This window comes from Streptomyces sp. NPDC044704 (genome assembly GCF_056433525.1).
The window spans coordinates 475,033-531,733 of sequence record NZ_JBWKGY010000005.1 but is presented as its reverse complement, the minus strand read 5'-3'; the positions used below and the strand labels follow the sequence as shown (position 1 = coordinate 531,733).

Here is a 56,701-nt window from a genome sequence, read left to right as displayed (position 1 = left end):
AGTGGTAGCTGCCGTCGTTCACCAACTCCACCAACTGCTCGCGCAGCTTGGGCGCGGTATACACATCAATCTCGCCACCGACCTCTACGACCGTGCGGTCGCCGACAGTGCGAGTCGACAGGGACAGGTCCACGGATCCTCCAGCACCTTGCTATCGAGCGGCGCCCCCCAGGGGCCTCCCCACCCGAAGGTAGGGGAGGGATCGGCTGCCGCGATGGCATTCAATCACTTACCGGCAGGCGCGCACGACGCCTTGGGACCATTGTCCCGCACGCCAGTGACACACTCGGTTCCAATGGCCAACACTCACCGCCCCGGGCGGCCCACGGCGCCCGCGGACGCACGACCCACCCCCGGCACGGTCCTGGACCGGCTGTCAGGGGGGCCTTCCCGGGCTGCGCGCATCACCCATACGGAGCACTTGCCCCCTCGGGCGGGTCGTCATGCGGTCTGGCCCGATCGCATCCGAACGGATGTCGTGGCGGCGATTTCGGCCGCCGGCATCGAACATCCGTGGGAACACCAGGCGACGGTCGCCGAGCACGCCCTGGACGGCCGGTCCGTCGTCGTCGCGACCGGCACCGCCTCGGGCAAGTCCCTGGCCTACCTCGCGCCCGTGCTCTCCGCCCTGGCGGACGGCGCCGGGGCGCCGAACGGGCGGGGTGCGACCGCCCTCTACCTCGCCCCGACCAAGGCTCTGGCCGCCGACCAGCGGCGCGCCGTGCGGGAACTGGCCGCGCCGCTCGGAAACGCCGTCCGGCCGGCCGTGTACGACGGCGACACGCCCTTCGAGGAGCGGGAGTGGGTGCGCCAGTACGCGAACTACGTGCTGACCAACCCCGACATGCTGCACCGGGGGATCCTGCCCGCCCACCCCCGCTGGTCTTCCTTCCTGAAGGCGCTGCGCTACGTCGTCATCGACGAGTGCCACACCTACCGCGGCGTCTTCGGCTCCCACGTCGCCCAGGTCCTGCGGCGGCTGCGGCGCCTGTGCGCCCGCTACGGCTCCGAGCCCGTCTTCCTCCTGGCGTCCGCCACCGCGAGCGATCCGGCGGAGGCCGCCTCCCGGCTGACCGGCCTGCCCGTCATCGAGGTCTCCGACGACGCCTCACCGCGCGGGGAGCTGGTCTTCGCCCTGTGGGAGCCGCCGCTGACCGACCTCAAGGGCGAGAAGGGCGCGCCGGTGCGCCGCACCGCCACCGCCGAGACCGCCGACCTGCTGACCGACCTGGTCGTGCAGGGGGTCCGCACGGTGGCCTTCGTCCGCTCCCGGCGCGGGGCCGAGCTGATCTCCGTGATCGCCCAGGAACGGCTCGCGGCGGTGGACCGGTCCCTGCCCCGGCGGGTCGCCGCCTACCGGGGCGGCTACCTGCCCGAGGAGCGCCGGGCCCTGGAGCGGGCCCTGCACTCCGGAGAGCTGCTGGGCCTGGCCGCGACCACCGCCCTGGAGCTGGGCGTGGACGTCTCCGGCCTGGACGCCGTACTGATCACCGGCTACCCCGGCACCCGGGCCTCCCTGTGGCAGCAGGCGGGCCGGGCCGGACGGTCCGGTCAGGGCGCCCTGGCCGTCCTCGTCGCCCGGGACGACCCGCTGGACACCTACCTGGTCCACCACCCCGAGGCGCTGTTCCGCCGGCCCGTGGAAGCCACGGTCCTGGACCCCGACAACCCGTACGTCCTCGCCCCGCACCTGTGCGCGGCGGCCGCGGAGCTGCCGCTGACCGAAGCGGACCTGGACCTCTTCGGCCCGGCGGCGAGCGGCCTCCTGCCCCAGCTGGAGGCGGCGAAGCTGCTGCGGCGCCGGGCAACGGCCTGGCACTGGACCCGCCGCGAGCGGGCCTCGGACCTGACCGACATCCGGGGCGGCGGGGGCCGCCCGGTGCAGATCGTCGAAGCCGCCACGGGGCGGCTGCTGGGCACGGTCGACGAGTCCGCCTCCCACACCGCCGTCCACGACGGGGCCGTCCACCTCCATCAGGGCCGCACCTACCTGGTCAAACACCTGGACCTGGAGGATTCGGTGGCCCTCGTCGAGGAGGCGAATCCGCCGTTCTCCACCACGGCCCGGGACACCACCTCCATCTCGATCCTGGAGACCGAGACCGAGATCCCGTGGGGCGCCGCCCGGCTCTGCTACGGCTCCGTGGAGGTCACCAACCAGGTCGTCTCCTACCTGCGCCGCAAGCTGATCACCGGCGAGGTGCTCGGCGAGGCCAAGCTGGACCTGCCGCCGCGCACCCTGCGCACGCGGGCCGTGTGGTGGACGGTCACCGAGGACCAGCTCGACGAGGCCCGGATCAACCCGGAGATCCTCGGCGGAGCCCTGCACGCCGCCGAGCACGCCTCCATCGGCCTGCTCCCGCTGTTCGCCACCTGCGACCGCTGGGACATCGGCGGCGTCTCCGTGCCGCTGCATCCCGACACGCTGCTGCCCACGGTGTTCGTCTACGACGGCCACCCCGGCGGCGCCGGATTCGCCGAGCGGGCCTTCCACACGGCACGGGCCTGGCTCACGGCCACCCGGGACGCCATCGCCGCCTGCGAGTGCGACGCGGGCTGCCCCTCCTGCATCCAGTCCCCCAAGTGCGGCAACGGCAACGACCCCCTGCACAAACGCGGCGCCGTCCGCCTGCTCACCCGCCTCCTCGCCACCCCGCCCGGTGCCGGGCCGGAGCCCGCACCCCCGCCCGCCGCAGCTGCACCCCCAGGGCCCGACCCGGCCGGCCCACCCACTCCCTGACACGGGTGGTGCGGGCCTCCAGCGCCCTGTCAGCGCCCCCGTGAGCCGCGACGACCCGGATGGACCGGGACAGTCGCCCAAACCCCGCAAATCGCCCCTCAGGACGCCCCTGGGGCCTGGAGGGGAGTCCCGAAGCAAACCGGGGCGAACCGTCCTCAAGTCGCCCGCGAAACGCCCCGACCATCCGCCGGAGACGAATCCGAATCCCCCCTTCCGTTTGGCTGAAAATCGCCTCTTCGACCTCACCGAACAGTTGAAATCAGGCCCCGAAAACCGCCCCGCACCGGTACGCCCGTCCGGGTCCCCTCACCCCGACCGACCCACGAACCCGACGACCAGACGGGTCAGACGGGTGAGACCGGTCGGGCAGGTCGGGCCGGTCGAGCAGGTCAGGCCGGTCAGGCCGGTCAGGCCGGTCAGGCCGGGGTAAGAGGCGGGCCGGCGCGGGAAGCCAGGGCCGGGGCGAAGGGACCCGCGCGGACCCGGGCCGTGATCTCTGCCACTTCCCCCTCGACCCGGCACGCGGTCACCTCCGCGCCCTGGGCCCGGGCGACCCGCGCCGCCGCCGCGCAGGCCGCCCCCGGGCCGTGGAACCAGGTCGCGGCCGCCGCGAGGGCGGCCAGGTCAGCCGACGCACCCGCCCGGTGACGGGCCGCGACCGCCTGTCCGAGGAGCAGCACGCCCCCGAACACGGCCCCCAGAACCGTGCCCACCACCGTCGCCCAGACCGTCGCGGAGCCCCGGTCCCGGCTCACGGCGGCGGCCCCACGCTGTCCTCGGCCAGGGCCACCGCCAGCGCCCCGAGCCGTACCGGCAGCCGGTCAGGCCCCGGCGCGGGGGCCGCGACCCTGACCCGCCAGAGGTCCCCCACCCGCTCCACTTCGACCTCCGCCCCCGGCGGGGCCGCCTCCCGGGCCGCGGCCTCCGCCACCCCCGCCGGCTCCGAGCGGGCCGCCGCCCGGGCCCCCGCCCGGGCGGCGTCCACGCACCGGATCTGGGCGGCCGCCGCCATCAGGGCCCACACGAGCAGGGCCGCGAACAAGACCAGCGCCGGGATCACCATCGCCGCTTCGGCCGTCACATATCCGCGGTCTCCGATTCCCGTCGGTTTTCGCTCAGAACGGCGCATCGAGCGCCTTCCCGATGGTCGACTGAAGTGCCGCCGAGACCACGTCACTCGTCACCACCTTGTACAGAACCGCGGCGAACGCACACGCCGCGATCGTGCCCATGGCGTATTCCGAAGTCGACATTCCCGCGTCGCTTCCGTGTCCGGCCAGCGCCTTACGCAGTCGGAACCAGATGATCCTCATGACAAACCTCCGGTGGGATTACGTTCTTGATGTGATTTCAGCTTGTGATTCCGCTGTTATTTCAGCTCCCGGCCAGCAGCCCCGAGGCCATTCCGATCACCACCGGGGCCACTCCGACCGCGAGGAACGCGGGGAGGAAGCAGAGCCCCACCGGGGCGGTGACGAGTACCGCCGCGCGCTGCGCCCTGGCGCCCGCCTGCCGCATGCGTTCCGCACGGAGGGCGGCGGCGATGCGGGAGACCGGCTCGGCGGCGGGGGCCCCGGTACGCGCGGCCCGCTCCAGGCACTCGGCCAGGCCCCGGGCACCCGGTATGCCCGCCAACCTCCCCCACGCCGACCCCGGTTCGCCGCCCAGGCGCAGCTCCGCCCCGGCCATCGCCAGGCGCTCCCCCACGGGGCCGCCCAGCGACTCGCCCACCACCTCGGCGGCCTCGACCGGCCCGGCCCCCGCCGCCAGACACGCGGCCAGCAGATCGGCGGCGAACGGCAACTGCCGTTCCGCTTCCCGGGGATCGACCCCGGCCTGCTGCCGGCCGGCCCTGAGCAGCAGGCGCCTCGCCCCGAAGGCCGCCGCGCACCCCACCAGGAGCCCTGCCGGGCCACCGATCAGGAGCCAGCCCGCCAGCAGTGCGCCGACCGGCCCGGCCCAGGCCGTAACGGCGGCCCGGCTCCCGGGTTTCCACAGCGAGCGGCGCCGCCCGGGCTCCGCCCGGAACAGGCCCGCGATCCTGCGGCGCGCCGCCCTTCGCCCGAGCCCGGACCAGAGCGCGGAGGCAGCGCACCACACCAGCGCCGCGAGGCAGCACGCCATCCCCAGCCTGTGGACCACCGATCCGCCCATCACCGCTCCCCCGCCCGCACGATCCGCCGGCACCACAGCAGCCCGAGCGCCTCCAGCACCCCGCCCGCCACCAGGCAGCCCCAGCCCATCGGGGAGTGGAGCAGCACGCGCAGGGGATCCGCGCCGAGCCCGGTACCGATCAGCAGTCCCACGAGCGGCAGCAGTGCGAGGACCACCGCCGTCGACCTGGCTCCGGCCAGCTGGGCCCGCAGCGACTCCTCCCGGTCCCGCTCGGCCCTCAACGCCCCTTCCAGCCGGTCCAGTCCGGCCGCGAGCCCCGCGCCGCCGTCCACCGAGACCCGCCAGCAGGCGGCCATGCCGGCCAGCCCTTCCGCACCCGGTTCCCGCGCGGCCTGACGCAGCGCACCGGGTACGTCCCCTCCGAACGCCGCGGCGGCCAGTACGCCCGCCTCCGCGGCACCCGGACCGCCGGGCCCCGCGACCGTGCGGCGCAGCGCCACGGTGAGGGCCTGCCCGGGCTGCGCCCCTGCCCGCAGTTCCCCCACCACGGCCCCGCACAGGGCCGTCACCTCGGCGGACCTGGCCACACGGGCCCGCTCACCTTCCCGGGCCCGGAGCCACCGCCGCAGCAGCGGCACGGACGCCGCCCCCAACAGCAGCGGGATCACCGATCCGCCCCACAGGGCGACCGCCACGGCGGCCGCCGGTCCGGCCCACTCCGGCCACCGCACGGCCCGCACCCGCACCGCGGCCGCCCACCGCAGTACGCGCGGCGGCCCTCCCGGTAAGACCGCTCCGCCTCCGGCGAGTACCAACCGGGCCCGTCGCTGCGCCTGATCGCCCCCGGCCAGTACCCAGGCGGCCGCTCCGGCGCACAGCAGCCCGGCGAACACCGGCACCGAGCCGACCGGCACGCCGCTCATCGGGCACCCCCCAACAGCGGTCCCAGCCGCGCCCAGCCCCGCTCCCGCTGGAAGCCGCGTGGCCCCCAGCGCAGGGCGGGTACGGTCACCACCAGCCCGGCCGGGTCCCGCTCCAGCACGTGGACCTCGGCGACGCGGCGGCGGCCGTTGCGGTCGCGGGCGAGGTGGACCACCAGGGTCAGGGCCGCCGCCAGCTGGCTGTGGAGGGCGGCCCGGTCGAGACCGGCGGCCGTCCCGAGCGCCTCCAGCCTGGCCGGGACGTGCGCGGCGGCATTGGCGTGCACGGTGCCGCAGCCGCCCGGGTGCCTCGCCTAGCACTGCATGGCGTTCGACTCACTAGGACTCGATGTGAGCCAACCCACCTGCGTCATATACGACCGACTGTCCCGCCTCTTCGCTGAGGAAGCACCCGACCACCGCATTGCCGCCTGTAAGGCCTACGCCGAACAGCGCGGGTGGAAGGTCGTACACGTCGCCACCGACACCAACGTCAGCGGCGCAACCCGACTGGAAGACCGCCCCGGTATGCGCGAAGTCCTGACCTGGCTTCCGCGCGCCGACTACGTGTTGGCCTCCAAGCTGGACCGGTATGCGCGAAGTGTTCTGGAGTTTCAGCGACTTCTCCGTGCTGCCGAATCGACCCGCACAACGATCATCACTGCCGATGGCGTGGTGTCGCCGGAAAATGCATCCATCATCATCAACGTTCTTGCCGCATTCGCTGAGTACGAGCGCGACATGATCAAGTCTCGTATCACGGACAGCAAGAAGCACTTCCGCTCTCGGGGTAACCACCTCGGCGGACTGGCCCCCTACGGATACGAAGTAAGCGGACCGATCAACAACAAGCGGTGGTCCATTGACGAATCAGCGGCGGGTATCCTCCGTGACTGCGCCGATAAGCTCATCAATCACGGCGGATCTCTCACGGGCCTTACACGGGACCTAAATGAACGCGGCATCCTGCCTCCAGCGGACCATGCACGACAGCGGGACGGACGAAAGCTGCGTAACCAGCGCTGGCACTCAAGCACATTGCGGGATGTTCTCTACACGCCCGCTATTCGTGGCTGGCTAGTTCAGGCCGTGCCCGGCGAAAAGCGCAGCGCTCTCACAAATCAGCCCGTGCTTGACCCTGAGGGCAAGCCCCTATCTGCGGGGCCGGAAATCCTCAGCGCTGAAACCTGGTCCGCCGTCCGCGCGATCATTGACGGCAAGTCGAAAGGGCGTGGTAGCGAGCGAACCGGTAAGGCGCTACTCCTTCATGTTGCGATCTGCTCAGAGTGCGACGGCCCCATGTACAGGCAACGCCGGGCCGTGAACGGAAAGGACTACAGCACCTATGTATGTCGCAACGGCGTAGGAAGGCGAGGCATCCACAAGCCGAACGTCGTTATTGCCCGGCATCTAGAAGAGCTGGTGACTGCTGACTACCTCAAGCGGTTTGGCAGCTTCGCACTCATGCGCTGGGCTGAACCCGACGGCAGCGCGGTACTGCAACACTCCGAAGTGACCGGCCGAATTGAGCGCCTTGCAGGGAACCTTGGCGAACTGGACCCGAACGGCCCTGGGGCGCGAATAGTAATCACTCAGATTGCCGCACTGGAAAAGCGGCAGATTGAACTAATGGCGGAAGCCGAACACGCCGAAGGTCGCTGGGTAGATGCCGGAGGCACCATTAACGAAGCGTGGAAGTCGCGCGACGAAGAAGGGCGACGGGGACTGCTCAGCGACCTCGGAGCACGGGTAATCATTCGCCCGGCAACTCCCGGAGCACCTAAGCGATTCGACCCCACACGGGTTGCGCCGAACTTTGATGGCCCTGCCTGGTGGCGCGAACTGGACCCGGCATCAGCACATTTGGCCGCCATCGCACTGGAAGAAGAGTTGACCCCCTAGCAGATACGCACTGAGAGCCCCCGCCGGTCAATCACTGGCGGGGGCTTTCTCCTGCCCTGCGCGGCCCTCTGCGCCTTCCCCGTGCTCTCACGCCCCTGGGAGCCGGCGGACCACTCGGGGGCGCTCAGGCGGTCTCGCAGGGCTTCACGTACAGGCTGCTGCCCACTCGGTTGGGGCGGCAATGGGTACGCACGTCCCTGCCGAGCTCTGACACCCGTGGACGAATCAGGGGCGTTCAGGCGAACAGGCGATCGACTCGCTAACTCCCCTATGAAGCCACCTACAGCGAGGAGAGACGCCGTGAGTGCTGACGAAGTTTTCACGCACATAATTTCCTGGGCATCCGAGAATTCGCACCGAGGCCGGCTGGCGCGTGCGTTCAAAACCAACATGGGCAACAGTGCCGAGCTACAGGCGCAGCGAATCGGGCTGCTGTCCATCTACATGATGCGGGAAGCGCAGAACGCGTAAGGGGCTAAAGCCGTCTGGTTTCGCGACCGGACGGCTTTTCCTTACCCTCATTTCGTCTCGTTCCGTCACAAGGTCGGGGACTTTCGTTCCTATTACGTCCCGCCGGATAGCCATTCCGTCCCATTACGCCGCGAGGATCTGCACCATGAATACAGAGCTTCTTGTAGCTCTACGTAACGCCGAGTCGGTTGCATGGGAAGCCCTGCTCAAGCCTTCGATAGACAGCGCAGAGAGGACACACCACACCATTGCGAGCGCCCTTCGAATTGCTGAGGGTCTAGCCACTGGCGCCCGCTGTGAAGCCCCTGGTTGCGCCAGCGCCATTGAGTACAGCGGGGTAGGGCGGCATCGGCGCTTCTGTTCTGACAAGTGCCGCAAGGCCGCTCACCGGGCTACTCGGCAGCGCTGAACAGCGAAGAGGGTTGGGCGAACACCCTTACTCCCTGTTGTTCTGTTTCTTTATTTTCTATCTGTACGTATTCAAACAAAGCTCTATAGAACCCTATGGCTTCTGAGAGACCCGTACACCTACACCAATTGGAGAACATCCCATGCTCATTGGCGACGGGTGGTCCACCTGTGAGCACTGTCAAGGGAAGCTGACCGGCCGACAGCGCAAGTTCTGCTCTGAAGCCTGCCGAGTCGCTGAGTGGCGAGAGAGTAAGCACCCCCGGCAGTACCGAAGCTGCGAGCTGTGCGGGGATCCGTTCCCCGTGCGGTACAGGAACCAAAAGGCCTGCGACTACAACAACCGTGCGTCGGAGGACTGCAAGCACCTACAGGAAGAATTGATGATCGAGTGGGAAGACGCGCAGGACGAACGTAGGGACGCTGTGTGTGAGCGGGAAGGGTGCGAGGTCTCTGTTTACCGGCCAGGCCGTGGCCGTCCTAAGCGCTTCTGTTCCGATCGTTGTAAGACCGCCCACTATCGCGCCGCCAAAAGGGCCTGTGAGCCTGCCTGAGCGCTTCGCGATGATGCCCTGACGCCTCGGGCTCAGGGTGACGCTCTAAGGCGCCTAGAGGGGAACTCAGGGCTTTGGTCACCGGTGCTCAATTGCTGTGCAATGACTCACAGCCGGCCGGGAAAGCCGAAATTTCGACCTGGGAAGGCGATCCACTCACTAGATCCTCTATGAAGGAAGCGAACGGGCATCACCTAGGTTCGCCTCTCATTGCGCGGCTATTCGCGCCTCTACACGACGGCCCTAGGCCCGGTTGATTCTCGCAGCGGTAGTGATGCCCCGCTGTGGCGAGTCCCGGACCTAGGGCCGTTTTTGCGTATCTGAAAGGCCGCCATGCAAACGACAGTGACTGAGTTCCGCCCTGAGGACCTTCCACACATCGCGAATATATGCGCCGCCCTAGATGTCAGCGTTAAGCCAGCCCCCGGAGCTTATGAGCGCATCAGCAACATCTATGCGCTTACCCAGGATTGGCTAGCGGCGAATGACCGGCCGTCCGTTCCGCTCGGAGCATTCACGCGAACTCTTCGCGCGCTGGGCCTCAGGACTGCCAACAAACACGTAGTCGGCATCGCACTGATTTCCCGACTGCACCATTGATCACCTACCAATTCCCGTAGGTGATTCCCTTCTCGACAAGGAAAAGACAAATGCCTGACCAGCCTTGGTACATGAATTCCACCGACACGACGAGCGTGGACAAGGGAAGTCCAGAGCGAAACGAGAAGCACATTCGCTCTATCGCTGAGACTGCCAGCGAGGAGGCTGACGCCGTCTCGGCTCACCTACTCGCCGCTGAGGCAAGGGGAGTTGACCTTAGCCCCACTGACCGAATGTCCATTGGGTACGCCACCAACGCGCGACACGCTGCCAACCAGCTTCGCGCCTGAAAGGGGACTGAACACCCATGACCACCAACGCCCTTGAGAAGGCCCGTGTTGCCGCCGAGAAGGCCGCCCAGGACCTAGCCGCCCTGGAGTCCGCCGAAGCCGAGAAGGCCGCTCAGAAGGCCGCACAGCGCGAAGAGCGTCAGCGAGAAAAGGACGCCGAGTTTCTTGCTAAGTGGGAAGCGCTTGATGCTGAGCTTCTAGCAGTCGGCTCGCAGTCTGCCGCTGATGCTGTGTACGAGGGCACGGACCCTATCGCTGCTCTTGCCGTCTACTGGGTGGCACGTGCTAAGCGCAACACCATTCGGACACATGCCCGGAACGCCTACTACCGGCTGCACGGTGAGCATCCCGCAGGGTCCTTCGCTCTCGAACTCAGTTATCGGGATATGAGGGTTGCTGACCGGATGGAAGAGGCCATCGGCAAGGCTGCCGCTCGTCATGCTGCTGACCTTGCCGATGCTCTGGACAGTGAATGGCTGGTTCCTGATGGCGCATGACGCATTGGACCCGGGGGCGAACGGCGATTACCCATTCTTCCCCCGGCTTCCGGACGGTTCGCCCGCATGGTCTGATCGTTGCCCCGTCGGATATCACGGTTCACGCGTGCCCCGGGGCATTACCACGATCGTTCGGGACCGTCAGCGATTCGTCATTGACCAGACTCCCCACGATGCCGAAGGAAATCCAATCAATCCGCCAGTGCTGACGTGAGGGGCGTAAGCCCTTTCTGTGAGCTGTGCCCCCGGATGCCATACGGCACGGAGACTACAGCCGTCGTGTCTGCCTGGTATCCGCTCGCCCGGGCCGAGTTGATCGCCCGGGGTATCCGTCCGGACTATCCCGGGTACCGGAAGTCCATGTGCCTGGATTGCTACCAGGCGTGGAGTCGCCGTTGATGAGAGGTGCCCTGTGTCCGACACAGGGCACCTAGTCCTTTGTCCCGTCATTGTCCAGTGCCACCCGCGCCCTTTCAGAGAAGTCATCCACCGCTTCCATGAAATTACAAAAGCGCGTAGCTCCATCCCGCCACTGGTCAGACAGACTGGGCATGCTTGGAAGAGTGACAGGCACACGCATTACTGCAAGCACGGCATACACCTCACGAGACCTTTTGTCGACAAGAGCTGCCGCCGCACTCACTTCTTTAGGGCCAGCAAGCTGAACCCGTGTAGATATCTTCTTCACATTCTCGTGGAGACCCTTGGATTCGCGGATTACCGTCACCAAATCCATCCCCGCCGGAAGGATTCGAAGACGATCTAGGTCGCTAAAATCTTCTGGTGTCGGAGCTAGCAGCAGTTTGGTGAGGTCTGAGTGTGCGTGAGCTGCGGTGATGAGCTCTTCGTAGACGGCCTGCCGCGCATCACGTCGCTGCCGAAGATGCTCAGCCCTCGCTACTGTCCTCGTCTGCGCGCGTGCTGACCAGCCGGTAGCCACCGACGCGCCAATGGTCGCCACCGAACCCGCCAACGCCCCGAGCACTGCTGCCAATCCTGCGTCCATGCGAGCAACCTTCTTGGCTCAGAAGACGGGCCGTCAAGGGGGACGCTGCGACAGTGGGCACGGCCCGTTTTCTTGCGCAACCCTGCCCCCCTCGCCGGCATTTGGGCCCCACCCCCACTGACCAGCAGACACGCCCCCATGAGCCCCACCCGACCCCCTTAGCTGCCGCTATGCCCCCAGTCACGGGCGGGCACTCCGACCCTTGCAGAAGCCATGCCACGAAAGCCCAGGAAGCCATGCACTCAGCTCGGTTTCAGCGAACTCACGGATGGTGGTCCGCGCGCTGAACGCAAGAGGCAGAGAGAGCAGCAGCGAGGCTCAGCGGGTAAGCGATGGTATGACGTTGGATGGCGGCCAAAACGAAAGGCTGCCGTGATGTGTGCTGTGCAGTCGACATGCGAATGTCGCGGACCATCGACAGTTGAGCTGCAAGATGTTGCTGGCAAGAGGCGAGGAAATGCCTGATGCGCCACTGCACTTGAGGCCGTTGTGCCCTGTCTGCCAAGACAAGGAAACAGTCAAGCATCAGCCGGGCGGGTGGGCTGCCGCGAAGGCCAAGCCAAAGCCGAATGACGTTCCGCCGTGCTGATGTCCGCTGCCTCTCCTCGCTGCCCCTGGGGGGTGCCCCCCTCCCAGTCCCCTAGTCACTCGGCAGGGAGGCAAAAACCTAGCACCGCAACTCAAGCAATTTGCGCGGAGCGATCGTGTCTGCTGATTCGCCTAAGTCTCTGCGTGCCCCCGATGACCGGCCCCGCTTGGGGTTCGAGCATCGGGGGCCTCTTGCATTTCCGGGTCACCTTCGAAAGAAAGGCGGGTATCTCAGCCAAGGGGCCGACCGCTATTACTCCCGACCAGCGAACCAGCCCGTGAAATATGCAGTCGCCATGTCCAGCGAAGGCATGGGGTACCCGTCACGTCCGCTGCGGTCCGACTGTACGAAGTAATTCTGGGTTTCTCCGTCCCGGATCGGGAACTCGGTGATCCAAAGCCGCTCGGTCCCGATGGTGTTGCCGTCCGGGTCCTCCCGGAAGAACCAGCCGCAAAGCGCCCCGTTGTCTCGCCTTTGCTCAGACCACTCGAAGCGGAAACCCTGCGCGTACTCGATATCGCCCAACTTGCGTGCCATTGTGACTCATCCTCCGTCGTATCAGTTTGTTGACTCCTGGGAACCGCAGGCGTGAACAGGCTGAAACCTGAGCCGGCGAGCGGCGTGTGCCCAGATGCCCCATAGGCTTTGCCCCCCTTCGATTCCTAGGCAGGAATCAAGTTCGAGGGCGTTACCAGCCGCGCGCGTTCGTGCAAGTCCCGCGCTGTCGGGTTCTTCAAGTAGGGGCGGATGCGGCTGTGCATTGCGGTGATGCTGCGGTCGCACTGCCCAGACTGCACGAGTGGGTATATCTCCAGCACGCTCCCCCACGTCTCGCAGGCCGCCTCCAAGTGACCGACTTCTAGTTGCCGTTCGGCCAGCATGGACAGATAGCGAATGCTTGTCCGTCGAAACGTGCTGGGGCGAAGTTGGTTCGATTCCCTGAGTGATTCGATGGAACCATTCAAATCCCCAAGTTGGTACCGCACTTGCCCGACGTGGTACGCCAGCGAGGAAGGGTTGTAAGACCCGAAAGTCTTAGACTGTGACTCAGCCTTCTCCATGGCTGTCTCGGCTTCCCGGATGCGCTGTAGGGCCATGCGCCGGTTTCCCTCTTGCGCGGCGGCGTGCGCCTGCTGTCCGGCAAGGAAAGCGCGCATTCGGGGACCGGCCTGCGGGGAAGCGGCGGCAGCGGCATCAGCGAGGCGCAATGCTTGGGAACCGTGCCCGAGGTCCACGGCCTGAACGCTCATCCCCCGGAGAGTGGTGCAGAACGTGAGGTGATCTTCGGATGCCCCGGCGAGTTCAAGCGCTTTGAGGTAGTAGCGCTGAGCCATTCCGTGTACGCCCTCATCCACGGCCATGTACCCCGTGAGATATGAGAGGTCCGACGCAGCGGCCATCATGGCTTTACGGACATCCTCCGGAGCATCAGCGCGCAGATAGGGGGCCACCGTGTTGACCATGTAGGCGGCAGCCATCGGCCGTGCTGTCCGCCCGCCGAATTGATCGTCAATGTCTGAGAGGCGTTCAGTCATGGCGATGACCGATTGCACGTCGGGCATTCCGATGCGCTGCGCCTCGCCCCGGTGGACTGCTTCCATTCGACCGACCACGTCCGGCCAATTGGGCACGGTGAGGGCGACAGAGAACAGGCCTACTCCGAGCACACTTCGGCGTGATGGGTCCATATCTTGCCTCCCCAGGTCTAGCAGCCGTTCCACGGTACTGGGGAGCGCGCTGGACTCTTCGGGGGGAGGGGGCGGGAATCCCGCTTCGCTGTGCGTGATGGGGCGGCCGAGTTTCCGGGCGAGCGCTTCCAAGATCAGCGGGCGGACGGTCTCTTTCGGCATGTGCCCGTTGAGCCACTGGTGCACTGAGGGTTCACGGTATTTGAGCGGCGTCCCCCGCTCAGTGCCCAGCTTGTTGACCTCTTGGGCGAACTGACGCAGCGTCCAGCCGGTTTCCCGGTGCAGCCGGGCAAGCGTTTCGTTGGGGCTAGCCACCGGTCATCAACTCCCCGCGTCTTCAAGCCGCTTAAAGCTCTTAAGCCCTGGCGCTGTTGCAACGGTACCTCTCCCCTGTGGTCACGCGGTTGCCTTATGTGAGCAGCCGAACGAGCACGAGAGGTGCAGCCATGAGCAGCCCTGAGAGCGCACGTGAGCACCCCCGGGACTGGGAGGCGGGGGAAACGGCGCTGGACGTCTCCACGGGCCGCGTAGGCCGGGTCATGGGCCACGTGGGGCCGCGCTACCAACTCCGCCCGCTGAACGGTGGCCGGGAGTGGGAGGCCGACCCGTCGAGTCTGGAAGCTGCGTACCAGTCGGACGCCCTGAGCGCTGCTGTGGTCACCGCCAACACGAGCCAGCGGATAAGGGAGCGGATGTGAGAGGGCTTCTCAGGTTCACCCCGGAACAGCGCGCGGAGATCGACGCCGGTTTGGTGCGGATCTTCGCTGAACGGGAGGCCCGGGAGTGGGAGGCGGCCATATGGCGGGCGGCTCCCGTCCTCGTTCGAAGTGCTGCGGAACAGCTCATCCACCACAAGGAGGCACAGTCATGACGGCAACCGCGAACGACCTTCGGACCGGCCGCGCGCTGGTCAGCTCGGATCTGTTCGACAGCATCGCCGAGTTCACCGTGACCCACTTCGGGTACGCCCCGACGGAGGCGGAGCAGGCAACGGATCAGGCCCTCGCGTTCCTCGCCACGGTCGGCACGGCCACGGTGAAGATGGTCCCGAGCGACGACGTGGACGGCGCGCTGCACTCGTTCATCCTGCACACCGCCGACTACCGCGAGTTCTGCGAGAAGTACGCGGGTCGGTTCCTGGAGCACAACCCGCGTCCCGGTGGTGGGGGCCGGGCCCTGGCCGAGGTGCAGGCAACGGCGCACGCGATCAAGGCCAACGGGTTCATGGTGATGGACGCGCTGTGGACCGTGAACGGCGAGAACGCAGCGCAGTGCGACTCTGACTGCGGGCGCGACTACCGGGCCGTCTGAACGCCGGCCGAACCAGACAGGTGATGGGTGGGGCCGGTTGCCAACTACGGTAACCGGTCCCGCTGTTGGAAGGTGAAGCATGAATTTCGATGGTCCGTACAGCCCGCCCGATGGTGCGCTGCAACTCCTGAATCCGGGCCCCGCTGAACTGGTCCTCAACCGGCGCGGGTCGTCTGTCTGGAAGGTCAAGACTGAGGCCGGTCCCTACGCGGTGAAAGTCGGCTACCCGAGTCAGACACACGCATGGACCGCGCTCGCCCCTGCTCGTGAGGCTGCCGTTCTGCGACAGCTCACGCATGAGCGGATTTTCAGTGGGGAGTGGGAGCACGGCACGTGGGGCGCTCAACCGTGGCGGCGCGGGGACAGCCTCTACGACCGATGGGCACCCTGTCGGGACGGGGAAGCTGAGCCGAACCTCGGGGAGGCGCTTTCCTGCGCTGTGGCTCTGTCGGGACTGCACGGAATGGGATGGGTGCATGGGGACGTGCAGCCCGCACATTTCCTTCTGGGGGAGTCGGGCGGGGCGTTCCTCATCGACCTGGCGCTGTCCCATGGCGGTCGTGTGCCCCGCGCCTATGACTTCCCGTACCGAGGCTGTCTCGTCCACTACGAAGCGCCGGAAATCTCGGCCAGCGTGTTGGAGTCAGACACGGCTACCCCGACGCAGGAATCCGACGTGTACGCGCTGGGGGCGGCACTGTTCATCAGCGCGACCGGATGGCGGCACGTGGCCTACCCGGACGACGCTCCCCGGGACGTTCAGCGGCAAGCCATCGTGGCAGGCCCTCACCGCCCCGTGGACGTGCCCGGAGTGCTCAGCTCGCTCATCCCCCACATGCTCAGCCGTACGCCCGCTGACCGGCCTACAAGCGCCGAGGTCTGCGAGAGGCTGAGTGCGGCCCTGTAAGGCTGAGCCTGGCCCCGTCTGCGCGCCTCCCCCGTGGCGCACGGGCGGGGTTCCGCCATGTGCGCTGGCCGCCTCTATGTATGGTTCGGGCAGACACCCGCCCTCGTGCCCGGTGTTCAGCGCGGCGAGGAGGTCGGCGACCTCGGCGCCCCGCACCTCGCCGACGACGAGCCGGTCGGGCCGCATCCGCAGCGCCTGCCGGACCAGGTCCGCCAGGGTGACCAGACCCGCCCCTTCCTGGTTCGCGGGACGGGTCTCCAGCCTCACCACGTGGGGATGGTCGGGGCGCAGCTCGGCGGAGTCCTCGGCCAGCACGATCCGCTCGGCGGGTCCGACGAGGCCGAGCAGGGCGCTGAGCAGGGTGGTCTTGCCGGTCCCGGTCCCGCCGGAGACGAGGAAGGAGAGCCGGGCCTCGACCATCGCCCGGAGCAGCCGGTGCCCGCCCGGCGGAAGGGTCCCGGCGGCCACCAGTTCGTCCAGCGTGAAGGCCTTGGGCCGCACCACCCGCAGGGACAGGCACGCCGACCCGACGGCCACCGGGGGAAGTACCGCGTGGAGCCGGGTGCCGTCGGGCAGGCGGGCGTCCACCCAGGGCCGGGCGTCGTCGAGGCGCCGCCCGGCGACGGCGGCCAGCCGCTGGGCCAGCCTGCGTACCGCTTCGGCGTCGGGGAAGGTCACCCCGGTCAGTTCCAGTCCGCCACCGCGGTCCACCCACACCCGGTCCGGGGCCGCGACGAGCACGTCGGTGACCTCCGGGTCGGCGAGCAGCCGCTCCAGCGGCCCGGCGCCGACCAGTTCGGACCGCAACTCAGCTGCCACGCCGAGCACTTCCGCGTCGCCGAGCAGGCGGCCCTGGGCCCGCAGGGCTGCCGCGACCCGGGCCGGAGTCGGCTCTCCGCCGCTCTCGGCGAGGTGCTGGCGCACCGCGTCCAGCAGGACCGCGCTCATGCCGGCACCCCCTGGGCGGAACCGAGCACACGCTGCCAGAAACCGTCGCAGAAGCGGGCCAACGGGCCCCGCGAACCCGGCGGTTCCCCCTCGGAGACCCTCCCCGGGAGGCCCACCTCGACCGGCACCTCCCCGGCCAGGGGAACCCGCAGCAGGCCCGCGACGGCTTCGGCGTCGAGCCCTTCCGGGCAGCGGCCCCGTACGACCACCCGGACGTCCCGGGCCACCATGCGGACCCCGGCTGCCACCCGCCCCGCCGCGGCCACCGACCGCAGTTCTCCGGGCACCACCATGAGCACCAGGTCCAGTTGGGCGAGCACCTCCGCCACGGCCTCGTCCACCCGTCGGGGCAGGTCGACGACCACCACCCCGCCCCTCCGGCGGGCGGCGGCCACGACGGACCGCATCGCGGCGGGCGGCACCACCACCCGGTCTCCGCGGTCCCAGCTCAGTACCCGCAGCGCGTGCAGTTCGGGAAGGGACTCCGCCAGCGCCCCGGCTCCGACGCGGCCGCGCGAGGCGGCGAAGTCGGGCCAGCGCAGCCCTTCGGCACCCTCGCCTCCCAGCAACACGTCCATGCCGCCGCCGAGGGGGTCGCCGTCGATGAGGATGGTGCGCTCACCGGCGCGGGCGGCCCGCAGGGCGAGGGCGCAGGCGAGGGTCGACGCTCCGGCGCCGCCGCTGCCGCCGATCACTCCGACGGTGAGGGCGGGCCGGCCGGCGCCTTCCACCACGTCGGCGATGCGGTCGACGAGGAAGGTCTCGGCGTCGGGCAGCCGCAGCACCTCTTCGGCGCCGATCTCGACGGCCCGCTGCCACACCTCGGGGTCGTCGAGGTCCCGGCCGACGAGGAACACCCCGTCCCTGCGGGGAGCTCCGCGCACCCGGCGGGCGGCATCATCTCCGACGAGTACGAGCGGGGCGCTCTCCCAGCCGGTGTCCCCAGGGCGTCCGGCCGGATCCCGGCCGGCGTCCTCCCCGGCCCCGCCCCCACGGTCACCGCCGGTCCCGAACTGCTCCGGCACCGCGTGGTGCACATGGGGCTCGGCCCCGGCGGCGGCGCACAGCCGCAGCAGGTCGTCGAGCAGCAGGGGATCCTCGGTGATGATCAACGGCCGCCCGCCGCCCGGTGCGGCGCCGGCCACCCGGCCCGGCAGTCCGCCCCCGCGGGCCACCACTGGTTCCGGTGCTTCACACGACTTCGATCCAGCCACGATCTCCGCCCCCTTCTCACAGCAAATCCAGGTGCCGCGGACTTCGCGGCTGGAATCACGGTGCAGGGATCCGGAAATTGAAGTGGATCTTGCATGAAAACTGTGGACAACAAGGCGGCTGTGAATAACTTCGCCACACCATCAGGTGAGTTCCGGAGCGCGGCGGAACAACTACGCAGCGTCACGAGTCTGAGGAGGTGAGGGCCTTCGCCACGGGGGGCCGACCGAAGAGGGAGGACCGAAGAGATGGTCGCTGAAGGCCGTTGGCACGGGACGCGAACCGCGTCCGGACATGCGACGACCCCCGCCGGGGGGGAGAGCGGGGGTCGTCCCCACGGTCCGACTCGGGGGGGGAGGAGCCAGACCGGGTTAGCACGGTCGCGAACGATCCGTGACTTCCATGGTGTACCCGAGAGCCTTCTCAGGCAAACCCACGCGCCACACCTTACGCCGAATGGTGGGCGCATATGCTCGGGTCGTGGAAAATCAGCCCTTGCCGCACTCCTCGCCTCGGACCGCCGCCTTCTTCGACCTGGACAAGACGGTCATTGCGAAGTCCAGCACTCTGACGTTCAGCAAGTCCTTCTACCAGGGCGGCCTGATCAACAGGCGGGCCGTGCTGCGCACCGCCTACACGCAGTTCATCTTCCTGGCCGGCGGCGCCGACCACGATCAGATGGAGCGGATGCGGGAGTACCTGTCCGCCCTCTGCAAGGGGTGGAACGTCCAGCAGGTGCGGGAGATCGTCGCCGAAGCCCTGCACGATCTGATCGACCCGATCATCTACGACGAGGCAGCGTCGCTGATCGAGGCCCACCACACCGCGGGCCGCGACGTGGTGATCGTGTCCACCTCGGGGGCCGAAGTCGTCGAGCCGATCGGCGAGATGCTCGGGGCCGACCGCGTCGTGGCCACCCGGATGGTGGTCGGTGAGGACGGCTGCTTCACCGGGGAGATCGACTACTACGCCTACGGCCCGACGAAGGCGGAGGCCGTGCGCGAGCTCGCCGAGTCCGAGGGGTACGACCTCGCCCGCTGCTACGCGTACAGCGACTCGATCACCGACGTGCCGATGCTGGAGGCGGTCGGACACCCCCACGCGGTGAACCCCGACCGGGCGCTCCGCCGCGAGGCCGTGGCCCGGGAGTGGCCGGTGCTGGTGTTCAACAAGCCGGTCCGGCTGAAGCAGCGGCTGCCCGGACTGTCGATGCCCGCGCGCCCCGCCCTGGTCGCCGCGGCGGCGGTCGGCGCAGCGGCGGCCACCGCCGGGCTCGTCTGGTACGCCAGCCGCCGCCGGGCGGCCACGGGCGCCACGTCGGCCTGACGCCCCGCCCGCCCCCGGCCGCCCACACCCGCCCCCGCCCCGCGCCGCCCGCCAGCCCGCCCGCTCGCCCACGCAGGCTGCGGGCCGGCAGCGGACTGTCCCGATCTGGGGTGATAAAGCATGTCCGGATCACCCCGGATCGTCCGGGAAAGTAAAGAACTCGGGCCAGGGGTTTCGCTCCGCTCGGAAGCGGAGTACAAAGGAGTCACGGCCCGCGAGACCAAAGAACATCCGAGAGGATCATCTTTAAAACGCAGTAAGGCCCACGGACCGAAGCAGGAACGCCGAGCACCCACGCGACGTCGACCCGTCGATTACGGGCCAGCCGCACCAGGTGACGGGCAAAGCTCCCGACCTGATGGGCAATTTTCGAGGACGCTTGGTAACTGGGCGCGAATGCCAGCGGCGACACCAAAGCAAGACGGTGTCGCCGCAACCCATGTCCAGGGCCGGGCCGCGGCGGGCTGACTGATCAGCGATCCGGCCCCGACCCCGCCACCTCGCCCGTCACCCCGCGCACCCCGCGCCCGCGTCCTGACCTCAGGCCGCGCCGCGCTGGAGCGCCTCGCAGACGGCGGTCGACTCACGGACCCCGAGTTCGATGGCACGTCCGCAGTGCGCGATCCAGGCCGCCATCCCCTCCGGAGTACCGGATACGTAGCCCTCGAAGGCCGCGAGGTACGCCGCACGCCCCTGCTCCGCGTGACCGACCTCCGCCGGACAGATCGCCTTCGGGTCGAGACCACTGTTGATCAGCACGATGCGTTCGGCGGCCCGCGCGACCAGGCCGTTGTAGGAACCGAACGGACGCAGGGCCAGCAGTTCGCCGTGCACCACCGCACCCGTGATCAGCGCCGGGGCGGAGCCCCCCGCGATGATCAGGCGCGACAACCCGTCCAGGCGCCCGGCGACCTCGTCGGCGCCGGGCAGCGGAAGCTCCACCAGGGGCTCGTCCACGGTCTCACCGGCCAGCCGGGGCCTGCCGACGACGTCCCCCGCCTCGGTCGAGCCGGAAGCGACGAGGTGCAGACGGGCCAGGACCCGGAGCGGCGACTGGCGCCAGATGCTCAGCAGCTGCCCCGCCTCCGCCGTCAGGCGCAGGGCCGCGCCCACGGTCCGCGCTTCCTGCTCCGCGCCGAAGTCGGTCCGGCGGCGGACCTCCTCCAGCGCCCAGTCGGCGCCGGACAGGGCCGCGCTGCCCCGGGCGCCGCGCAGCGCGGCCTCCGAGGTGATCTCCCCGCTGCGGCGGCGCATCACCCGGTGCCCGTAGACCCGGTCCACTGCCTTGCGTACGGAATCCACGGACTCTGCGACACCCGGGAGCGAGCCGAGGGCCGCCAGCGGGTCAGAAGCGCTACTCATAAGTAGGGAGCCTACGCAGTGCTCACCCTTGGTACCGACCCCTCCTTGGAGTGGTCTTCTTCACTCACCTTGACCACAGTCCGCGTTCATGCCGCTACGCTTGGTGAACATGAAGATCGCTTTCGTGGGAAAGGGCGGCAGCGGCAAGACGACGCTGTCCTCCCTCTTCATCCGCCACCTCGCAGCCAATGAAGCCCCCGTCGTCGCGGTGGACGCCGACATCAACCAGCACCTCGGCGCGGCCCTCGGGCTCGGCGAGGACGAGGCCGCCGCGCTGCCCGCCCTGGGCGCGCACCTGCCGATGATCAAGGAGTACCTGCGCGGATCCAATCCGCGCATCGCGTCCGCCGACAGCATGATCAAGACCACGCCGCCCGGCACCGGCTCCCGGCTGCTGCGGATCACCGAGGACAACCCGGTCTACGAGGCCTGCGCGCGCACGCTGCTCCTCGACGGGGACCCCGTCCGGCTGATGGCGACCGGACCGTTCACCGAGGCCGACCTCGGGGTGGCCTGCTACCACTCGAAGGTCGGCGCGGTCGAGCTCTGCCTCAACCACCTGGTCGACGGTCCCGACGAATACGTCGTCGTCGACATGACGGCCGGGTCGGACTCCTTCGCCTCCGGCATGTTCACCCGCTTCGACGTGACCTTCCTCGTCGCCGAGCCGACCCGCAAGGGCGTCTCCGTCTACCGCCAGTACAAGGAGTACGCCCGGGACTTCGGTGTCGCGCTCAAGGTCGTCGGCAACAAGGTGCAGGGACCGGAGGACATCGAGTTCCTCCAGGACGAGGTGGGCGAGGACCTGCTGGTCACCTTCGGGCACTCGGACTGGGTACGGGCGATGGAGAAGGGACGGCCGGCCGCCTTCGAACTGCTGGAGGCCACGAACCGGCTCGCCCTGCAGGCCCTCCAGGACGCGGCCGAGGACTCCTACGCCGGCCGGGACTGGTCCAAGTACACGGAGCAGATGGTGCACTTCCACCTGCGGAACGCGCAGAGCTGGGGCAACGCCAAGACCGGGGTCGACCTGGCGGAACAGGTCGACCCCGGCTTCGTCCTGCACGAGGCCGTCGGGATCCCCGGTGAGGCGCTGGTCAGCCCTCGTCCGACTCCGACTCCGATTCCTCAGCCTGTTCACCAGCCGGCTTGACCCCGGAGGCATCCGACGGGGCGGCCGGCCGAGCCGGCGGCCCCGCGGTGAGGAAGGTGCCCCAGCCCTGCTCGGGCGCCTCGCCGACGTCGAGGGTGCGCATCCACTCCAGGGTCTTGGGGTCCTGGGCGTCCAGCCAGTCGGCCAGCTCGCGGAACGGCACGCAGCGGACCTCGGGCTTGGTGCACATGCTCTGGATGGACTCCTCCACGGCACGCATGTAGGTGCCGCCGTTCCACGACTCGAAGTGGTTGCCGATGATCAGCGGCGCGCGGTTGCCCTGGTAGGCCCGGTCGAAGGCCTGGCGCAGGCCGTCGCGCATCTGGTCGCCCCAGTACCGGTGCTGCGAGGGGTCGCCCTGGGAGGTCGTGCCCGACTGGTTGACCATGTAGTTGTAGTCCATGCTCAGCGTGTCGAAGGCGCGCCCCGGCATGGGGACGAGCTGGAGCGGGATGTCCCAGAGCCCGTCGGTCTTCTTGGGCCAGATCTGCTTGCTGATGCCGCTGGAGTCGTAGCGGAAGCCCATGTCCTTGGCCGCCAGCATGAAGTTCTTCTGGCCTTCGAGGCAGGGGGTGCGGGCGCCGATGAGTTCCTTGTCGTAGTCGAAGGGGAGGGCTTCCAGGTCCTTCAGGCCCGCGTTCGTCTTCCAGTTCTTCACGAAGGACTTGGCCTGGTTGATCTCGCTCTTCCACTCCTCCACGGACCAGGTGCCGACGCCGCCCTCGGGTCCGCAGAAGTGGCCGTTGAAGTGGGTGCCGATCTCATTGCCCTCCAGCCAGGCCGCACGGACCTGGGTGGCGGTGTCCTTGATGCCCTGGAGGTCACCGAAGCCGATGTCGGAGCGGCCGGAGTCGTGCTGCGGGGCGGTATAGAGGGAACGTTTCCCCTCCGGCAGCATGTACACGCCGCTGAGGAAGTAGGTCATCCGGGCGTTGTACTTCTTCCCGACCTCGCGGAAGTGCGAGAAGAGCTTCTGGCTGTCCTCGCCGGCGCCGTCCCAGGAGAACACCACGAACTGCGGCGGCTTCTCGCCCGGCTTCAGCTTCCGCGGCTTCACCACGTTCGGCTGGGGACCGGTGTAGGCGGTGGAACCGTCACCGATGGGCCGCATGACGCTACCGGGGGCCTCCGGCGCGGCGGCGCCCTTCCTCACCTTCGACTTGGCGGGCTCAGACGTGCTGCACCCGGCGGCGCCCAGCACCAGGGCCGTGGCGACCAGGCCGCCGGCGATCTTCTTCGTGGCGGCGATCATCCGCACACCTCTCCCTCGCAGTTCCCAACGCAGGACTTCCGCGCCGCAACGTCCCACGGGGGCCACTTTGAAGAAGGTGTGACAAGCCGGACAAAATGCTTAATCACCCTTGAGTGCTAATTCGTAGACCATTTGCCCCTATTATCCCCATCTTCTCTTTACTCTCCATTACCATCCATTTACCGAGCGTTGAGACTCCCGCCGCTTCATCCCTCCTCAGAGGAGACGGGACCCCATGACTGCCCCCACCCCGGCCGCGCCGAGCCCGGCCACCCAGAACCCCGACCCGCAGACCCCCACCGCAGCCGCCCAGACGCCCCCACCCCGCGGGAAGTTCTCCGCGGACCTGTCGGCCTCCATCGCCGTCTTCCTGATCGCCCTGCCGCTCTCCCTCGGCATCGCGCTCGCCACCGGAGCCCCCTTGCAGGCCGGGCTGGTGGCCGCGGCGGTCGGCGGGATCGTGGCCGGCCGGTTCGGCGGAGCCCCGCTCCAGGTGAGCGGGCCCGCGGCCGGACTCACCGTCGTGACCGCCGAGTTGATCCAGCACTACGGATGGCGCACCACCTGCGCGATTACCGTGCTCGCCGGCTGCTGCCAGCTCGGGCTCGCCTTCCTGCGCACCGCCCGGTCCGCGCTCATGGTGAGTCCGGCGATCGTGCACGGCATGCTCGCGGGCATCGGCGTGACCATCGCCCTGGCCCAGCTGCACATCGTGCTCGGCGGCACCCCGCAGAGCTCCGCCGTGGCCAACGTCCAGGGCCTGCCGGCCCAGTTGGCCGACCTCCATCCGGCGGCGCTCGGGGTGAGCGCGCTGACGGTGTTCGTGCTGCTCGGCTGGTCCCGGGTGCCCGGGCGGGCCGGTGCGGTCCTGCGCAAGGTCCCGGCCGCCCTGGCCGCCGTCGCCGCGGCCACGGCGTTCGCCTCGCTCGCGGGGCTCACCCTGCCCCGCGTCGATCTGCCCTCGTGGCGCAGTCACGCCCTGCCCGAACTGCCCGAAGGGCCGGTGCTCGGGCTGATCGCCGCCGTACTGACGATCACTCTGGTCGGCAGTGTGGAGTCCCTGCTGTCCTCCGTGGCCACCGACAAGCTGATCGCCTCCGAGCGCGGTACGGAGGACCGCCCGCCGCGCGCCGACCTGGACCGCGAACTGCGCGGCCAGGGTGCGGCGAACATCGTCTCCGGCGCGCTGGGCGGACTCCCGGTGACGGGGGTCGCCGTCCGCAGCGTCGCCAACGTCAAGTCCGGTGCCGTCAGCCGGAAATCGGCCATGTTGCACGGCTTGTGGGTGGTGATCGCGGCCGGGCTGCTCGTCCCCGTCCTCGACCTGATCCCGCTCGCGGCGCTGGCCGCCCTGGTCATGGCCGTCGGGATCCAGATGGTGTCCATCACGCACCTGCGTACGGTCTCCCGGCACCGCGAGTCCCTGGTCTACGCGACGACCATCGTGGCCGTGGTGCTGGGCGGGGTACTGGAAGGGGTCGCCATCGGCATCGCCGTGGCCGTCGCCGTGGCCCTGCACCGGCTCGCCCGGACGCGGATCACCGTCGAGGAGCGGGACGGAGTCCACCGGGTCCGCGCGCGCGGCCAGTTGACCTTCCTCGCGGTGCCCCGGCTGAGCCGCGTGCTCAACCAGATCCCGCACACGGGACACACCGTGATCGAGCTGGACGGCTCCTTCATGGACCACGCCGCCTACGAGACCCTCCAGGACTGGCAGGACTCCCACCTGGCGCACGGCGGTTCGCTGGAGGTCACCGGCCGCTCCGGCGCCGCGATCGCCGGGGGCGACGGGGGCGAGGGGGCGGAGGGCACGTCCGGTGGCGGGCACCGCGGCGACGCGGGCGGGCGCGGAGCGCACCAGTGCTGCCGGCCCTGGACGCCCTGGCAGAACCACTGCGACCACCGCGCCGTGAGCGCGGCCACCGCCGGCACCACCGGTGGCACCACCGGCGCCGGCGGCGCGGCCACCGGCGGCGCGGAGAGCGCCGGCCGCGCGGATTCCCGTACGCTGCCCGGCGCGGACGGGACGGCGGCTTCCGCCCGGCGGCGCGGGGCGGGCCAACTGGCCAACGGCATCAGCGCCTTCCAGCGGGACACCGCGCCCCGTGTACGGGACGAGCTGGCCCGGCTGGCCCGCGAAGGCCAGCGGCCCTCGCAGCTCTTCCTCACCTGCGCGGACTCCCGCCTGGTCACCAGCATGATCACGGCGAGTGGCCCCGGGGACCTCTTCACCGTCCGCAACGTGGGCAACCTGGTGCCGCTGCCGGGCGCCGAGTCCACCGACGACTCGGTCGCCGCGGCCATCGAGTACGCGGTGGACGTGCTCAAGGTCGACAGCATCACCGTGTGCGGGCACTCGGGCTGCGGGGCCATGCAGGCCCTGCTGAACTCCCACCCCGAGGCGCCGATGACCCCGCTGCGGCGCTGGCTGCGGCACGGCCTGCCCAGCCTGGAGCGGATGGGCAGCCGCCACCACGCGTGGGCACGGATCGCGGGACGGCTCCCGGCCGACGCCGTGGAGCAGCTGTGCCTGACCAACGTGGTCCAGCAGCTGGAGCACTTGCGGGCGCACGAATCGGTGGCCCGGCGGCTCGCCGAGGGCACGCTGGAACTGCACGGCATGTACTTCCACGTGGGCGAGGCCCAGGCGTACCTGCTGTCCGAGGGCGAGGACTTCTTCGACTGTCGGGTTTTCGACAGCGTCGGCCAGAGCGTCTGAGACGCCCCGCACCTGAACCGATACCCTCCCGTAACCGTGCAAGCGGTTGGCCCCTTCCCGCACCCTGCAGCGGGGAGGGGTCATTCGTGCGTCCGCCGCACGCCGCCGCACACCGTTCTTCGTACGGGCCCAGTCGTGGTATAGGTCTAAACCAATTCTCGGCTACCCCTTGTCACCTGGGCGTCTGAACTGATGAGCTATGCCCGGGGACACAACGGACACCCTGGGAAAGGGAGATGTCGTGAGCAATGACAGCCTGGCCAATCTGCTCAAAGAGGAGCGTCGGTTCGCACCGCCCGCCGCTCTGGCCGCCGCCGCCAACGTGACCGAGGCGGCGTACGCGCAGGCCGACGCGGACCGGCTGGGCTTCTGGGCCGAGCAGGCCCGGCGGCTGACCTGGGACACGGAGCCGACCGAGACGCTCGACTGGAGCAACCCGCCCTTCGCGAAGTGGTTCGCGGACGGCAAGCTCAACGTCGCGTACAACTGCGTGGACCGCCACGTCGAGGCCGGCAACGGCGAACGCGTCGCGATCCACTTCGAGGGCGAGCCCGGCGACAGCCGCTCGATCACCTACGCGCAGCTCAAGGACGAGGTCTCGCAGGCGGCCAACGCCCTCACCGAGCTCGGTGTACGGGCGGGCGACCGGGTCGCCGTCTACCTGCCGATGATCCCCGAAGCGGTCGTGGCGATGCTCGCGTGCGCCCGCGTCGGCGCCGCCCACTCGGTGGTCTTCGGCGGCTTCTCCGCCGACGCCGTCGCCTCCCGCATCCAGGACGCCGACGCCAAGCTGGTGATCACCGCCGACGGCGGCTACCGCCGTGGCAAGCCCAGTGCGCTCAAGCCCGCCATCGACGAGGCCGTGGGCAAGTGCCCGCAGGTCGAGCACGTGCTGGTCGTACGCCGCACCGGCCAGGACACCGCCTTCACCGAGGGCCGGGACGTCTGGTGGCACGACGTGGTCGCCCGCCAGTCCACCGAGCACACCCCGCGGGCCTTCGACGCCGAGCACCCGCTCTTCATCCTCTACACCTCGGGGACCACGGGTAAGCCCAAGGGCATCCTGCACACCTCGGGCGGCTACCTGACGCAGGCCGCGTACACCCACCACGCGGTCTTCGACCTCAAGCCGGAGACCGACGTCTACTGGTGCACCGCCGACATCGGCTGGGTGACCGGGCACTCCTACATCGTCTACGGGCCGCTCGCCAACGGCGCCACCCAGGTGATGTACGAGGGCACGCCGGACACCCCGCACCAGGGCCGGTTCTGGGAGGTCGTCCAGAAGTACGGCGTCACCATCCTCTACACCGCGCCCACGGCGATCCGTACGTTCATGAAGTGGGGCGACGACATCCCCGCGAAGTTCGACCTGTCGAGCCTGCGCGTACTGGGCTCGGTCGGCGAGCCGATCAACCCCGAGGCCTGGATCTGGTACCGCAAGCACATCGGCGGCGACCGCTGCCCGATCGTGGACACCTGGTGGCAGACCGAGACCGGCGCGATGATGATCTCCCCGCTGCCGGGCGTGACCGAGACCAAGCCCGGATCGGCCCAGCGCGCACTGCCCGGAATCTCGGCCACCGTCGTCGACGACGAGGCCAACGAGGTCGGCAACGGCGGTGGCGGCTACCTCGTCCTGACAGAGCCGTGGCCGTCGATGCTGCGCACCATCTGGGGCGACGACCAGCGGTTCATCGACACCTACTGGTCGCGCTTCGAGGGCAAGTACTTCGCGGGCGACGGCGCCAAGAAGGACGACGACGGCGACATCTGGCTGCTCGGCCGGGTCGACGACGTGATGCTGGTGTCCGGCCACAACATCTCGACGACCGAGGTCGAATCGGCCCTCGTCTCGCACCCCTCCGTCGCCGAGGCGGCGGTGGTCGGCGCGGCCGACGAGACCACCGGTCAGGCCATCGTGGCCTTCGTGATCCTGCGGGGCAGCGCCTCGGAGACGGACACCCTGGTCGGCGAACTGCGCAACCACGTCGGTGCCACGCTCGGCCCGATCGCGAAGCCGAAGCGGATCCTGCCGGTGCAGGAGCTCCCCAAGACCCGCTCGGGCAAGATCATGCGCCGTCTGCTGCGCGACGTGGCCGAGAACCGGGCGGTCGGCGACGTCACCACCCTGGCAGACTCCTCGGTGATGGACCTGATCCAGAACAAGCTGCCGAGCGCCTCCGACGAGGACTGACGGACAGCGGCCCCATCCCGCCACCCGGCTACTCGGCCACCCGAAGGGCCCCGGAGGGCGTCCGGCGCACAGCGCGCCGGACGCCCTCCTCCCGTTTAAGGTGAAGATCACCCGATACGACCGCGCACACCCTGTAAAATAAAAGAAGCGTCAATATTTGACGTCCGAAAGTCTCAGGGTGCGCCGGGAAGTCTGGTCGGCAACTGCATTTGCCATGCCGTCGACCACCCGGAGGTTCCCCACCGTGGCCACCCCCACGCCCAGCCGCAAACTCCTCGGCAGGCTCTCGCTGCCCGAGCGCCGCTTCGTCGCGGACGCTCTGCGCACCGAGACCGTCGGCGGCGTCCTGCTCCTGGTGGCCGCGGTCGCCGCCCTCGTCTGGGCGAACATCCCCGGCATCTCCGCCAGCTACGACAGCGTCCGCTCCTTCCACATCGGGCCCGCCTCCCTCGGCCTGGACCTCTCCCTCCAGCACTGGGCGGCCGACGGCCTGCTCGCCGTCTTCTTCTTCGTCGCCGGCATCGAGCTCAAGCGCGAACTCGTCGCGGGAGACCTGCGCGACCCCAAGGCCGCCGCCCTCCCGGTGGTCGCCGCCCTCTGCGGCATGGCCGTACCCGCGCTGGTCTACGTACTGGTCAACACCCTCGGCAACGGCTCGACCAGCGGCTGGGCGGTCCCGACGGCCACCGACATCGCCTTCGCGCTCGCCGTCCTCGCGGTCATCGGCACTTCCCTGCCGTCCGCGCTGCGCGCCTTCCTGCTGACCCTGGCCGTGGTCGACGACCTCTTCGCCATCCTGATCATCGCCGTGTTCTTCACCAGCGAGATCGACTTCCTGGCGCTGGGCGGGGCGGTCGCCGGTCTGGTCCTCTTCTGGTTCCTGCTCCGCTCGGGAGTCCGCGGCTGGTACCTGTACGTCCCGCTCGCCCTGGCGATCTGGGGCCTGATGTACAACAGCGGCGTCCACGCCACCATCGCCGGCGTCGCCATGGGCCTGATGCTCCGCTGCACCCGTAGGGACGGCGAGGAGCACTCGCCCGGCGAGCACATCGAGCACCTGGTCCGGCCGCTGTCCGCCGGTCTCGCCGTCCCCCTCTTCGCCCTGTTCTCCGCCGGGGTCTCGCTCTCGGGCGGGGCCGTCGCCGAGGTCTTCACCCGCCCCGAGACCCTCGGCGTGGTCCTCGGCCTGGTCGTCGGCAAGACCGTCGGCATCTTCGGCGGCACCTGGCTGGCCGCCCGCTTCACCAAGGCGGAGCTGAACGAGGACCTCGCCTGGCCGGACGTGCTCGCCGTGGCCTCGCTGGCCGGCATCGGCTTCACCGTGTCCCTGCTCATCGGCGAACTCGCCTTCGCCGACGACCCCGCCCTGATGGACGAGGTCAAGGCCGCCGTCCTGCTCGGCTCCCTCATCGCCGCGGTCGTCGCGTGCGTCCTGCTGAAGATGCGCGACCGCAAGTACCGGGCGCTGACCGAGGCGGAGGAGCTCGACGAGGACCTCGACGGCATCCCCGACATCTACGAACAGGACAACCCGGACTACCACCTGCGGATGGCGAAGATCTACGAGGAGAAGGCCGCGGAACACCGCCGCAGGGCCGCCGCCCACGCTCTCCAGCGCTCCGAAGCGGCGGGCGGGTCCAGCACGGGCGGCGACCGTCCGGCATGATCTGACTGACGACGGAGGACAGCCGCCGGAAGCAGACGACAGAGGGAGTCAGAGATGAGCGCAGTGGACCAAGGGGCGCAGGGAGCCGAGCGCACGCTCGGCCAGCTGGTCGCCTCGGCCACCGCCGAGATGTCGGCCCTGGTGCACGACGAGATCGCCCTCGCGAAGGTGGAGATCAAGCAGGACGTCAAGCGCGCGGGCATCGGCAGCGGCGCCGCCATCGTCGCGGGAGTGCTGCTGCTCTTCTCCCTCCCCGTACTGAGTTTCGCCGCGGCCTACGGCATCCACAATCTCGGGCTCGGGCTCGCCTGGTCCTTCCTGATCGTCGGGGTCGCGTTCTGGCTGCTCGCGGGCCTGATCGGACTGGTCGCCATGGCGAAGTTCAAGAAGGTCAAGCCGCCGGTGAAGACCATCGAGTCCGTCAAGCAGACCGCGGCCCTCGTCGGCACCGTCAAGCCGCACCCGCGCCCGGTCAGTGACAACGTCGTGGGTGTGGCACGCTCGTCCTCATGACAGCCCCCTCGCCGGACCCCGGTACCCCGCCCACCGCTGCCACGGCGGTCCGGCTCGACGTGCCGGGCGCCAGGAAGGTGCTCCACCGGGACGTCGCGGCCAACGGTGCGCGGTTCCACGTCGCGGAGGTCGGCGACGGGCCACTGGTCCTCCTGCTGCACGGATTCCCGCAGTTCTGGTGGACCTGGCGGCACCAGCTGAACGCCCTCGCCGACGCCGGGTACCGCGCGGTCGCGATGGACCTGCGCGGCGTGGGCGGCAGCGACCGCACCCCGCGCGGCTACGACCCAGCGAACCTCGCGCTCGACATCACCGGCGTCGTACGGTCCCTCGGCGAACCGGACGCCGCGCTCGTCGGGCACGACCTGGGCGGCTACCTCGCCTGGACGGCGGCCGTGATGCGGCCCAAGCTCGTGCGCCGGCTGGTCGTCTCCTCGATGCCGCACCCGCGCCGCTGGCGCTCCGCGATGCTGGCCGACTTCGGCCAGACCCGGGCGAGTTCCCACATCTGGGGGTTCCAGCGGCCGTTCATCCCCGAGCGGCAGCTCGTCGCCGACGACGGGGCCCTCGTGGGGCAGCTCATCCGCGACTGGTCCGGTCCCCGGCTCCAGGAGGACGGCGTCGACGAGGAGGCCCTCGCCGTGTACCGGCGGGCGATGTGCATCCCCTCAACGGCGCACTGCTCGATCGAGCCGTACCGCTGGATGATGCGGTCGATGGCCCGCCCGGACGGACTCCAGTTCAACCGGCGGATGAAGCGGCCCGTGCGGGTACCGACCCTGCACCTGCACGGTTCCCTCGACCCGGTGATGCGCACCAGGAGCGCGGCCGGATCCGGGGAGTACGTCGAAGCCCCGTACCGCTGGCGGCTGTTCGACGGTCTCGGGCACTTCCCGCACGAGGAGGACCCGGTGGCCTTCTCGACCGAGCTGGTCAACTGGCTGAAGGATCCCGAACCCGACCGCTGACGGGCCGTCCGGCGCTCGCTGACGGACCGGCAGGTGATTTCGTATGCTCGTCTTACGAGCGTTCAATTGCCTGGCGCATAGGCCAATTGGCCGCCCCGGACGGGGTTACCGACCTTGGGGCCCGGGCAGAGCTCGTTGTATGGGCTGGACGCACGACCACGGTGACACCGCACACGAACGACGCTCGGCCACGGCGCCGGGCGATCACGACAGGACCGGCCGGGGAGGCCACGACCCCCGGCTCGGCATCCCACGCATCCTGCGCCGCCGGGCCCGCTGGGTCTCGGCCAGGCTCCGGCATCCCCGCATGTAGGAACGGCGGAAACGGCGCCGGGGCACCGCGTGGTGCGGTGGCCCCGGCGCCGGTCAGAGGGCGCAGCCCTGGCTGTCGGCGCGGCGGTCGGCGGTCCGGCCGATCCGGATGTCGTCGCGGATCTCGTCCACCGTCAGGGCGTAGCCGGTGTTCGGGTCGTCGAGCGACTTCGCGAAGACGACCCCGTACACCTTGCCGTCGGGCGTGAGCAGCGGGCCGCCGGAGTTGCCCTGGCGCACGGTCGCGTAGAGCGAGTAGACGTCGCGGCGGACGGTGCCCCGGTGGTAGATGTCCGGGCCGTTGGCGTTGATGCGGCCGCGGACGCGGGCCGCGCGGACGTCGTACGCGCCGTTCTCCGGGAAGCCGGCGACGATCGCGTCGCTGCCGCTCGCCGCGTCCTTGTCGGCGAACTCCAGCGCCGGGGCCTTCAGCTTGGGCACGTCCAGGACGGCGATGTCGCGCGCCCAGTCGTAGAGCACGACCTTGCCGTCGTAGAGCTTGCCCTCGCCGCCAACCTGGACGGTGGGCTCGCCGACGCCTCCGACGACGTGCGCGTTGGTCATCACCTTGCCGGGGGCGAAGACGAAGCCGGTGCCCTCCAGGACCTTGCTGCAACTGGGCGCCGTGCCGACGACCTTCACGATCGAGAGCTTGGCCTGTTCGGCGACGCCGCTGCGGGCGAGCGCCGGGTCGGGCGCCTTGACCTCGGTGATCGGCTCGTTCGAGAACGGGCTGAAGACCTGCGGGAAGCCGTTGCGGGCGAGGGTGGAACTGAAGTCCGAGAACCAGGTGTTGGCCTGGGCGGGGAGCACCCGCGACACGCCCAGGAGCACCTTGGAGTTGCGGACCTCCTTGCCCAGCGTGGGAAGTGACGTCCCGGCGAGGGCCGAGCCGATCAGCCAGGCCACCAGCAGCATCGCGACGACGTTGACCAGCGCGCCGCCGGTCGCGTCGAGGGCGCGGGCCGGCGACCAGGTGATGTGGCGGCGGACTCGGTTGCCGAGGTGGGTGGTCAGGGCCTGGCCGATCGAGGCACAGATGATGATCACGACGACGGCGATGACGACGACGGTCGTGGTCACCTGGGTGCCGTTGTCGGTCACCCGGTCCCAGATCAGGGGCAGCAGGGACACGGCGACGAGACCACCGCCGAGGAAGCCGATCACCGACAGGACGCCGACGACGAACCCCTGGCGGTAGCCGACGATCGCGAACCACACGGCGGCGACCAGCAACAGGATGTCCAGCACGTTCACGTGGGCCACCGTCTCATGCGCGCCAGTCGAGCGGGACGTGACGTGAGCGGTCCCACGGCCGCTCCCAGCCCGCGAAGTGCAGGATCCGGTCGATCACCCCGGCCGTGAACCCCCACACCAGAGCCGATTCGACCAGGAACGCGGGACCTTGGTGGCCGCCCGGGTGCACCACGGTCACCCGGTTGCCGGGGTCCGTGAGATCCGCCACGGGAACCGTGAAGACCCGGGCCGTCTCCGCCGGGTCCACCGCGCCGACCGGGGAGGGCTCCCGCCACCAGCCGAGCACCGGAGTCACGACGAACTCGCTGACCGGGATGTAGAGCCGGGGCAGGACTCCGAAGAGCTGGACGCCGGCCGGATCGAGGCCGGTCTCCTCCTCGGCCTCGCGCAGCGCGGCGCGCAGCGGGCCGGTCGTGTGCGGGTCGCCGTCGCCCGGGTCGAGGGCGCCGCCCGGGAAGGAGGGCTGGCCAGCGTGCGAGCGCAGGGTGCCGGCGCGTTCCTGGAGCAGCAGCTCCGGGCCTCGCGGGCCCTCGCCGAAGAGGATCAGCACGGCGGACTGGCGGCCGCGGCCGTCCTCGGGTGGCAGGAAGCGGCTGAGCTGGCGGGGCTCCACGGTGCGGGCGGCCGACGCCACGGGGTCGAGCCACTCGGGCAGGCCGTCGGTGGTGAGGGCCAGCCCCTCGCGGGCGGCCGGGGCCGCCGTGGTCTCGTCCCGTGTACCGCGCGTCATAGGCACCCCTGTCCGTGTTCTCCCACACCGCTGAACGCGGTCCGGGTACCGATTCGTTCCGTGGCGCCCCGTACGGCGGTACGGGCGGCCGCCGGGGCGGTGCCGTACCGCCCGGCGGCCGCAGACCCCGCTCAGGGCGCCGTACGGGCCCCCAGCGGCGGGGCCGGGAGGCCCGGGTAGTCCGGGGGCGGGGTCAGGCGCTGGCCCGGCTGGCCGCCCTTCTCGTACTTCAGCAGCTTCTTCGCCTTCTCCGGGTCGGTTTCGCCCTCGCCGTACGCCGGGCAGAGCGGTGCGATCGGGCAGGCGCCGCAGGCGGGCTTGCGGGCGTGGCAGATGCGGCGGCCGTGGAAGACGACCCGGTGCGAGAGCATCGTCCACTCGCTCTTGGGGAAGATCGCGCAGATCTCGGCCTCGACCTTCTCCGGATCCTCCTGCTCGGTCCACTTGAAGCGGCGCACCAGCCGCCCGAAGTGGGTGTCGACGGTGATGCCGGGGACCCCGAAGGCGTTGCCGAGGACCACGTTGGCCGTCTTGCGGCCGACTCCCGGGAGGGTCACGAGGTCCTCGATGCGGCCCGGCACCTCGCCGCCGAAGCGGTCCCGCAGGGCCTGGGAGAGGCCGAGGAGGGACTTCGACTTCGCCCGGAAGAACCCGGTCGGCCGGATGATCTCCTCCAGATCCTCCGGCGCGGCCGCCGCCATGTCCTCGGGCGTGGGATAGGCGGCGAAGAGGGCCGGGGTCGTCTGGTTCACGCGCAGGTCGGTGGTCTGCGCGGACAGGACGGTGGCGACCAGGAGCTCGAAGGGATTCCGGAAGTCCAGCTCCGGATGGGCGTACGGGTACACCTCGGCCAGCTCGCGATTGATGCGGCGGGCCCGGCGGACCATGGCCAGGTGGGATTCCGGCCGCGCGGCCGACGCCCCCGGCCGCGGTTTCTTGGCCGAAGCTTTGCCCTCGGCGGTGGGCGGGGCCTTGCTGGGCACCTTCGCGGGGGCTTGTTCGCCCACGGCTGAATTTGAGCCCGCCGTCACTCCTGCGGACCCCTTGGCCTGTGCTCTCACCGGCTTATTGGACACCCGGCCAGCCTAAGGCCGGCCGCTGACACCCGCCCGGACCTCAGGTAACACCACTCCGATTGGTCTCTCGCCGCACAGCACGCCCGTCCGTCCGGCATCCTTGTGATTGATCGCACTGTTTGAGCCGTCCGGCAAAATGGGGAGCGGTCCCCTGGCTGGTCGACATAGGAGAGAGACTCGTGGACGACGTTCTGCGGCGCGCCCCGCTCTTCGCGGCGCTCGATGACGAGCAGGCCGCGGAGCTCCGCGCCTCCATGGGCGAGGTGACGCTCGCACGCGGTGACGCCCTGTTCCACGAGGGCGACCCCGGCGACCGGCTGTATGTCGTGACCGAGGGCAAGGTGAAGCTGCACCGCACCTCCCCCGACGGCCGCGAGAACATGCTGGCCGTCCTCGGCCCCGGCGAGCTGATCGGCGAGCTGTCGCTCTTCGACCCGGGCCCGCGCACCGCCACCGCCACCGCGCTGACCGAGGTCAAGCTCCTCGGCCTCGGCCACGGTGACCTCCAGCCGTGGCTCAACGCCCGGCCCGAGGTCGCGACCGCGCTGCTGCGCGCCGTCGCCCGGCGCCTGCGCAAGACCAACGACCAGATGTCCGACCTGGTCTTCTCCGACGTTCCCGGCCGCGTGGCCCGGGCGCTCCTCGACCTGTCGCGCCGCTTCGGCGTGCAGTCGGAGGAGGGCATCCACGTCGTCCACGACCTGACGCAGGAAGAGCTCGCGCAGCTCGTCGGCGCCTCCCGCGAGACCGTGAACAAGGCCCTGGCCGACTTCGCGGGCCGCGGCTGGCTGCGCTTGGAGGCGCGTGCCGTGATCCTGCTGGACGTGGAGCGGCTCGCGAAGCGCTCGCGCTGACGCCGTCGCCCGTACGCATCGCGAAGGGGTCCTGCCCGGCCGGGCGGGGCCCCTTCGCGCGTCCGCCACGGGCCGCGCGGCACCGGGGAGCGGTCCCGGGAAAATCCGGTGGACGCCCGCCGGCGGGAAGGCAGAGTGGGGCCATGGAGCACAGAGGGCTGGACGCGTACGGGTACTTCGAGCGGGAGGGCGCGCTGGGCCGGGTGCAGCCCGAGTTCGCCGCCCTGGTCGCGGCCGCGCGGAGCCGGATCTCCGAGGCGTACGGGCGCCGGCTGCACAGCGCCTACCTGTACGGGTCCGTGCCGCGCGGGACGGCCCGCCCCGGGCGCTCCGACCTCGACCTGCTGATCGCCCTGCACCGCGAGCCCACCGACGAGGACCGGGACACCGCCGAGGTGCTGGGGCGGAGCCTCGACGAGGAGTTCGCCGAGATCGACGGCGTGGGCGTCCTGCTGTACGGCAAGGACCGGCTGCTGAGCGAGCAGGAACGTTACGACCTGGGCTGGTTCCTCGCCTGCCTGTGCACCCCGCTGCTCGGCGCCGACCTGGCCGAGCACCTGCCCCGGTACCGTCCGGACGCCCTGCTGGCCCGCGAGCTGAACGGCGACCTGGCCACGCTGCTGCCCCGGTGGCGGGAGCGGGCCGAGGCCGCCTCCACGCCCGCCGAGTACCGCAGGATGAACCGTTTCTTCTCCCGGCACCTGGTGCGCACCGCGTTCACGCTGGTCATGCCCCGGTGGGGCGGCTGGAGCAGCGACCTGACCGAGTCCGCGGAGGTCTTCGGCCGGTACTACCCCGAGCGGGCCGCACAGCTGCGGGAGGCCGCCGCGGTGGCCCTCGACCCGGTCGCGGACCCGGCGGTGGCCCGCCGGTACGTCGAGGACCTGGGCCCGTGGCTCGCGGACGAGTACACGGCCCGCCTCGGCACGAAGACGCCCCGGGCGGCCTAGGGCCTGTCGTCAAACTCCCGTCTGCCCCGCGACGCCTGGCACGCGCTCTCGCCGCACCGGGCGAAAGCCAAGTACGTCCAGTACGCGGGCTTCCGCCCGGCGCACCGAGAGCACGCACCAGACGCCGCAGGGCCGCCCTCCGGGCGACGACGGGAGTTTGACGACAGGCCCTAGCGCCGCGTCAGGTCGAGGGACTCGACGGCCTGCTTGGCTTCGAGGAGGCCCGCGCCGGTGATGGAGCGGTAGAGCTTGACGGCCGAGACGGTGCGGCCGTCGCGCATCAGGGCGCGCACCTCGTCCAGCCGGGCCGGCTCCGGCTCCTCGATGCCGAAGTGGTCCAGGACCAGCCCCAGCCGGCGCTCCAGCCGGTCGGCCTTGTCCTCCAGGGCCCTGACCCGCAGGGTCACGGTCGAGGTGATCCAGCCGGCGGCGGCGAGCACGGCGAGCAGTACGTAGAGCGTGTTCATTCGGGCCCCCCGGGGATCAGCCCGTGCTCCTGAAGGTATTCGAGCTGCGCCCGGACGGACCATTCCGCCGCCGGCCACAGGGAACGGTCCACATCGGCGTAGACCCGGGCGACGACGGCCTCGGGGGTGACCAGGCCGTCCTCCACCGCGGTCTCGACCTGGGCGAGCCGGTGCGCACGGTGGGCCAGGTAGAACTCGACGGCCCCCTGGGCGTCCTCCAGGACCGGACCGTGGCCCGGGAGGACGGTGTGGACCCCGTCGTCGACGGTGAGGGAGCGCAGGCGGCGCAGGGAGTCCAGGTAGTCCCCGAGGCGGCCGTCGGGATGGGCGACGACGGTCGTACCGCGGCCCAGGACGGTGTCGCCGGTCAGGACGGCCCGGTCGGCGGGCAGGTGGAAGCAGAGCGAGTCGGAGGTGTGGCCGGGGGTGCCGACCACCCGCAGTTCCAGACCGCCGGTGCGGATCACGTTCCCGGCGGCCAGTCCCTCGTCGCCCAGGCGCAGGGCGGGATCGAGGGCGCGTACTTTCGTCCGGGTCAGCTCGGCGAACCGGCCGGCGCCCTCGGCGTGGTCGGGGTGGCCGTGGGTGAGGAGGGTCAGCGCGATCCGCTTGCCGGCCTGCTCGGCGGCGGCGATGACGGCCCGCAGGTGCGTCTCGTCCAGCGGTCCGGGGTCGATGACGACGGCCAGCTCGGAGTCCGGTTCGGATACGAGCCAGGTGTTGGTGCCGTCCAGGGTCATGGCCGAGGCGTTGGGGGCCAGGATGTTGACGGCGCGGGTGGTGGCGGGCCCGGAGGAGACCACTCCGCGGGGCTGTCCGGGCAGGGCTGCGGCGTCGGTCATGCGGGGCCTCCGGGACGTGCGGAGCGGACGCGCTTGGTGAACTCGTCGTGGCCCGGCCAGCTGAGCACCACTTCCCCGTCCTCCAGGGCGGCCCGGGCGAGCACGGGGGTCAGGTCCTGCGCGGCGGCGCCCGCGAGCGCGTCCGCGGCGCTCCCGTACGGCTCCAGCGAGCGCAGGGTGGAGATGGTGGGCGGCATCATCAGCAGCTCGCCCTTGTCGTACCCGGCGGCCGCGTCGGCGGGGCGGATCCAGACGGTCCGGTCGGCCTCGGTGGAGGCGTTGCGGGTGCGCTGGCCCTCCGGGAGGGCGGCGACGAAGAACCAGGTGTCGTAGCGGCGGGGCTCGAACTCCGGGGTGATCCAGCGGGCCCAGGCCCCGAGCAGGTCGGAGCGCAGCAGCAGGCCGCGCCGGTCGAGGAACTCGGCGAAGGACAGTTCGCGGGCCACGAGGGCCTGCCGGTCGGCCTCCCAGTCGTCCCCGGTGGTGTCGCCGACGACGGTGTCCGCGGTCTCGCCCGCGAGCAGGACCCCGGCCTCCTCGAAGGTCTCGCGGACGGCCCCGCACACGATGGCCTGGGCGGAGGCGGCGTCGGTGCCGAGGCGTGCGGCCCACGCGTCCTGGTCCGGGCCGGCCCAGCCGGTGCGGTGGTCCTCGTCGCGGGGGTCGACCCCGCCGCCCGGGTAGGCGTACGCGCCTCCGGCGAAGGCCATGGAGGTGCGGCGGCGGAGCATGTGCACGGCCGGTCCGGAGGGGGTGTCACGGAGCAGCATCACCGTGGCGGCGCGTTTGGGCGCGACCGGGGTGAGGGAGCCGTCCGCGAGCGCGCGGATCCGGTCGGGCCACTCCGGGGGGTACCACTGGCCCCCGGCGGGCTGGCTGGGCGACGACTGACCGTGCTGACCATTCGGCATGGCCGGATGCTACGGCCATCCGGCCCGATGTTCGAGGGGCACCCGCTGTGACCTGCCCCGACGGCGGAAGCGGAAGGCGCCGGGCGGAGGGGTGACCGCGCGGTCCGGCCCGCGCCCGGCCGCGCCGGACGGGGTCCTGGCGGGGCCGGGCGGGACGGAAACGGACAGGGAGGGAAGGGTGCGCGGCGCGTCAGGCGCCCGCGACCAGCTCCACCTGGAACTCGACCTCGACGGGGGCGTCGAGCGGGAGGACCGCCACGCCGACCGCGCTGCGGGCGTGGACGCCCTTCTCGCCGAGGACCTCGCCCAGCAGCTCGCTCGCGCCGTTCAGCACGCCCGGCTGGCCGGTGAAGTCGGGGGCGGAGGCGATGAAGCCGACGACCTTGACGACCCGGGCGATCTTGTCGAGGTCACCGACCACGGACTTGACGGCGGCCAGGGCGTTCAGCGCGCAGGTCGCGGCGAGCTCCTTGGCCTGCTCCGCGGAGACCTCGGCCCCGACCTTGCCGGTGACCGGCAGGCTGCCCTTGACCATCGGCAGCTGGCCCGCCGTGTACACGTAGGCACCCGAGCGCACGGCCGGCTGGTAGGTGGCCAGCGGCGGAACGACCTCCGGCAGGGTCAGGCCGAGCTCGGCCAGCCTCGCCTCGACGACGCCGCTCATGCCTTCTCCCGCTTGAGGTAGGCGACGAGCTGCTCGGGGTTGTTCGGGCCGGGCACGACCTGGACGAGCTCCCAGCCGTCCTCGCCCCAGGTGTCCAGGATCTGCTTGGTGGCGTGGACCAGCAGGGGGACCGTCGCGTATTCGAACTTCTTGGTCATGGGGGCGAGCGTAATGCCTGTCGTGCGGGCCTCATGCGCGGCCCGGGAACCGAGTCGTTAGGCTCGGACGCTGTGAGCAGGCTCCAGGTGGTCAGCGGCAAGGGCGGCACCGGCAAGACCACGGTCGCCGCGGCACTCGCGCTCGCCCTCGCACGCGAGGGCAGGCGGACTCTTCTCGTGGAGGTCGAGGGCAGGCAGGGCATCGCACAGCTATTCGGCACGGAAGCGCTCCCCTACGAGGAGCGGAAGATCGCCGTCGCGCCCGGCGGGGGCGGGGGCGAGGTGTACGCGCTCGCCATCGACGCCGAACGGGCGCTGCTGGACTACCTCCAGATGTTCTACAAGCTGGGCTCGGCCGGGCGCGCGCTCAAGAAGCTCGGCGCGATCGATTTCGCGACGACCATCGCACCCGGTCTGCGGGACGTGCTGCTGACCGGCAAGGCGTGCGAGGCCGTGCGGCGCAAGGACAAGGCCGGCCGGTTCGTCTACGACCACGTGATCATGGACGCCCCGCCGACCGGGCGGATCACCCGCTTCCTGAACGTCAACGACGAGGTCGCGGGGCTCGCCCGGTTCGGGCCGATCCACAACCAGGCGCAGGCCGTCATGAAGGTGCTCAAGTCCCCGGAGACGGCCGTGCACCTGGTGACGCTGCTGGAGGAGATGCCGGTCCAGGAGACCGCCGACGGCATCGCGGAACTCCGGGAGGCGGGGCTTCCGGTGGGCCGCGTCGTCGTCAACATGGTGCGCCCGCACCACTTGGACGAGGAGACCCTGCGCGCGGCCGCGGGCGAGCACCGCGGGGAGATCGCGCAGGCCCTGTCCCGGGCGGGGCTGGGCGGGGCGCGCCGGGGCGGGCTGGCCGAGCGGCTGGTGGAGCCGCTGCTCGCGCAGGCCGCGGAGCACGCGAGTCGCGTCCGCCTGGAGCGGGAGCAGCGCGCGGTACTGGCGGGGCTGGACGTGCCGGCGTACGAACTCCCTCTGCTGGGCTCGGGGATGGAGCTGGCCGGGCTGTACGAGCTGGCCTCGGAGCTGCGCAAGCAGGCGGACGCCGAATGAGCGAGGGTGGGGACGACATGGGCCTGGACACTCCGCCGGAACTGGCGGTCGACGCGCTGCTGGACGATCCGGGGACCCGGATCATCGTGTGCTGCGGCGCGGGCGGGGTCGGCAAGACCACCACCGCCGCGGCGCTGGGCGTACGGGCGGCCGAACGCGGCCGCAAGGCGGTCGTGCTGACGATCGACCCGGCCCGCAGACTGGCCCAGTCGATGGGGATCGACTCGCTGGACAACACCCCGCGCCGGGTCCCCGTGGACGGGGGGACGGGCGAACTGCACGCCATGATGCTGGACATGAAGCGGACCTTCGACGAGATCGTCGAGGCGCACGCGGACGGCGAGCGGGCGCGGGCGATCCTGGCGAACCCCTTCTACCAGTCCCTGTCGGCCGGGTTCGCGGGCACGCAGGAGTACATGGCGATGGAGAAGCTGGGCCAGCTGCGGGCGCAGGACGACTGGGACCTGATCATCGTGGACACCCCGCCGAGCCGGTCCGCGCTGGACTTCCTCGACGCGCCGAAGCGCCTCGGGTCCTTCCTGGACGGGAAGTTCATCCGGGTGCTGATGGCTCCGGCGAAGGTCGGCGGCCGGGCCGGCATGAAGTTCCTCAACGTCGGCATGTCGCTGATGACGGGCACACTGAGCAAGCTGATGGGCGCCTCGCTGCTGAAGGACGTACAGACCTTCGTGGCCGCGATGGACACGATGTTCGGCGGGTTCCGCACGCGGGCGGACGCGACGTTCCGGCTGCTCCAGGCGCCCGGTACGGCCTTCCTCGTGGTCGCCGCCCCGGAGCCGGACGCCCTGCGCGAGGCGGCGTACTTCGTGGAGCGGCTCGCGGCCGAACGGATGCCGCTGGCCGGTCTGGTGCTGAACCGGGTCCACGGCAGCGGGGCCGGCCGGCTCTCCGCGGAACGGGCCCTGGCCGCCGCAGAGAATCTTGAAGAAGGCGGCATTGTCGATCAGGAGTCCGGGAAAGCTGGACTTCGTGACGCCGCCGACGACGGCTCCCCCGACGTGGACGAGATCACGGCAGGACTGTTGCGCCTGCATGCCGAACGGATGCAGGTGATCGCGCGCGAACGACGCACACGCGATCGCTTCACCTCGCTGCACCCCGAAGTGGCGGTGACCGAAGTGGCCGCCCTGCCCGGCGATGTGCACGACCTCGCCGGGCTGCGGGCCATCGGAGAGCGCCTCGCGGCCGGGGTGCCGGCCGGAGCGTAGGCGTCGGCGTGCGTACGACGTGGCGCCCGGGTGATCTACCCGGCTGCCGCGTACGTCTCGTACGGAACGTCGATCTCCGCGTCGACATCCACGGTGAGGATGCCCGTACTGCGTTCGTACTCCGTGCGGGCCGTTTCGAGCAGCCGTCGCCACGAGGTGACGGTGGGACGCCGGCGCAGCAGCGCACGTCGTTCCCGCTCGGTCATTCCGCCCCACACTCCGAACTCGACACGATTGTCGAGCGCGTCGGCCAGGCACTCGGTCCGCACCGGACATCCGGTGCACACCGCCTTGGCCCTGTTCTGTGCCGCTCCTTGAACGAACAGTTCATCCGGATCGGTAGTGCGGCAGGCTGCCTGCGCACTCCAGTCGGTAACCCAGCCCATCCCGGCGCCGTCCTCTCCCGAATCGAGGCTCCCCCACGGCGGTAGCGGCATATTCACCGCTGCCAGTTGAGGACGTTACGGAAGGCGAGCACAGTGCAACACCCCCGACGGGCCCAATCTTGAATGGTCCGAACGGACTATGGGTAAGCGGCAGATCACCCGACGGAGTGATCCGGCGACATGCCCGGCCATTCCGGCGATTCGGGTGAAATCGGGGGCTGCCGGTAAGCGGCCGTCAGAGGGAAGGGCGAGATTCGGACATGTGTCCACCCCATTCGGGAAGGGTGAAATTCAAGCCGAGGGGTTGATGTCGCACCACACTGCTGTGACAGTTGGGGTCAGCTTAGGCCAAGGCATTCGCGCGTGTCCGGCGAATGAGAACGTAGGCTGCCCCTCATGGGAAAGAAGCGCTCGGGCGGCGGGCTCACCGGGCCACAGCAGGCCGCCAAGTTCCTCGGGGTGTCCGTTCTCTCGGGAGTCGTACTCGCCGGCATCGCGATCCCGGGCGCCGGCGCGCTGGGACTCGCGGCCAAGGGCACGGTCGAGGGTTTCGACGAGATCCCGGCCAATCTCAAGACACCTCCGCTGAGCCAGCGCACCACGATTCTGGACTCGGAGGGTGGCCTGATCGCCACCGTCTATTCACGTGACCGGCAGGTCGTCCCCCTGACGTCGATCTCCCCGTACATGCAGAAGGCGATCGTCGCCATCGAGGACTCGCGCTTCTACGAGCACGGCGCGGTCGACCTCAAGGGCATCCTGCGCGCGGTGAACCGCAACGCGCAGGAGGGCGGAGCGGCGCAGGGCGCCTCGACGCTGACGCAGCAGTACGTGAAGAACGTGTTCGTCGAGGAAGCCGGCGACGACGAGACGAAGGTGCGCGAGGCCCAGGAGAAGAGCCTCGGCCGCAAGATCCGCGAGCTCAAGTACTCGATCCAGGTCGAGGAGGAGCTCGGGAAGAAGAAGATCCTCGAGAACTACCTCAACATCACCTACTTCGGCCAGCAGGCCTACGGCATCGAATCGGCGGCGCAGCGCTACTTCAGCAAGCCCGCCAAGGACCTCACCATGGACGAGTCGGCGCTGCTGGCCGGCCTGGTGCAGTCGCCGAGCCGGTACGACCCGGTCAACGACGCGCAGGAGGCGATGAAGCGCCGCAACACCGTCCTCCAGCGGATGGCCGACATGAAGGACATCTCGCAGGCCGAGGCGGAGGAGGCGAAGAAGAAGCCGGTCCAGCTGAAGGTGACCCGGCCGAAGAACGGCTGCATCACCGCGGTCAAGGGCGCGGGCTTCTTCTGCGACTACGTGCGCAACACCTTCCTGTCGGACCCGGTGTTCGGCAAGACCCGCGAGGAGCGGGCGAAGATCTGGAACCAGGGCGGCCTGACCGTCCGCACGACCCTGGACCCGCAGTCGCAGGAGTCCGCGAACGCCTCGATCAAGGACCACGTCAACGAGGACGACACGATCGCCACGGCCGTCACCATGATCCAGCCGGGCACCGGCCGGGTCCTGGCGATGGGCCAGTCGAAGCCGTACGGCTTCGGGAAGAACGAGACGCAGATCAACTACTCCGTGGACAAGCGGATGGGCGGCTCCAACTTCGGCTTCCAGGTCGGCTCCACGTTCAAGCCGTTCATCGCGGCCGCGGCCATCGAGCAGGGCATGGCGCCCACCAAGGTCTACTCCGCACCCAACAAGATCGACTACCCGAGCCCGATCCCCAAGTGCGACGGCAGCCAGTGGGTGAACCTGCCCGAGGGCAAGAAGAAGCTCGCGACCGCCGAGAACGAGACCGAGGACGAGGTCGGTCCGTACGCGCTGAGGACGGCGATGGAGAAGTCCATCAACACGTACTTCGTGCAGATGATCGGCGAGATCGGGCTCTGCCCGGTGACCGAGATGACGCAGAAGCTCGGCGTGGTCCCGGCCGACGGTTCGAAGCTGCCCGAGGCCCCCTCCATCGCGCTCGGCTCCGCCGAACTGTCGCCGCTGACGATGGCCAACGCGTACGCGACCTTCGCCAACCGGGGCACGTACTGCACCCCGATCGCCCTGGAGTCGATCACCGACGCGCACGGCAAGGCCCTCGCGGTGCCGAAGACCAAGTGCGAGCGGGCGATGAGCCAGGACACCGCCGACACGATCAACACCCTGCTGCGCGGCGTGGTCGACTCGGGTACCGGTGAGAAGGCCGGTCTGAGCGACCGCGACAACGCGGGCAAGACCGGTACGACGGACTCCCGCTACAACGCCTGGTTCGTCGGCTACACCCCGAACATGTCCGGCGCGGTGTGGGTCGGCTCGGGCGGCGCGAAGAAGATCTCGATGGAGGACATCACCATCGGCGGTCAGTACTACCCGAAGGTCTTCGGTGGCGGACTGCCCGGCCCGATCTGGCGGGACGCGGTGTCCGGCGCCCTGTCCGGCCGCGAGGCCCCCGGCTTCACCACGGTCAGCATCCCGGAGCCGCAGGTTCCGAGCGGCGGCAACGGCAACAACGGCGGCCGGGGCAACGCGAACGGCGGCAACGGGGGCAACCCCAACCCGCCCGTCCCGAACAAGCCCGGCAAGCCGAACAAGCCCGGCGGTGACGGCAAGCCCGGCGGGCGGCCCGGCGGCACGACGGCCGCAGGAGCCACCGGCGGCGCGGCCGCCACGGGCGGCACCGGCGGTACCCCGGGCGGTACGGGCGACACGCCCACCCCGCCGTTCGGCGGGATCACCGGGGAGCCCGGCCTGATCGGCGGCCGGGACGACCAGTAGGACGCGCACGAAGAAGGGGAGGGCCCCGGCCGGATCATCCGGCCGGGGCCCTCCCCTTTGCTCCGACGGTTACGAGAGCCGGCGCTTCACGGCGGCGGCCACGCGGCCGCCCTCCGCCAGGCCCGCCACCTTCGGGTTCACGATCTTCATGACGGCGCCCATGGCCCGCGGCCCCTCGGCACCCGCCGCCTTGGCCTCCTCGACCGCCTGCGCCACGATCGCGTCGAGCTCGTCGTCGCCCAGCTGCTTGGGCAGGTACGCGTCGAGGAACTCGCCCTCCGCGGTCTCCCGCGCGGCCTGCTCGGCGCGGCCGCCCTGCGCGAAGGCCTCCGCGGCCTCGCGGCGCTTCTTCGCCTCCTTCGCGATCACCTTGAGGACTTCGTCGTCGGAGAGCACGCGCGCTTCCTTGCCCGCGACCTCCTGGTTGGTGATGGCGGAAAGGGTCAGGCGCAGCGTCGACGAAGCGAGCTCGTCGCGTGCCCGGATGGCGTTGGTGAGGTCTTCCTGGAGCTTGGCCTTGAGCGTGGTCATGCCCATGAGTCTGCCAGGTGCGGGGGCGGTGGCGCCCGCCGGTTTATCGCGTCTGCGACGATAGGGGGCATGCGCGCGCGTTACGGAGTCCCCCTGAAGGTCACTGCCTCGATCGCCGCGGTGGGGGCCGCCGGAGTGGCCTATGCCGCCGGATTCGAGGCCCGTTCCTTCCGGCTGCGCCGGGTCACCGTGCCCGTGCTCCCGCAGGGGATGCGGCCGTTGCGCGTCCTCCAGGTCTCCGACATCCACATGGTCGGCGGGCAGCGCAAGAAGCGCGCCTGGCTGCAGTCCCTGGCCGGCCTGCGCCCCGACTTCGTCGTGAACACCGGCGACAACCTCTCCGACACGGAGGGCGTGCCCGAGGTGCTCGACGCACTGGGCCCGCTGATGGACTTCCCCGGCGTGTACGTCTTCGGGTCGAACGACTACTACGGGCCGCGGCTGCGCAACCCCGGCCGCTACCTGATCGAGAAGGCGCAGGGCCGGCACGGGCTGAACGGCAACAAGCCGGTCGTCGGCGCGGTCCACAACCCGTGGGAGGAGATGCGGGACGCCTTCGACGCGGCGGGCTGGCTGAACCTCACCAACACCCGGGCCCGGCTGAAGCTGGACGGGCTGGAGCTCGCCTTCACCGGCCTCGACGACCCGCACATCAAGCGGGACCGCTACGAGCGGGTCGCGGGCGGGCCCGAGACGGACGCGGACTTCTCGATGGCCGTCGTGCACGCCCCGTACCTGCGGGTGCTCGAATCCTTCACCGCCGACCGGTACCCGCTGATCCTCGCCGGCCACACGCACGGCGGACAGCTGTGCATCCCCTTCTACGGGGCCCTGGTCACCAACTGCGACCTGGACACGAAGCGGGTGAAGGGCCTGTCGACGTACGAGGCGGACGGCGAGCGCTCCTACCTGCACGTCTCGGCGGGCTGCGGCACCAACCGCTTCACCCCGGTCCGCTTCGCCTGCCCGCCGGAGGCGACCCTCCTGACCCTGACGCCGAAGGCGTAGGAGCACCCTCCGCCCGCGCCTGGCCCCGGCCCCCGCGAAACCGGATTTCGCCTCAGCGCGAGGGTCCGCTAAAGTAATCGATGTCGCCACGGAGGAAAGCCGCCGAAGCGACGATCGGGGTGTAGCGCAGCTTGGCAGCGCGCTTCGTTCGGGACGAAGAGGTCGTGGGTTCAAATCCCGCCACCCCGACGCTGTAGTACCAGGTCAGGCCACCTACTTTCGAAGTAGGTGGCCTGACCTGTTTTCGTTGGCCCCAGGGGTGCGGGGGTTAACTGCCCTGGGGGCAGGGGCCTGGTGCGGGGGAGGGACCAGGCCCCTGGTCGGTGGGGTCAGGCCTCCGTGGGGGTGATCCGGATGGCGAGGGCGGTCAGGGCCGCGTCCAGGGACGCGGTCACGGCGGTGGTGTCGGGGCCGGTGGCGATCACGTGGCCCAGCCGGTCGTAGGCGTTCTCGGCCGGCCGTACGGGGGCGCCGTCCGCGGCGGTGACCGTGACGCGGGTGACGCCCGCGACCGCGCGGGCGGCCTCCGTGCCCTCGACGGCCCGCAGCGTTCCCCGGGCCTCGGCGAGCAGGAAGCGGATGCCGGCCGAGGCGGTGTGGCGCGGTTCCAGGTCGAGCGGGGTGCCGGTCGCGGCCCGCAGCTGCTGTTCCAGCAGGTCGGTGCCGGTGGCCCGGCGGATCGCCTCCGGGATCATGCCGCCCGCGAGGCGCGGGTTGATCTCCACCACGGCGACACCGCCGCCCTCGGTCACCTTGACCTCCGTGTGGGTCGGGCCGAGCTCCCATCCGATGGCCTTGAGGGCGCTGCTCACCACCCCGGCGATCTCGCCGGCCGCCGCCGCGCTGAGGGGGGCGGGGAAGAGGTGCCCGGTCTCCACGAAGTACGGGCCGGCCGTGACCTGCTTGGCGGTGACGCCGACCGTGGTGGCGACGCCGTCGTGGCTGAACACCTCGACGCTGTACTCGGGCCCGTCGAGGTACTCCTCCAGCAGGACGGTCCGCGCGGTCGGCAGGCCCCGTACGTTCGTCTCCACCGCGAGGATGCCCCGGGCGTGCGCGGCGGCCTCCTCGGCGGTGGCGCACAGCAGCACGTTGTTCGAGCCCGAGTCGTCGGCGGGCTTCACCACGCACGGCAGGCCCACGGCGCGGACCGCGTCCGCGAGGTCCGCCGGGTCGGTGAGGACCGCGTACCGGGGCTGCGGAACGCCCGCGTCGCGCAACACCCCGCGCATCGTGGCCTTGTTGCGGCAGGCGGCGACGGCGGACGCCGGGTTGCCCGGCAGGCCCAGCCAGTCGGCCAGTTCGGCCACCGCGGGGACGTAGAAGTCGCTGGTCGTGGTCACGCCGGCCAGTTCTTCGCGCGGGTAGCGCTGCTGGATGACGGACCGCAGTTCGGAGAGGGAGTTGGTGTCGCAGACCAGGATCTCGGCGCCGGTCTCGTCGAGGCCCGCGTAGCGTTCCGGCTTGCCGGTCAGCAGGACCGGGACGAAGCCGAGCTCGCGCGCCGTGGACAGCGCGATCATGCCGGTGCCGGTGGTGTTGGACTCGACGAACAGCAGCCGGCGGGGCCGTTCGGCGGGCTGCCGGACCTCGCTGCGGGACCACTGGCTGACCGGGGTCCCGTAGACGACGGGGGTCGGCCGCGAGGCCAGCGGGAGGTCGGCGACGCGGTGTTCGGCCCAGTACTCGTCGCTGTACACGGTGTCGGTGTAGCGGTCGCCGCGGTCCGGGAAGATGCCGACGATGCGGCTGCCCGGCTCGGCGCGGCGGGCCACGTCGGCGAGGACCCGGTAGACCGATCCGGAGGTGTTGCCGGCGAAGATCTGCTGGTCGGCGGCGAGGTCCCGGGCGGCCACGAACGCCTCGCGGTCGTTCAGCCAGTGCACCTCGTCGATGACGGAGCGGTCGAGGTTGTGCGGGAACAGGCTGTTGCCGAGGCCGCTCTGGAGGCGCTTGGGTACGTCCGGCTGGTCGAAGAGGGCACTGCCGACGCAGTCCACGCCGACCGCCCGCAGCCGCGGCAGGTGCCGGCGCAGGGCCCGGGTGCTTCCGCAGAGGGAGCCGCCGCTGCCCACCGCGCCGACCAGCACGTCCACGGTGCCGAGGTCGCGGAGCAGTTCGTCGGCGAGGATCCGGTAGGCGCGCGGGTTGTCGGGGTTGGTGTACTGCCGCGGCCAGAACGCGCCGGGGAGTTCGCGCATCAGCTCGTAGAGGCGCTCCAGGCGGGCGCCCTGCCAGCCCTGGTCGGTCATCTTGGGGACGATGTGGACCTCGGCGCCGAGGGACTTCAGCTTCGCCAGGGTCATGGGGTCGATGCGGGGGTCGGTGACGATGTGCACCGGGTGTCCCAGGGAGCGGCCCACGAGGGCGGCGCCGAGGGCCATCGTGCCGGACGAACTCTCCACGATCGGGGCGCCGGGCAGGAGCGTGCCGATGCGCCGTGCTTCCTCGATGGCGCTCTTCGCGACGCGGTCCTTCATGCCGAAGGGGTTGGCGAGCTCCAGCTTCGCGTACACCTCGGTGCCCTCCGGCACGTCCAGCCGGAGCCGTACGAGCGGAGTGTGCCCGACCATGTCGTAGACGGTTTGAAAGAGCATCTTCACACTTCCTCAGGCTGTGGTGTGGGCGGGGGCGGCGAGCGGGCGGGGACGCAGGCGTCCGTAGGACCAGTCGTCGCCGTGGCCAAGGGAGCGGTAGAGCATGGTGGTTCCGGGGAGCGAGGCGCAGGCGGCGAGGGCGACCTCGGCCTTCAGGGCGCTGTCGGGATCGTCGTGCGGCAGGAGGATGCCGAGCACGGTGCCGCTGTGGGCGCAGGCGATGCCGAGGCCGTCGATGTCGCGGCAGATGCGTTGGAGGGCGGGCAGGGAGGGGCGCGGCATGTGGCGCGCGTTCAGCTCGGCGCTGCGGGTGGCGACGCGGCCCAGGGAGGGCAGGTCCCCGTCGCGGATCGCCTCGCGCGCCCGGTCGAGGAGGCGCGCGTACTCCTGCTGCTCCTCGGCGCTGCGGGCGGTGGCCGCGTGGTTGTGGCTGATGGTGTCGACCTGGCCGCCCTCGTCGTAGGCGATGACGGTCATGGAGGGTACGGTGCCCAGCCGTTCGCGGAGCCGGACCTCGCGGTGGCTGAACGCCACGATCTCGTCGTACATGACGCCGTCGGTGGGCTCGATGTCCCGCAGCAGCGTCTCGATGTCGGCCGGGGTGAAGCGGACGCCCACGGCGTCGGCGACCGCGCGGGCCGTGGCGACGAGGTCGGCCGACGAGCTCGCCATGCCCTTGCCCTCGGGCAGTTCGCTGCCGATGCGGAGCTGGCCGCCGCCGGTGTGGCCGGCGGCGCGCAGGGCCCGTTCGGCCAGCCGGGCCGCCTTGCGCTTGTGGGCGGGGGCCACGTGGATGGACGTGGCGTCCGGCTGGTGGGCGAAGGTCGCGGTGGACCAGGCCGCCACCGGCGAGGTCACCATGAAGTGCTCCCCGGTGCCGGGCAGTACGCCCTGGAGGAGCTCTCCGAACGTACCGAAGGCCCTGCCGACGCCGGCGCTGCGCGTGAGCAGCGCACCCGTCTCCCCGGCCAGTCCCTCAAGCTCCTGTGTGTACGCCTGCACGGTCACCGTTTCCTCCTTCTCCGCCACGCGTGGTCCGGTCGTGGGCCGCCCATGCGGCGCCCAGTCGTTCGAATTCCTTGTCCTGTGCGCGCAGCACGGTCTCGACCGCGTCCGGGCGGGCCGAGCCCTCGGATCGCGGTGCGTGCAGGGCGCGTCGTACGTCGAAGACGCCCGCCAGCACCGATTCCGGCGCCTTCAGGTCGAAGCCGAGCTCTGCCGCGGCCCGCTTCAGCAGGGCCGGGTCGGTCTGGGCCGGGGCGAGGCCGGCGCCGGTGGCTGCGACGACGTACCGGCCGGCGATCACCTGGGCGCGGCGCCAGGGCACGCCTTCGGTGAGGGTGAGGGCGTTGGCCAGGCTGAAGCCGCCGAGGAACTCCTTCTCGCAGGCCGCGGCCATGCGCTCGGTGTCGAAGCGGACGTGGTCGAGTACCGCCGTGGCGAGGCGCAGGACGCTCCCGAAGGTGTCGAAGGCGACGGAGAGCTGTGAGCCGGCTTCCTTGGAGACCTCGACGGAGTTGGAGAAGGCCGTGTTGCGCTGGCCGAGGACGGCGTCCAGGTGACACGAGGCCAGGTGGGCGGACCTGCCGCGGATCCGTTCGAGGACGGGGTAGTTCTTCTTCTGCGGCATGGCCGAGGAGATGCCGGAGAGCTCGTCGGGCAGGTCCAGGTAGCCGTAGGCGCTGCTGCCCCAGGCCATCAGGTCGGTGGTGAAGCGGCTGAGCGCCACCCCGAAGACGCCGAACTCGGCGGTGATCTCCAGGGCCCAGCCGCGGTACGCGACCGAGGTGAGGGCGAGGGGCTGGACCCGTCCGAAGCCGAGGAGGGCGGCGAGCCGGTCGCGGTCCCAGGGGAGTTCCTGGCCCGCCATGGCGCCGGCGCCGAGGGGGCAGGCGTCGATGCCGTCGTACGTGGCGAGCAGCCGGCGCGCGGTGTGCAGCACCTGCTCCGAAAGGGCCGCGAGGTAGAAGCCCGGCGAGATGATCTGCGCGGCCTGGAGGTGGGTGTAGCCGGGCATGGGGTCGTCGGCGTGGCGGGCGGCCAGGCGGTGTGCGGCCCGGCCGAATTCCAGGAGCGTGCCGGCGGCTTCGACGAGGCGGGCGCGGCCGTTCATCAGCTGGGCACAGGACTGGAGGTCGTTGCGGCTGCGGTCCACGTGCCAGGCGGCGATGGGCTCGGCGAGCCGCGCCTCGACGTGGCGTTCCAGGGAGAAGGCGATGTCGGACATGCTCGCCTCCCGGCCGGCCAGGAGTTCCTCGCGGGTCGCCGAGCCGAGCAGGCCGTCCAGTTCGGCGGCCTGGTCGGCGGTGACGAGACCCATGCGCAGGTACTCGGCGACCAGGGCCTGCTCGATGGCGATGTAGTGCGGGAGGAGGTGGTCCGCCTCGTATCGGAACTGGGGGTCGAGGACTTCCTCCCGCAGCAGTTCGCTCGGCCCTCGGCCGATGCGTCCGCTCAGCGGGAGCGCGTCGCTCGCACCGGTGTCGTGGTCGGGGTGCACCTGGAATCCGTTTCTCTCGTCGGGGGCGGGGATCGGCAGAGCGCCGCTGTCGTGCCGTGCCGCGCGGTTCGGGCCGCGTCCGGGTGGGGGGAGGGGCCGGCTTCGGGTGGGGCCCCGGCCGGTGGGGGGTGCGTCGTGGGGGGGGCGGATCGGGTGCGCGGTTACGTGCCGGCCGGGACGGGGACGGGGGCCGGCTGGGGGGTCTTCTCGTGGCCCCAGATCCGGGGCGAGTTGCTGATCGCGGCGGTGGCGATCAGGCCGGTCAGCAGGACGCCGCCGACGAGCGACCAGGAGGCGACCGGGCCGATGCCGCTGACGAGGGGCAGGAAGATCAGCGGGGCGAGGACGACGCCGAGGTTGAAGTGGGCCGTGTAGAAGCCCATGTTGCGGACCCGGAGGCGGTCGGGGGTGATGGCGCTGATGTGGTCGGGCATCACCGGGTAGACGATCATCTCGCCGACCGTCCAGACGGCCGTCGCGACGAGCAGCAGCCAGGTCTGGTACGAGCCGAAGCCCATCAGGACGAAGCCGACGATGGCGCAGGCGTAGCCGATGAGGAGGCTGGTGCGGCGGGTGAGGTCGAGCATCGCGTGGTTGAGGGCGATCTCGACGGTGAGGACCAGGAAGGCGTTCACCGCGAAGATCGCGCTCGCCCAGGCGGCGGACTCGCCGAGGACGTGGATGACGTAGACGCTGGCGACGGTGGACGGCAGGGCGTAGGCGAGGTGGATCGGGGTCGTCACCGCGATGAAGCTCCAGAAGCGCACGCCGTCCCGGCCCGGCCCGGCGTCGGCGACGCCGGTGGCGGTGGTGTCCTCGGTGGCGTCGGCGGCGGAGCCCGCGGTGATGCGGGCGCGGGCCAGGATGAACGCGGAGACCACGTAGCCGATGGCGGTTCCCCAGGGCAGCAGGCCCGGGCTGACGTTGAAGAGGATGCCGGCGATGACCGGGCCGATGCCCATGCCCAGGTTGATGGCGAGGCGGACCGCGGAGAAGGCGAACCGGCGCTGGGCCTCCGGCATGACCCGGGCGACCAGGGTGTAGGCAATCGGGTTGACCAGCTCGTAGCAGAAGCCCCAGAGGGCGGTCAGTACGGCGAGCATCCACAGCTCGGTGGTCATCGCGATGACCAGGACGATCACGGCCACGCCGGCGAGGCCCACGACCGCGAGCCGCTGTTCGCGGACCCGGGCCGCGAGGGCGCCGCTGGCGACGCCGGCGATCAGGGCGCCGACGCCGAACATGCCGACGACGAGGCCGATCACCTCGACGGACAGGCCGTGCCGCTCGGTGGCGAGGTAGACCCCGTAGAAGGGGTACAGGACGACGGCGCTGCGCGAGAGGGCCACCGTCGCCAGGAGGCCGGCGATCGGCCGCAGGCCCGCGATGTTCTCGCGCAGTCCGGGCTTGTGCGGCGCGGCGGTCTTCGGAGCGGACATCACACCACTCCGCAGGCGACCCGGGAGCGGACCGGCCGGACCTCGTACAGCGACTCGCGGACGGACTCGATGAACCGGTAGTCGGCGTCGACCGTGGCCTGGTCGGGGGCGGTCAGGAAGACGCGCAGCGGGCTGGTGAGCAGGTCCTCGGTCGGGACGATGACGTCGCCGGGCCGGCGCTTGACGACGAGGTCCACGACGGAGGGCAGGCGGCGGATCTCCTCGACGAGGGACCGGTTGACGGAGAGGACCTCGCCGTGGAGGACCGTGGGGGCGTTGTACACGACCGCGGGCTGGTGCTTGCGGTAGACGCGGTCGGCGTACTGGGCGAGGAAGCGGTCGGGGCGGGCGTAGGCCATCGCGGTGAGGTCGGCGCTGTTGGTGCCGAGGCAGGCGTCGTGGAAGGCGGGGTGCAGGTGGCCGTTGACGCGGGCGCCGACCTCGACGAGGGCGGGTCCGTCCGCGGTGATGATCACCTCGGTGTGGGCCGGGCCGTTGTCGATGCGCAGGACCTTCAGCATGGCGCGGGTGTAGTCGATCAGCGCGACGGCGACCGGGTCGGCCGGGTCGACGAGGATGTCGCGGTTGTAGATGGGCTTTCCGTTGGGCAGCACGCGCTTCTCGTACTGCCAGACGCCGCAGGCGTAGGCGCGGCCGTCGACGCTCACGGTGTCGACGATGTACTCCGTGCCCTCCAGGAAGCTCTGGACGAGGACCTCGGTGTTCGTGCCGTTGAACACGGTGGTGCTGCCGAGGATCGACGGGAACGCGGCGCGCAGCGCGTCGGCGTCGCGGCAGATGAAGACCCCGTCCGTGGACGCGGAGGACAGCGGTTTGGCGACGCAGGGCCAGAAGCCGCTCTCCGCGGCCCAGGCGACGGCCTCATCGGCGTCGCGGGTGACCAGCTGGGCCGCGGTGCGCAGTCCGGCGGCGGACACCGTCTCGATCATCTTGTACTTGTTGCGGCGGGCCTCGGAGAGCCCGGTGCCGTTGGTGCGCAGGCCCAGGGCCTCGCTGAGCTGGTCCGCGAGGCGGACACCCGGCTCCTGGCCGGGGATGACGAACGCGGGCTGGAGCTCCTTGAGCGCGAGCTCGGTGCTTCCGTCCGGGTAGTAGGTGAGGCCGTCGACGTAGCTCGACCGCTCCCAGGTCTGCATGCGGGCGATCTTCTCGGGCGAGCCCTGGAGGTGGACCACGTCGATCCCGTACTTGTTGAAGGCGGCCGGCAGGTAGTTGCCGGTGCCGTACGCGTCGACCAGGACGCCCACGGGGCGCTCGCCGGCCCCGGCCGCCGCTTCGCCGGAGGGGTTCCACGGCTCGGACCACACGCCTTCGGACAGTTCACTCATCAGGTCCTCACAATCCTTTGGATCGATCCCTTGGATCGGCAGATGACCAACAGTTGGCGACGCCGGCCGAGCGGATACCGGGCTTCGGCACCGTGGGGCGAACGACCAGCCACACGAAGAAAAAACCAACCATTTGGTTTTGTCAAGACGGTTCCAGACCGGGAATCCGGGGGCCCAGAGCGGCAATTCCGGACCGGTCCGCGAGGCGCTGGCCGGATTCCAACTCTTGGCCTGGAAAGGGAAATGGGATGAACCCGCACGCCAGAGGCGAGGGCGCCCCGGGGGGGTCCGGCGCCGGCGTGGCCGGGTACGTACGTACCGGGCAGCACCGCGTTGCTCGAAGTGCCCTCCGGATGGCACTTTCGGGCAGCTGCGAAAGAGCGGTTCTCCAGTCACTCTCCGATCCACATCGCAGGTGAACGCGCGTTATCACCTTGCCTGTTGGGGGTTGATCGTCCACCTGGTGGACAGTGGGGGCGAAAGCCGGACAGGGCCGCGGAGGGATTCCGCCTGACCCGGCGGACGGGAAGGGCCAGGTCATCCGAGGGGTGCGGGAAGTCCGCCAACACATGCCTGAAACAAAAGACTTATGGGATCCGGCCACGCCACCGAAAGGCCGATTGACAAAACAGCCCAGTTGGTTTGTTATAGCGGTCGTCTGGTCGCGGAACGCCGCGACGGCAACTGCGCGGACTCCTGCTCAACGGACCGGGATGTGACTCGCTGAGCGGGCGATGAACCGGAAGCAGACGGCTTCGGAAGGATCAACCATGCTCACACAGGCGCCACCGAACGACGTGGCCACACGACTCGCCGTGGACATCCGGCGATTGGTCATCGAGATGAGCGCTTCGCCCAACGGCGTCCACATCGGCGGCAGCATGTCGATCGCCGACCTGCTCGCCGTCCTCTACGGCGAGGTGCTGCGGCAGCCGGCCGGCGAAGCGTCCCCGGGCGACCGCGACTACCTGATCCTGAGCAAGGGACAGGCGTCCGCCGGGCTGTACGCGGCGCTCGCCGCGACGGGCGTGATCCCGGAGTCGGAGTGCGCGACCTACGCCGAGGAGGGCAGCCGGCTCGGCGGCCACCCGATGAAGCGCCTCCCCGGCGTCGAGTTCTCGACGGGCGCGCTGGGCCACGGGCTCTCGCTGGGCCTGGGCGTCGCCCTCGCCGGACGCCGCTACGGGTACGACAAGCGGGCCTTCGTGATCCTCGGCGACGGGGAACTGCAGGAGGGCTCCAACTGGGAGGCGGCCATGGCCGCGGCCCACCTCGGGGCCGACAACCTCATCGCGATCGTGGACCGCAACAGCTGGCAGATCAGCGGCCGCACCGAGGACACCATGGCGCTGGAGCCCCTGACCGACAAGTGGGCGAGCTTCGGCTGGCGCGTCCTCACCATCGACGGACACGACCACGAACAGATCAGGAAGGCCCTGGACGGGCCCGTGGAACCGGGCCGGCCGACGGCCGTCATCGCCACCACCGTCAAGGCCCGGGGCGTCCCCGGCCTCCAGGACACCAAGAAGAGCCATTCCGCGACCCTCGGCCAGGACGCACGGCGGCTGGCGCTCGCGGCACTGGAGAGTGAGCAGGAATGAGCACGGACATCGCCACCCACCGCTCCGTGGCGGAGGTCTTCGACCACGTCTGGGAGAACCGTTCGACGATCCAGAGCCGCGACGCCTACGCCATGATGCTGCTCGCCCTCGGCCGCGAGAACCCGCTCCTGGCCTGCCTCGCCACCGACATGGACTACGAGGACCACTTCGCGAAGGAACTGCCCCGCCAGTACGTGGACCTCGGCATCGCCGAACAGAACATGATCGGCGTCGCCGCCGGCATGACGGTGGCGGCGCGGCCCGTGTTCGCCAACGGGATGAGCCCGTTCGCCATCGCCCGCGCCTTCGAACAGATCAAGATCGACGTGGCCGGGGCGAACCTCCCCGTGAAGATCGTCGGCACGCACGCCGGTCTCGCCTCCGGCCACTACGGCCCGACCCACCACTCGCTGGAGGACATCGGCGTCACCCGGATGCTGCCGAACATGACGGTGGTGGCGCCCGCCGACGCCTGGGAGACCGTCCAGGCGACGGTGGCCCTGGCCCACGACCCCGGCCCCGCCTACATGCGGCTCGGCCGGATGGCCACCCCCACCCTCTACGACGAGCCCACCGAGTTCGTCCTCGGCAAGGCCCGCGTCCTGCGGGAGCCCGGCCGGGTCCTGTTCGTCGCCACCGGCCCCTACCCGAACCTCGTCGCCGCCGAGGCCGCGCGCGAACTCGCCACCAAGGGCATC

The 56,701-nt window shown here is 70.3% G+C and carries 49 protein-coding genes, 1 tRNA gene and 1 pseudogene (2 of these 51 running past the window's edge); 22 read left to right on the top strand and 29 right to left on the bottom strand.

Annotated features, from left to right (window positions below; genetic code table 11):
- Positions 1–133 carry the 5' end (the start) of an anti-sigma factor antagonist BldG gene (gene bldG, locus AC07B0_RS16335; protein ID WP_008743037.1) on the bottom strand. The gene continues 209 nt to the left of window position 1, outside the view, so the window shows 133 of its 342 coding nt (coding positions 1–133); its start codon is at positions 131–133; the stop codon falls past the left edge of the window.
- An 81-nt stretch (positions 134–214) separates the two neighbouring features.
- Here bldG and AC07B0_RS16330 point away from each other — a divergent pair, with 81 nt between their 5' ends.
- Positions 215–2,740, top strand: a complete 2,526-nt coding sequence (locus AC07B0_RS16330) for a DEAD/DEAH box helicase (RefSeq protein WP_478898474.1) — start codon at positions 215–217, stop codon at positions 2,738–2,740.
- Between the two features lie 416 nt (positions 2,741–3,156).
- Here AC07B0_RS16330 and AC07B0_RS16325 read toward each other — a convergent pair whose 3' ends face one another.
- The 6 genes and pseudogenes from AC07B0_RS16325 to AC07B0_RS16300 all read right to left on the bottom strand — a co-directional run.
- Positions 3,157–3,495, bottom strand: a complete 339-nt coding sequence (locus tag AC07B0_RS16325) for an Rv3654c family TadE-like protein (protein ID WP_478898472.1) — start codon at positions 3,493–3,495, stop codon at positions 3,157–3,159.
- Complete coding sequence (locus AC07B0_RS16320) at positions 3,492–3,869, bottom strand: TadE family type IV pilus minor pilin (RefSeq protein ID WP_356871369.1); 378 nt, start codon at positions 3,867–3,869, stop codon at positions 3,492–3,494. The genes AC07B0_RS16325 and AC07B0_RS16320 overlap by 4 nt, the downstream gene beginning before the upstream one ends.
- Positions 3,856–4,053 carry a DUF4244 domain-containing protein gene (locus AC07B0_RS16315; RefSeq protein WP_356871371.1) on the bottom strand — a complete coding sequence of 66 codons (198 nt, stop codon included), beginning with the start codon at positions 4,051–4,053 and terminating at the stop codon, positions 3,856–3,858. The genes AC07B0_RS16320 and AC07B0_RS16315 overlap by 14 nt, the downstream gene beginning before the upstream one ends.
- Before the next feature lie 61 nt (positions 4,054–4,114).
- A complete protein-coding gene (locus AC07B0_RS16310) occupies positions 4,115–4,894 on the bottom strand; it encodes a type II secretion system F family protein (protein WP_478898470.1) in 780 nt (259 codons plus the stop codon).
- Positions 4,894–5,778 (bottom strand): type II secretion system F family protein, encoded by an 885-nt coding sequence (locus AC07B0_RS16305; protein ID WP_478898468.1) that lies wholly within the window; start codon positions 5,776–5,778, stop codon positions 4,894–4,896. Before AC07B0_RS16305 ends, AC07B0_RS16310 begins: the two co-directional genes overlap by 1 nt.
- Positions 5,775–6,083: pseudogene (locus tag AC07B0_RS16300) on the bottom strand (TadA family conjugal transfer-associated ATPase); the annotation flags it as partial. The gene AC07B0_RS16305 and the pseudogene AC07B0_RS16300, both read right to left, overlap by 4 nt.
- 43 nt (positions 6,084–6,126) lie before the next feature.
- Between AC07B0_RS16300 and AC07B0_RS16295 the strand changes: the two are divergent.
- The 3 genes from AC07B0_RS16295 to AC07B0_RS16285 all read left to right on the top strand — a co-directional run bounded on the left by AC07B0_RS16295 (position 6,127) and on the right by AC07B0_RS16285 (position 10,497).
- Positions 6,127–7,677, top strand: a complete 1,551-nt coding sequence (locus tag AC07B0_RS16295) for a recombinase family protein (protein WP_478898466.1) — start codon at positions 6,127–6,129, stop codon at positions 7,675–7,677.
- Positions 7,678–7,977: 300 nt separating this feature from the next.
- Complete coding sequence (locus tag AC07B0_RS16290) at positions 7,978–8,148, top strand: hypothetical protein (protein WP_478898464.1); 171 nt, start codon at positions 7,978–7,980, stop codon at positions 8,146–8,148.
- Between the two features lie 1,869 nt (positions 8,149–10,017).
- Positions 10,018–10,497, top strand: coding sequence for a hypothetical protein (locus tag AC07B0_RS16285; protein WP_478865997.1), 480 nt, complete (start codon positions 10,018–10,020; stop codon positions 10,495–10,497).
- 430 nt (positions 10,498–10,927) lie between these two features.
- Here the strand turns inward: AC07B0_RS16285 and AC07B0_RS16280 are convergent, their stop codons facing one another.
- From AC07B0_RS16280 to AC07B0_RS16270, 3 genes are all read right to left on the bottom strand, one after another.
- A complete protein-coding gene (locus AC07B0_RS16280) occupies positions 10,928–11,503 on the bottom strand; it encodes a hypothetical protein (RefSeq protein WP_478898463.1) in 576 nt (191 codons plus the stop codon).
- An 841-nt stretch (positions 11,504–12,344) separates the two neighbouring features.
- Positions 12,345–12,629, bottom strand: a complete 285-nt coding sequence (locus AC07B0_RS16275) for a hypothetical protein (RefSeq protein ID WP_478898461.1) — start codon at positions 12,627–12,629, stop codon at positions 12,345–12,347.
- Between the two features lie 125 nt (positions 12,630–12,754).
- Positions 12,755–14,095, bottom strand: a complete 1,341-nt coding sequence (locus tag AC07B0_RS16270; RefSeq protein ID WP_478898459.1) for a tetratricopeptide repeat protein — start codon at positions 14,093–14,095, stop codon at positions 12,755–12,757.
- 131 nt (positions 14,096–14,226) lie between these two features.
- Here AC07B0_RS16270 and AC07B0_RS16265 point away from each other — a divergent pair, with 131 nt between their 5' ends.
- Both AC07B0_RS16265 and AC07B0_RS16260 read left to right on the top strand, forming a co-directional pair.
- The gene (locus AC07B0_RS16265; RefSeq protein WP_478898457.1) at positions 14,227–14,478 is read left to right on the top strand and encodes a hypothetical protein; all 252 of its coding nucleotides are present in this window, start codon (positions 14,227–14,229) and stop codon (positions 14,476–14,478) included.
- A 169-nt stretch (positions 14,479–14,647) separates the two neighbouring features.
- Positions 14,648–15,091 (top strand): glycine-rich domain-containing protein, encoded by a 444-nt coding sequence (locus AC07B0_RS16260; RefSeq protein WP_478898455.1) that lies wholly within the window; start codon positions 14,648–14,650, stop codon positions 15,089–15,091.
- Positions 15,092–15,734: 643 nt separating this feature from the next.
- On the opposite strand, the gene AC07B0_RS16255 is transcribed toward AC07B0_RS16260, so the two are convergent.
- A complete protein-coding gene (locus AC07B0_RS16255) occupies positions 15,735–16,946 on the bottom strand; it encodes a TadA family conjugal transfer-associated ATPase (RefSeq protein ID WP_478898453.1) in 1,212 nt (403 codons plus the stop codon).
- The gene (gene ssd, locus AC07B0_RS16250; protein ID WP_478898509.1) at positions 16,943–18,124 is read right to left on the bottom strand and encodes a septum site-determining protein Ssd; all 1,182 of its coding nucleotides are present in this window, start codon (positions 18,122–18,124) and stop codon (positions 16,943–16,945) included. The genes AC07B0_RS16255 and ssd overlap by 4 nt, the downstream gene beginning before the upstream one ends.
- Positions 18,125–18,614: 490 nt before the next feature.
- Here ssd and AC07B0_RS16245 point away from each other — a divergent pair, with 490 nt between their 5' ends.
- Positions 18,615–19,484 carry an HAD family hydrolase gene (locus AC07B0_RS16245; protein WP_356871380.1) on the top strand — a complete coding sequence of 290 codons (870 nt, stop codon included), beginning with the start codon at positions 18,615–18,617 and terminating at the stop codon, positions 19,482–19,484.
- A 540-nt stretch (positions 19,485–20,024) separates the two neighbouring features.
- Here the strand turns inward: AC07B0_RS16245 and AC07B0_RS16240 are convergent.
- Positions 20,025–20,846, bottom strand: a complete 822-nt coding sequence (locus AC07B0_RS16240) for a Fic family protein (protein ID WP_356871382.1) — start codon at positions 20,844–20,846, stop codon at positions 20,025–20,027.
- A 109-nt stretch (positions 20,847–20,955) separates the two neighbouring features.
- On the opposite strand from AC07B0_RS16240, the gene AC07B0_RS16235 reads away from it, so the two are divergent.
- Positions 20,956–21,999: an ATP-binding protein gene (locus AC07B0_RS16235; RefSeq protein WP_469381353.1), complete on the top strand. Its 1,044-nt coding sequence runs from the start codon at positions 20,956–20,958 to the stop codon at positions 21,997–21,999.
- Here AC07B0_RS16235 and AC07B0_RS16230 read toward each other — a convergent pair.
- Positions 21,944–23,251 (bottom strand): polysaccharide deacetylase family protein, encoded by a 1,308-nt coding sequence (locus AC07B0_RS16230; RefSeq protein ID WP_478898451.1) that lies wholly within the window; start codon positions 23,249–23,251, stop codon positions 21,944–21,946. The genes AC07B0_RS16235 and AC07B0_RS16230 overlap by 56 nt on opposite strands.
- Before the next feature lie 235 nt (positions 23,252–23,486).
- Between AC07B0_RS16230 and AC07B0_RS16225 the strand changes: the two genes are divergently transcribed.
- The 5 genes from AC07B0_RS16225 (at position 23,487) to AC07B0_RS16205 (ending at position 31,314) form a co-directional block, all read left to right on the top strand.
- Entirely contained in the window at positions 23,487–25,970 is a 2,484-nt protein-coding gene (locus AC07B0_RS16225) for a SulP family inorganic anion transporter (RefSeq protein WP_478898450.1), read from the top strand.
- A 199-nt stretch (positions 25,971–26,169) separates the two neighbouring features.
- Complete coding sequence (gene acs, locus AC07B0_RS16220; RefSeq protein ID WP_356871390.1) at positions 26,170–28,167, top strand: acetate--CoA ligase; 1,998 nt, start codon at positions 26,170–26,172, stop codon at positions 28,165–28,167.
- 244 nt (positions 28,168–28,411) lie between these two features.
- Complete coding sequence (gene nhaA / locus AC07B0_RS16215) at positions 28,412–29,833, top strand: Na+/H+ antiporter NhaA (RefSeq protein ID WP_356871392.1); 1,422 nt, start codon at positions 28,412–28,414, stop codon at positions 29,831–29,833.
- Positions 29,834–29,887: 54 nt separating this feature from the next.
- On the top strand, positions 29,888–30,346 hold the full coding sequence (locus AC07B0_RS16210) for a phage holin family protein (protein ID WP_356871394.1): 459 nt from the start codon (positions 29,888–29,890) through the stop codon (positions 30,344–30,346).
- Entirely contained in the window at positions 30,343–31,314 is a 972-nt protein-coding gene (locus tag AC07B0_RS16205) for an alpha/beta fold hydrolase (protein WP_356871396.1), read from the top strand. Before AC07B0_RS16210 ends, AC07B0_RS16205 begins: the two co-directional genes overlap by 4 nt.
- A gap of 366 nt (positions 31,315–31,680) precedes the next feature.
- Here the strand turns inward: AC07B0_RS16205 and AC07B0_RS16200 are convergent, their stop codons facing one another.
- From AC07B0_RS16200 to nth, 3 genes are all read right to left on the bottom strand, one after another.
- The gene (locus AC07B0_RS16200; protein WP_356871398.1) at positions 31,681–32,883 is read right to left on the bottom strand and encodes a MarP family serine protease; all 1,203 of its coding nucleotides are present in this window, start codon (positions 32,881–32,883) and stop codon (positions 31,681–31,683) included.
- A gap of 13 nt (positions 32,884–32,896) precedes the next feature.
- Positions 32,897–33,613 (bottom strand): NUDIX hydrolase, encoded by a 717-nt coding sequence (locus AC07B0_RS16195; RefSeq protein ID WP_356871400.1) that lies wholly within the window; start codon positions 33,611–33,613, stop codon positions 32,897–32,899.
- 131 nt (positions 33,614–33,744) lie between these two features.
- The gene (gene nth, locus AC07B0_RS16190; RefSeq protein ID WP_356871402.1) at positions 33,745–34,620 is read right to left on the bottom strand and encodes an endonuclease III; all 876 of its coding nucleotides are present in this window, start codon (positions 34,618–34,620) and stop codon (positions 33,745–33,747) included.
- A 248-nt stretch (positions 34,621–34,868) separates the two neighbouring features.
- On the opposite strand from nth, the gene AC07B0_RS16185 reads away from it, so the two are divergent.
- Both AC07B0_RS16185 and AC07B0_RS16180 read left to right on the top strand, forming a co-directional pair.
- Complete coding sequence (locus AC07B0_RS16185; protein ID WP_003981529.1) at positions 34,869–35,543, top strand: Crp/Fnr family transcriptional regulator; 675 nt, start codon at positions 34,869–34,871, stop codon at positions 35,541–35,543.
- 143 nt (positions 35,544–35,686) lie between these two features.
- Positions 35,687–36,493, top strand: coding sequence for a nucleotidyltransferase domain-containing protein (locus AC07B0_RS16180; protein ID WP_469381344.1), 807 nt, complete (start codon positions 35,687–35,689; stop codon positions 36,491–36,493).
- A 170-nt stretch (positions 36,494–36,663) separates the two neighbouring features.
- Here the strand turns inward: AC07B0_RS16180 and AC07B0_RS16175 are convergent, their stop codons facing one another.
- The 5 genes from AC07B0_RS16175 to AC07B0_RS16155 all read right to left on the bottom strand — a co-directional run bounded on the left by AC07B0_RS16175 (position 36,664) and on the right by AC07B0_RS16155 (position 39,535).
- Positions 36,664–36,960 (bottom strand): hypothetical protein, encoded by a 297-nt coding sequence (locus AC07B0_RS16175; protein ID WP_469382899.1) that lies wholly within the window; start codon positions 36,958–36,960, stop codon positions 36,664–36,666.
- Positions 36,957–37,802 carry an MBL fold metallo-hydrolase gene (locus tag AC07B0_RS16170; protein WP_356872797.1) on the bottom strand — a complete coding sequence of 282 codons (846 nt, stop codon included), beginning with the start codon at positions 37,800–37,802 and terminating at the stop codon, positions 36,957–36,959. The genes AC07B0_RS16175 and AC07B0_RS16170 overlap by 4 nt, the downstream gene beginning before the upstream one ends.
- The gene (locus tag AC07B0_RS16165) at positions 37,799–38,713 is read right to left on the bottom strand and encodes an NUDIX hydrolase (protein WP_478898447.1); all 915 of its coding nucleotides are present in this window, start codon (positions 38,711–38,713) and stop codon (positions 37,799–37,801) included. Before AC07B0_RS16165 ends, AC07B0_RS16170 begins: the two co-directional genes overlap by 4 nt.
- Before the next feature lie 190 nt (positions 38,714–38,903).
- A complete protein-coding gene (locus tag AC07B0_RS16160) occupies positions 38,904–39,377 on the bottom strand; it encodes a RidA family protein (protein WP_356872801.1) in 474 nt (157 codons plus the stop codon).
- On the bottom strand, positions 39,374–39,535 hold the full coding sequence (locus AC07B0_RS16155; RefSeq protein ID WP_007264966.1) for a Sp36 family protein: 162 nt from the start codon (positions 39,533–39,535) through the stop codon (positions 39,374–39,376). Before AC07B0_RS16155 ends, AC07B0_RS16160 begins: the two co-directional genes overlap by 4 nt.
- Before the next feature lie 72 nt (positions 39,536–39,607).
- Here AC07B0_RS16155 and bagA point away from each other — a divergent pair, with 72 nt between their 5' ends.
- Positions 39,608–40,594: an ATPase BagA gene (bagA, locus tag AC07B0_RS16150; protein ID WP_356872803.1), complete on the top strand. Its 987-nt coding sequence runs from the start codon at positions 39,608–39,610 to the stop codon at positions 40,592–40,594.
- Positions 40,591–41,823 (top strand): ATPase BagB, encoded by a 1,233-nt coding sequence (gene bagB / locus AC07B0_RS16145; protein ID WP_469382895.1) that lies wholly within the window; start codon positions 40,591–40,593, stop codon positions 41,821–41,823. Before bagA ends, bagB begins: the two co-directional genes overlap by 4 nt.
- Before the next feature lie 35 nt (positions 41,824–41,858).
- On the opposite strand, the gene AC07B0_RS16140 is transcribed toward bagB, so the two are convergent.
- Positions 41,859–42,209, bottom strand: a complete 351-nt coding sequence (locus AC07B0_RS16140) for a WhiB family transcriptional regulator (protein ID WP_030299276.1) — start codon at positions 42,207–42,209, stop codon at positions 41,859–41,861.
- Between the two features lie 396 nt (positions 42,210–42,605).
- Between AC07B0_RS16140 and AC07B0_RS16135 the strand changes: the two genes are divergently transcribed.
- A complete protein-coding gene (locus tag AC07B0_RS16135; protein WP_469382893.1) occupies positions 42,606–44,978 on the top strand; it encodes a transglycosylase domain-containing protein in 2,373 nt (790 codons plus the stop codon).
- A gap of 69 nt (positions 44,979–45,047) precedes the next feature.
- Here the strand turns inward: AC07B0_RS16135 and AC07B0_RS16130 are convergent, their stop codons facing one another.
- Positions 45,048–45,509, bottom strand: a complete 462-nt coding sequence (locus AC07B0_RS16130; protein ID WP_356872809.1) for a GatB/YqeY domain-containing protein — start codon at positions 45,507–45,509, stop codon at positions 45,048–45,050.
- Between the two features lie 69 nt (positions 45,510–45,578).
- Here AC07B0_RS16130 and AC07B0_RS16125 point away from each other — a divergent pair, with 69 nt between their 5' ends.
- Both AC07B0_RS16125 and AC07B0_RS16120 read left to right on the top strand, forming a co-directional pair.
- Positions 45,579–46,517: a metallophosphoesterase gene (locus AC07B0_RS16125; RefSeq protein WP_469382891.1), complete on the top strand. Its 939-nt coding sequence runs from the start codon at positions 45,579–45,581 to the stop codon at positions 46,515–46,517.
- A 115-nt stretch (positions 46,518–46,632) separates the two neighbouring features.
- Positions 46,633–46,706, top strand: a tRNA-Pro gene (locus AC07B0_RS16120).
- 140 nt (positions 46,707–46,846) lie between these two features.
- Here the strand turns inward: AC07B0_RS16120 and AC07B0_RS16115 are convergent.
- The 5 genes from AC07B0_RS16115 to AC07B0_RS16095 form a co-directional block, all read right to left on the bottom strand.
- Positions 46,847–49,114: a pyridoxal-phosphate dependent enzyme gene (locus tag AC07B0_RS16115; RefSeq protein ID WP_356872813.1), complete on the bottom strand. Its 2,268-nt coding sequence runs from the start codon at positions 49,112–49,114 to the stop codon at positions 46,847–46,849.
- Between the two features lie 12 nt (positions 49,115–49,126).
- Positions 49,127–50,122, bottom strand: coding sequence for a GHMP family kinase ATP-binding protein (locus AC07B0_RS16110; RefSeq protein WP_356872815.1), 996 nt, complete (start codon positions 50,120–50,122; stop codon positions 49,127–49,129).
- Positions 50,091–51,614, bottom strand: coding sequence for an argininosuccinate lyase (locus AC07B0_RS16105; RefSeq protein WP_356872817.1), 1,524 nt, complete (start codon positions 51,612–51,614; stop codon positions 50,091–50,093). The genes AC07B0_RS16110 and AC07B0_RS16105 overlap by 32 nt, the downstream gene beginning before the upstream one ends.
- Before the next feature lie 161 nt (positions 51,615–51,775).
- Entirely contained in the window at positions 51,776–53,053 is a 1,278-nt protein-coding gene (locus AC07B0_RS16100) for an MFS transporter (RefSeq protein WP_469382886.1), read from the bottom strand.
- Positions 53,053–54,402 carry an ATP-grasp domain-containing protein gene (locus tag AC07B0_RS16095; protein ID WP_478898442.1) on the bottom strand — a complete coding sequence of 450 codons (1,350 nt, stop codon included), beginning with the start codon at positions 54,400–54,402 and terminating at the stop codon, positions 53,053–53,055. Before AC07B0_RS16095 ends, AC07B0_RS16100 begins: the two co-directional genes overlap by 1 nt.
- Before the next feature lie 770 nt (positions 54,403–55,172).
- Between AC07B0_RS16095 and AC07B0_RS16090 the strand changes: the two genes are divergently transcribed.
- Both AC07B0_RS16090 and AC07B0_RS16085 read left to right on the top strand, forming a co-directional pair.
- Positions 55,173–56,003, top strand: a complete 831-nt coding sequence (locus AC07B0_RS16090; RefSeq protein ID WP_467295684.1) for a transketolase — start codon at positions 55,173–55,175, stop codon at positions 56,001–56,003.
- Positions 56,000–56,701, top strand: partial view of a transketolase family protein gene (locus AC07B0_RS16085; RefSeq protein WP_356872825.1) — the 5' portion only. Its footprint extends 288 nt past the window's final position; the window shows 702 of its 990 coding nt (coding positions 1–702); it begins with the start codon at positions 56,000–56,002; its stop codon lies off the right edge, out of view. The genes AC07B0_RS16090 and AC07B0_RS16085 overlap by 4 nt, the downstream gene beginning before the upstream one ends.

Bases quoted from the DNA above. Each gene is read 5' to 3' on its own strand.
- AC07B0_RS16140 (WP_030299276.1), bottom strand. From the start codon at position 42,209: ATGGGCTGGGTTACCGACTGGAGTGCGCAGGCAGCCTGCCGCACTACC.
- acs (WP_356871390.1), top strand. From the start codon at position 26,170: ATGCCCGGGGACACAACGGACACCCTGGGAAAGGGAGATGTCGTGAGC.
- AC07B0_RS16175 (WP_469382899.1), bottom strand. From the start codon at position 36,960: ATGAACACGCTCTACGTACTGCTCGCCGTGCTCGCCGCCGCCGGCTGG.
- AC07B0_RS16315 (WP_356871371.1), bottom strand. From the start codon at position 4,053: ATGAGGATCATCTGGTTCCGACTGCGTAAGGCGCTGGCCGGACACGGA.
- AC07B0_RS16165 (WP_478898447.1), bottom strand. From the start codon at position 38,713: ATGCCGAATGGTCAGCACGGTCAGTCGTCGCCCAGCCAGCCCGCCGGG.
- AC07B0_RS16225 (WP_478898450.1), top strand. From the start codon at position 23,487: ATGACTGCCCCCACCCCGGCCGCGCCGAGCCCGGCCACCCAGAACCCC.
- AC07B0_RS16275 (WP_478898461.1), bottom strand. From the start codon at position 12,629: ATGGCACGCAAGTTGGGCGATATCGAGTACGCGCAGGGTTTCCGCTTC.
- AC07B0_RS16155 (WP_007264966.1), bottom strand. From the start codon at position 39,535: ATGACCAAGAAGTTCGAATACGCGACGGTCCCCCTGCTGGTCCACGCC.
- AC07B0_RS16135 (WP_469382893.1), top strand. From the start codon at position 42,606: ATGGGAAAGAAGCGCTCGGGCGGCGGGCTCACCGGGCCACAGCAGGCC.
- AC07B0_RS16170 (WP_356872797.1), bottom strand. From the start codon at position 37,802: ATGACCGACGCCGCAGCCCTGCCCGGACAGCCCCGCGGAGTGGTCTCC.
- AC07B0_RS16255 (WP_478898453.1), bottom strand. From the start codon at position 16,946: ATGAGCGCGGTCCTGCTGGACGCGGTGCGCCAGCACCTCGCCGAGAGC.
- AC07B0_RS16280 (WP_478898463.1), bottom strand. From the start codon at position 11,503: ATGGACGCAGGATTGGCAGCAGTGCTCGGGGCGTTGGCGGGTTCGGTG.
- bagB (WP_469382895.1), top strand. From the start codon at position 40,591: ATGAGCGAGGGTGGGGACGACATGGGCCTGGACACTCCGCCGGAACTG.
- AC07B0_RS16260 (WP_478898455.1), top strand. From the start codon at position 14,648: ATGACGGCAACCGCGAACGACCTTCGGACCGGCCGCGCGCTGGTCAGC.
- AC07B0_RS16130 (WP_356872809.1), bottom strand. From the start codon at position 45,509: ATGACCACGCTCAAGGCCAAGCTCCAGGAAGACCTCACCAACGCCATC.
- AC07B0_RS16115 (WP_356872813.1), bottom strand. From the start codon at position 49,114: ATGCTCTTTCAAACCGTCTACGACATGGTCGGGCACACTCCGCTCGTA.
- AC07B0_RS16230 (WP_478898451.1), bottom strand. From the start codon at position 23,251: ATGATCGCCGCCACGAAGAAGATCGCCGGCGGCCTGGTCGCCACGGCC.
- AC07B0_RS16310 (WP_478898470.1), bottom strand. From the start codon at position 4,894: ATGGGCGGATCGGTGGTCCACAGGCTGGGGATGGCGTGCTGCCTCGCG.
- AC07B0_RS16265 (WP_478898457.1), top strand. From the start codon at position 14,227: ATGAGCAGCCCTGAGAGCGCACGTGAGCACCCCCGGGACTGGGAGGCG.
- AC07B0_RS16245 (WP_356871380.1), top strand. From the start codon at position 18,615: ATGGTGGGCGCATATGCTCGGGTCGTGGAAAATCAGCCCTTGCCGCAC.
- AC07B0_RS16285 (WP_478865997.1), top strand. From the start codon at position 10,018: ATGACCACCAACGCCCTTGAGAAGGCCCGTGTTGCCGCCGAGAAGGCC.
- AC07B0_RS16195 (WP_356871400.1), bottom strand. From the start codon at position 33,613: ATGACGCGCGGTACACGGGACGAGACCACGGCGGCCCCGGCCGCCCGC.
- AC07B0_RS16235 (WP_469381353.1), top strand. From the start codon at position 20,956: ATGAAGATCGCTTTCGTGGGAAAGGGCGGCAGCGGCAAGACGACGCTG.
- AC07B0_RS16320 (WP_356871369.1), bottom strand. From the start codon at position 3,869: ATGCGCCGTTCTGAGCGAAAACCGACGGGAATCGGAGACCGCGGATAT.
- AC07B0_RS16305 (WP_478898468.1), bottom strand. From the start codon at position 5,778: ATGAGCGGCGTGCCGGTCGGCTCGGTGCCGGTGTTCGCCGGGCTGCTG.
- AC07B0_RS16160 (WP_356872801.1), bottom strand. From the start codon at position 39,377: ATGAGCGGCGTCGTCGAGGCGAGGCTGGCCGAGCTCGGCCTGACCCTG.
- AC07B0_RS16100 (WP_469382886.1), bottom strand. From the start codon at position 53,053: ATGTCCGCTCCGAAGACCGCCGCGCCGCACAAGCCCGGACTGCGCGAG.
- AC07B0_RS16330 (WP_478898474.1), top strand. From the start codon at position 215: ATGGCATTCAATCACTTACCGGCAGGCGCGCACGACGCCTTGGGACCA.
- AC07B0_RS16095 (WP_478898442.1), bottom strand. From the start codon at position 54,402: ATGAGTGAACTGTCCGAAGGCGTGTGGTCCGAGCCGTGGAACCCCTCC.
- AC07B0_RS16240 (WP_356871382.1), bottom strand. From the start codon at position 20,846: ATGAGTAGCGCTTCTGACCCGCTGGCGGCCCTCGGCTCGCTCCCGGGT.
- AC07B0_RS16180 (WP_469381344.1), top strand. From the start codon at position 35,687: ATGGAGCACAGAGGGCTGGACGCGTACGGGTACTTCGAGCGGGAGGGC.
- AC07B0_RS16205 (WP_356871396.1), top strand. From the start codon at position 30,343: ATGACAGCCCCCTCGCCGGACCCCGGTACCCCGCCCACCGCTGCCACG.
- AC07B0_RS16125 (WP_469382891.1), top strand. From the start codon at position 45,579: ATGCGCGCGCGTTACGGAGTCCCCCTGAAGGTCACTGCCTCGATCGCC.
- AC07B0_RS16210 (WP_356871394.1), top strand. From the start codon at position 29,888: ATGAGCGCAGTGGACCAAGGGGCGCAGGGAGCCGAGCGCACGCTCGGC.
- AC07B0_RS16090 (WP_467295684.1), top strand. From the start codon at position 55,173: ATGCTCACACAGGCGCCACCGAACGACGTGGCCACACGACTCGCCGTG.